Annotated in this window: 58 protein-coding genes and 4 tRNA genes (1 of these 62 cut by a window edge); 39 read left to right on the top strand and 23 right to left on the bottom strand. The window is 64.7% G+C overall.

The window, feature by feature from the left end; translation table 11 throughout:
* Positions 1–253 precede the first annotated feature (253 nt).
* From eno to truD, 5 genes are read left to right on the top strand one after another with little or no spacing between them, the layout of a single operon-like run.
* Positions 254–1,546 (top strand): phosphopyruvate hydratase, encoded by a 1,293-nt coding sequence (eno, locus tag ACVOLO_RS08175; RefSeq protein ID WP_481569747.1) that lies wholly within the window; start codon positions 254–256, stop codon positions 1,544–1,546.
* A 5-nt stretch (positions 1,547–1,551) separates the two neighbouring features.
* A complete protein-coding gene (gene ftsB, locus ACVOLO_RS08170; RefSeq protein ID WP_481569746.1) occupies positions 1,552–1,911 on the top strand; it encodes a cell division protein FtsB in 360 nt (119 codons plus the stop codon).
* The gene (ispD, locus tag ACVOLO_RS08165; protein ID WP_481569750.1) at positions 1,911–2,606 is read left to right on the top strand and encodes a 2-C-methyl-D-erythritol 4-phosphate cytidylyltransferase; all 696 of its coding nucleotides are present in this window, start codon (positions 1,911–1,913) and stop codon (positions 2,604–2,606) included. The genes ftsB and ispD overlap by 1 nt, the downstream gene beginning before the upstream one ends.
* Positions 2,607–2,656: 50 nt before the next feature.
* A complete protein-coding gene (gene ispF, locus ACVOLO_RS08160; protein ID WP_481569745.1) occupies positions 2,657–3,157 on the top strand; it encodes a 2-C-methyl-D-erythritol 2,4-cyclodiphosphate synthase in 501 nt (166 codons plus the stop codon).
* Complete coding sequence (gene truD / locus ACVOLO_RS08155) at positions 3,154–4,206, top strand: tRNA pseudouridine(13) synthase TruD (RefSeq protein ID WP_481569744.1); 1,053 nt, start codon at positions 3,154–3,156, stop codon at positions 4,204–4,206. Before ispF ends, truD begins: the two co-directional genes overlap by 4 nt.
* 96 nt (positions 4,207–4,302) lie before the next feature.
* Here truD and ACVOLO_RS08150 read toward each other — a convergent pair whose 3' ends face one another.
* Positions 4,303–4,842: a Smr/MutS family protein gene (locus tag ACVOLO_RS08150; protein ID WP_481569743.1), complete on the bottom strand. Its 540-nt coding sequence runs from the start codon at positions 4,840–4,842 to the stop codon at positions 4,303–4,305.
* A 180-nt stretch (positions 4,843–5,022) separates the two neighbouring features.
* Here ACVOLO_RS08150 and surE point away from each other — a divergent pair, with 180 nt between their 5' ends.
* The 5 genes from surE to ACVOLO_RS08125 all read left to right on the top strand — a co-directional run bounded on the left by surE (position 5,023) and on the right by ACVOLO_RS08125 (position 8,195).
* Complete coding sequence (gene surE / locus ACVOLO_RS08145) at positions 5,023–5,802, top strand: 5'/3'-nucleotidase SurE (RefSeq protein ID WP_481569742.1); 780 nt, start codon at positions 5,023–5,025, stop codon at positions 5,800–5,802.
* Complete coding sequence (locus tag ACVOLO_RS08140) at positions 5,799–6,476, top strand: protein-L-isoaspartate(D-aspartate) O-methyltransferase (protein WP_481569741.1); 678 nt, start codon at positions 5,799–5,801, stop codon at positions 6,474–6,476. Before surE ends, ACVOLO_RS08140 begins: the two co-directional genes overlap by 4 nt.
* Positions 6,477–6,495: 19 nt before the next feature.
* A complete protein-coding gene (locus ACVOLO_RS08135; RefSeq protein ID WP_481569740.1) occupies positions 6,496–7,110 on the top strand; it encodes a YqaA family protein in 615 nt (204 codons plus the stop codon).
* Positions 7,107–7,877 (top strand): peptidoglycan DD-metalloendopeptidase family protein, encoded by a 771-nt coding sequence (locus ACVOLO_RS08130; protein ID WP_481569739.1) that lies wholly within the window; start codon positions 7,107–7,109, stop codon positions 7,875–7,877. Before ACVOLO_RS08135 ends, ACVOLO_RS08130 begins: the two co-directional genes overlap by 4 nt.
* A 78-nt stretch (positions 7,878–7,955) precedes the next feature.
* A complete protein-coding gene (locus tag ACVOLO_RS08125; RefSeq protein WP_481569738.1) occupies positions 7,956–8,195 on the top strand; it encodes a hypothetical protein in 240 nt (79 codons plus the stop codon).
* 112 nt (positions 8,196–8,307) lie between these two features.
* Here the strand turns inward: ACVOLO_RS08125 and ACVOLO_RS08120 are convergent, their stop codons facing one another.
* Positions 8,308–8,691: an Mth938-like domain-containing protein gene (locus ACVOLO_RS08120; RefSeq protein WP_481569737.1), complete on the bottom strand. Its 384-nt coding sequence runs from the start codon at positions 8,689–8,691 to the stop codon at positions 8,308–8,310.
* 18 nt (positions 8,692–8,709) lie between these two features.
* Complete coding sequence (yhbY, locus tag ACVOLO_RS08115) at positions 8,710–9,015, bottom strand: ribosome assembly RNA-binding protein YhbY (protein WP_481569736.1); 306 nt, start codon at positions 9,013–9,015, stop codon at positions 8,710–8,712.
* Between the two features lie 64 nt (positions 9,016–9,079).
* Between yhbY and rlmE the strand changes: the two genes are divergently transcribed.
* From rlmE to ACVOLO_RS08045, 14 genes are all read left to right on the top strand, one after another.
* Complete coding sequence (gene rlmE / locus ACVOLO_RS08110; RefSeq protein ID WP_481569735.1) at positions 9,080–9,712, top strand: 23S rRNA (uridine(2552)-2'-O)-methyltransferase RlmE; 633 nt, start codon at positions 9,080–9,082, stop codon at positions 9,710–9,712.
* Positions 9,713–9,765: 53 nt separating this feature from the next.
* Entirely contained in the window at positions 9,766–11,694 is a 1,929-nt protein-coding gene (gene ftsH / locus ACVOLO_RS08105) for an ATP-dependent zinc metalloprotease FtsH (protein WP_481569734.1), read from the top strand.
* A 110-nt stretch (positions 11,695–11,804) separates the two neighbouring features.
* Positions 11,805–11,990, top strand: a complete 186-nt coding sequence (locus tag ACVOLO_RS08100; RefSeq protein ID WP_481569733.1) for a hypothetical protein — start codon at positions 11,805–11,807, stop codon at positions 11,988–11,990.
* Positions 11,990–12,886 carry a dihydropteroate synthase gene (gene folP / locus ACVOLO_RS08095; RefSeq protein ID WP_481569732.1) on the top strand — a complete coding sequence of 299 codons (897 nt, stop codon included), beginning with the start codon at positions 11,990–11,992 and terminating at the stop codon, positions 12,884–12,886. Before ACVOLO_RS08100 ends, folP begins: the two co-directional genes overlap by 1 nt.
* Positions 12,886–13,839, top strand: coding sequence for a tRNA (adenosine(37)-N6)-dimethylallyltransferase MiaA (miaA, locus tag ACVOLO_RS08090; RefSeq protein WP_481569731.1), 954 nt, complete (start codon positions 12,886–12,888; stop codon positions 13,837–13,839). Before folP ends, miaA begins: the two co-directional genes overlap by 1 nt.
* A gap of 92 nt (positions 13,840–13,931) precedes the next feature.
* Positions 13,932–14,213, top strand: a complete 282-nt coding sequence (gene hfq / locus ACVOLO_RS08085; RefSeq protein ID WP_481569730.1) for an RNA chaperone Hfq — start codon at positions 13,932–13,934, stop codon at positions 14,211–14,213.
* Positions 14,214–14,227: 14 nt separating this feature from the next.
* Entirely contained in the window at positions 14,228–15,538 is a 1,311-nt protein-coding gene (gene hflX / locus ACVOLO_RS08080) for a ribosome rescue GTPase HflX (protein WP_481569729.1), read from the top strand.
* A 132-nt stretch (positions 15,539–15,670) separates the two neighbouring features.
* The gene (locus ACVOLO_RS08075; protein ID WP_481569728.1) at positions 15,671–16,162 is read left to right on the top strand and encodes a CinA family protein; all 492 of its coding nucleotides are present in this window, start codon (positions 15,671–15,673) and stop codon (positions 16,160–16,162) included.
* Between the two features lie 52 nt (positions 16,163–16,214).
* Positions 16,215–16,856, top strand: a complete 642-nt coding sequence (lexA, locus tag ACVOLO_RS08070) for a transcriptional repressor LexA (protein WP_481569727.1) — start codon at positions 16,215–16,217, stop codon at positions 16,854–16,856.
* Between the two features lie 187 nt (positions 16,857–17,043).
* Positions 17,044–18,081: a recombinase RecA gene (recA, locus tag ACVOLO_RS08065; protein WP_481569726.1), complete on the top strand. Its 1,038-nt coding sequence runs from the start codon at positions 17,044–17,046 to the stop codon at positions 18,079–18,081.
* A gap of 110 nt (positions 18,082–18,191) precedes the next feature.
* The gene (recX, locus tag ACVOLO_RS08060; RefSeq protein WP_481569725.1) at positions 18,192–18,686 is read left to right on the top strand and encodes a recombination regulator RecX; all 495 of its coding nucleotides are present in this window, start codon (positions 18,192–18,194) and stop codon (positions 18,684–18,686) included.
* A gap of 98 nt (positions 18,687–18,784) precedes the next feature.
* Positions 18,785–21,436 carry an alanine--tRNA ligase gene (gene alaS, locus ACVOLO_RS08055; protein ID WP_481569724.1) on the top strand — a complete coding sequence of 884 codons (2,652 nt, stop codon included), beginning with the start codon at positions 18,785–18,787 and terminating at the stop codon, positions 21,434–21,436.
* A 141-nt stretch (positions 21,437–21,577) separates the two neighbouring features.
* Positions 21,578–21,781 (top strand): carbon storage regulator CsrA, encoded by a 204-nt coding sequence (csrA, locus tag ACVOLO_RS08050; protein ID WP_054656818.1) that lies wholly within the window; start codon positions 21,578–21,580, stop codon positions 21,779–21,781.
* Positions 21,782–21,853: 72 nt separating this feature from the next.
* Positions 21,854–21,946: transfer RNA gene (locus ACVOLO_RS08045), tRNA-Ser, on the top strand.
* 407 nt (positions 21,947–22,353) lie between these two features.
* Here the strand turns inward: ACVOLO_RS08045 and ACVOLO_RS08040 are convergent.
* From ACVOLO_RS08040 to ACVOLO_RS08000, 9 genes are all read right to left on the bottom strand, one after another.
* A tRNA-Arg gene (locus ACVOLO_RS08040) sits at positions 22,354–22,430 on the bottom strand.
* Between the two features lie 49 nt (positions 22,431–22,479).
* Positions 22,480–22,556, bottom strand: a tRNA-Arg gene (locus tag ACVOLO_RS08035).
* A 62-nt stretch (positions 22,557–22,618) separates the two neighbouring features.
* The gene (locus ACVOLO_RS08030; protein WP_481569723.1) at positions 22,619–23,461 is read right to left on the bottom strand and encodes an alpha/beta hydrolase family protein; all 843 of its coding nucleotides are present in this window, start codon (positions 23,459–23,461) and stop codon (positions 22,619–22,621) included.
* Positions 23,458–24,267, bottom strand: coding sequence for a bifunctional hydroxymethylpyrimidine kinase/phosphomethylpyrimidine kinase (thiD, locus tag ACVOLO_RS08025; protein ID WP_481569722.1), 810 nt, complete (start codon positions 24,265–24,267; stop codon positions 23,458–23,460). The genes ACVOLO_RS08030 and thiD overlap by 4 nt, the downstream gene beginning before the upstream one ends.
* A 34-nt stretch (positions 24,268–24,301) precedes the next feature.
* Positions 24,302–24,973, bottom strand: coding sequence for a YoaK family protein (locus tag ACVOLO_RS08020; RefSeq protein ID WP_481569721.1), 672 nt, complete (start codon positions 24,971–24,973; stop codon positions 24,302–24,304).
* Positions 24,974–24,986: 13 nt separating this feature from the next.
* Complete coding sequence (locus ACVOLO_RS08015) at positions 24,987–25,478, bottom strand: hypothetical protein (protein WP_481569749.1); 492 nt, start codon at positions 25,476–25,478, stop codon at positions 24,987–24,989.
* Positions 25,479–25,483: 5 nt separating this feature from the next.
* The gene (locus tag ACVOLO_RS08010) at positions 25,484–26,884 is read right to left on the bottom strand and encodes a PhoH family protein (RefSeq protein WP_481569720.1); all 1,401 of its coding nucleotides are present in this window, start codon (positions 26,882–26,884) and stop codon (positions 25,484–25,486) included.
* A gap of 82 nt (positions 26,885–26,966) precedes the next feature.
* A complete protein-coding gene (locus ACVOLO_RS08005) occupies positions 26,967–27,446 on the bottom strand; it encodes a peroxiredoxin (RefSeq protein WP_481569719.1) in 480 nt (159 codons plus the stop codon).
* Between the two features lie 78 nt (positions 27,447–27,524).
* Positions 27,525–28,085, bottom strand: a complete 561-nt coding sequence (locus ACVOLO_RS08000) for a glycine cleavage system transcriptional repressor (RefSeq protein WP_057632420.1) — start codon at positions 28,083–28,085, stop codon at positions 27,525–27,527.
* 162 nt (positions 28,086–28,247) lie between these two features.
* Between ACVOLO_RS08000 and dapA the strand changes: the two genes are divergently transcribed.
* Entirely contained in the window at positions 28,248–29,141 is an 894-nt protein-coding gene (gene dapA, locus ACVOLO_RS07995; protein WP_481569718.1) for a 4-hydroxy-tetrahydrodipicolinate synthase, read from the top strand.
* Between the two features lie 31 nt (positions 29,142–29,172).
* A complete protein-coding gene (locus tag ACVOLO_RS07990; RefSeq protein WP_481569717.1) occupies positions 29,173–29,679 on the top strand; it encodes a hypothetical protein in 507 nt (168 codons plus the stop codon).
* A 71-nt stretch (positions 29,680–29,750) separates the two neighbouring features.
* Here the strand turns inward: ACVOLO_RS07990 and fdxA are convergent, their stop codons facing one another.
* A complete protein-coding gene (gene fdxA, locus ACVOLO_RS07985; RefSeq protein WP_481569716.1) occupies positions 29,751–30,074 on the bottom strand; it encodes a ferredoxin FdxA in 324 nt (107 codons plus the stop codon).
* Between the two features lie 163 nt (positions 30,075–30,237).
* Positions 30,238–30,312: transfer RNA gene (locus tag ACVOLO_RS07980), tRNA-Glu, on the bottom strand.
* A gap of 41 nt (positions 30,313–30,353) precedes the next feature.
* Between ACVOLO_RS07980 and pcnB the strand changes: the two genes are divergently transcribed.
* The 6 genes from pcnB to pgi all read left to right on the top strand — a co-directional run bounded on the left by pcnB (position 30,354) and on the right by pgi (position 35,988).
* Entirely contained in the window at positions 30,354–31,739 is a 1,386-nt protein-coding gene (gene pcnB, locus ACVOLO_RS07975; RefSeq protein WP_481569715.1) for a polynucleotide adenylyltransferase PcnB, read from the top strand.
* Positions 31,740–31,745: 6 nt separating this feature from the next.
* Entirely contained in the window at positions 31,746–32,234 is a 489-nt protein-coding gene (gene folK, locus ACVOLO_RS07970) for a 2-amino-4-hydroxy-6-hydroxymethyldihydropteridine diphosphokinase (RefSeq protein ID WP_481569714.1), read from the top strand.
* Between the two features lie 31 nt (positions 32,235–32,265).
* Complete coding sequence (gene panB, locus ACVOLO_RS07965) at positions 32,266–33,081, top strand: 3-methyl-2-oxobutanoate hydroxymethyltransferase (RefSeq protein ID WP_481569713.1); 816 nt, start codon at positions 32,266–32,268, stop codon at positions 33,079–33,081.
* Positions 33,078–33,920, top strand: a complete 843-nt coding sequence (gene panC / locus ACVOLO_RS07960; RefSeq protein WP_481569712.1) for a pantoate--beta-alanine ligase — start codon at positions 33,078–33,080, stop codon at positions 33,918–33,920. The genes panB and panC overlap by 4 nt, the downstream gene beginning before the upstream one ends.
* Positions 33,921–34,099: 179 nt before the next feature.
* Positions 34,100–34,480: an aspartate 1-decarboxylase gene (gene panD, locus ACVOLO_RS07955; RefSeq protein ID WP_481569711.1), complete on the top strand. Its 381-nt coding sequence runs from the start codon at positions 34,100–34,102 to the stop codon at positions 34,478–34,480.
* Positions 34,477–35,988 carry a glucose-6-phosphate isomerase gene (gene pgi / locus ACVOLO_RS07950; RefSeq protein WP_481569710.1) on the top strand — a complete coding sequence of 504 codons (1,512 nt, stop codon included), beginning with the start codon at positions 34,477–34,479 and terminating at the stop codon, positions 35,986–35,988. The genes panD and pgi overlap by 4 nt, the downstream gene beginning before the upstream one ends.
* Positions 35,989–36,230: 242 nt before the next feature.
* Here pgi and ACVOLO_RS07945 read toward each other — a convergent pair whose 3' ends face one another.
* Positions 36,231–36,797, bottom strand: a complete 567-nt coding sequence (locus ACVOLO_RS07945; RefSeq protein WP_481569709.1) for a response regulator transcription factor — start codon at positions 36,795–36,797, stop codon at positions 36,231–36,233.
* Positions 36,794–38,020 carry an ATP-binding protein gene (locus ACVOLO_RS07940; protein ID WP_481569708.1) on the bottom strand — a complete coding sequence of 409 codons (1,227 nt, stop codon included), beginning with the start codon at positions 38,018–38,020 and terminating at the stop codon, positions 36,794–36,796. Before ACVOLO_RS07940 ends, ACVOLO_RS07945 begins: the two co-directional genes overlap by 4 nt.
* An 84-nt stretch (positions 38,021–38,104) precedes the next feature.
* Between ACVOLO_RS07940 and ispG the strand changes: the two genes are divergently transcribed.
* From ispG to ACVOLO_RS07925, 3 genes are all read left to right on the top strand, one after another.
* On the top strand, positions 38,105–39,370 hold the full coding sequence (gene ispG / locus ACVOLO_RS07935; protein WP_481569707.1) for a flavodoxin-dependent (E)-4-hydroxy-3-methylbut-2-enyl-diphosphate synthase: 1,266 nt from the start codon (positions 38,105–38,107) through the stop codon (positions 39,368–39,370).
* On the top strand, positions 39,351–40,040 hold the full coding sequence (locus ACVOLO_RS07930) for a phosphatase PAP2 family protein (RefSeq protein ID WP_481569706.1): 690 nt from the start codon (positions 39,351–39,353) through the stop codon (positions 40,038–40,040). Before ispG ends, ACVOLO_RS07930 begins: the two co-directional genes overlap by 20 nt.
* 317 nt (positions 40,041–40,357) lie before the next feature.
* Positions 40,358–41,005 (top strand): response regulator, encoded by a 648-nt coding sequence (locus tag ACVOLO_RS07925; protein ID WP_481569705.1) that lies wholly within the window; start codon positions 40,358–40,360, stop codon positions 41,003–41,005.
* A 74-nt stretch (positions 41,006–41,079) separates the two neighbouring features.
* Here the strand turns inward: ACVOLO_RS07925 and ACVOLO_RS07920 are convergent, their stop codons facing one another.
* Both ACVOLO_RS07920 and rne read right to left on the bottom strand, forming a co-directional pair.
* Entirely contained in the window at positions 41,080–41,379 is a 300-nt protein-coding gene (locus ACVOLO_RS07920; protein WP_481569704.1) for a hypothetical protein, read from the bottom strand.
* Positions 41,345–44,488: a ribonuclease E gene (rne, locus tag ACVOLO_RS07915; RefSeq protein ID WP_481569703.1), complete on the bottom strand. Its 3,144-nt coding sequence runs from the start codon at positions 44,486–44,488 to the stop codon at positions 41,345–41,347. The genes ACVOLO_RS07920 and rne overlap by 35 nt, the downstream gene beginning before the upstream one ends.
* A gap of 408 nt (positions 44,489–44,896) precedes the next feature.
* Between rne and ACVOLO_RS07910 the strand changes: the two genes are divergently transcribed.
* Positions 44,897–45,868, top strand: coding sequence for an RluA family pseudouridine synthase (locus ACVOLO_RS07910; protein ID WP_481569702.1), 972 nt, complete (start codon positions 44,897–44,899; stop codon positions 45,866–45,868).
* Between the two features lie 118 nt (positions 45,869–45,986).
* Here the strand turns inward: ACVOLO_RS07910 and zupT are convergent, their stop codons facing one another.
* The 3 genes from zupT to ACVOLO_RS07895 are packed head-to-tail and all read right to left on the bottom strand — an operon-like array spanning position 45,987 to position 47,577.
* Positions 45,987–46,796, bottom strand: coding sequence for a zinc transporter ZupT (zupT, locus tag ACVOLO_RS07905; protein WP_481569701.1), 810 nt, complete (start codon positions 46,794–46,796; stop codon positions 45,987–45,989).
* A 15-nt stretch (positions 46,797–46,811) separates the two neighbouring features.
* Positions 46,812–47,228, bottom strand: coding sequence for an energy transducer TonB (locus ACVOLO_RS07900; RefSeq protein WP_481569700.1), 417 nt, complete (start codon positions 47,226–47,228; stop codon positions 46,812–46,814).
* Between the two features lies 1 nt (position 47,229).
* Positions 47,230–47,577, bottom strand: coding sequence for a 4a-hydroxytetrahydrobiopterin dehydratase (locus tag ACVOLO_RS07895; RefSeq protein ID WP_481569699.1), 348 nt, complete (start codon positions 47,575–47,577; stop codon positions 47,230–47,232).
* 89 nt (positions 47,578–47,666) lie between these two features.
* Between ACVOLO_RS07895 and ACVOLO_RS07890 the strand changes: the two genes are divergently transcribed.
* Together ACVOLO_RS07890 and ACVOLO_RS07885 are read left to right on the top strand one after the other, a co-directional pair.
* The gene (locus ACVOLO_RS07890; protein ID WP_481569698.1) at positions 47,667–48,260 is read left to right on the top strand and encodes an NfuA family Fe-S biogenesis protein; all 594 of its coding nucleotides are present in this window, start codon (positions 47,667–47,669) and stop codon (positions 48,258–48,260) included.
* A gap of 15 nt (positions 48,261–48,275) precedes the next feature.
* Positions 48,276–50,099, top strand: coding sequence for a hypothetical protein (locus ACVOLO_RS07885; RefSeq protein ID WP_481569697.1), 1,824 nt, complete (start codon positions 48,276–48,278; stop codon positions 50,097–50,099).
* 383 nt (positions 50,100–50,482) lie between these two features.
* Here the strand turns inward: ACVOLO_RS07885 and ACVOLO_RS07880 are convergent, their stop codons facing one another.
* Positions 50,483–50,944, bottom strand: coding sequence for a c-type cytochrome (locus ACVOLO_RS07880; protein WP_481569696.1), 462 nt, complete (start codon positions 50,942–50,944; stop codon positions 50,483–50,485).
* Between the two features lie 9 nt (positions 50,945–50,953).
* The gene (locus ACVOLO_RS07875; protein ID WP_481569695.1) at positions 50,954–51,322 is read right to left on the bottom strand and encodes a c-type cytochrome; all 369 of its coding nucleotides are present in this window, start codon (positions 51,320–51,322) and stop codon (positions 50,954–50,956) included.
* A gap of 236 nt (positions 51,323–51,558) precedes the next feature.
* On the opposite strand from ACVOLO_RS07875, the gene ACVOLO_RS07870 reads away from it, so the two are divergent.
* Positions 51,559–51,761 carry the beginning of an efflux RND transporter periplasmic adaptor subunit gene (locus ACVOLO_RS07870; protein WP_481569694.1) on the top strand. Its footprint extends 934 nt past the window's final position, so only the first 203 of its 1,137 coding nucleotides appear in the window; the start codon lies at positions 51,559–51,561; its stop codon lies beyond the right edge, outside the window.

The following is a 51,761-nucleotide window of genomic DNA, read 5'->3' as shown; positions in this document are numbered from 1 at the left end:
GCGGCCGCCGCTCGGCGGGCTCCGGGGGCGCCCGGCCCCCCCCCCGCCCCCCGCCCCCCCCCCACTACCGGCCATACCCTCGAACAAGGCCCGCCATGTGCGGGCCTTGTTCATTTCCGGGCCGAGCGCGAACGCTGGCCGCTTTCAGGCGAAAGCAACGCGCCGCGCCGGCCTGCGCTTCGGCTAAACTGCGGCACGGTTTTTGTGTTCCCCGTCGATATCCGACGCACCTAGACGAGCCTGACCCCCAGACATGACCAACATCGCCAAGATCCACGCCCGTGAAATCCTCGACAGCCGTGGCAACCCCACGTTGGAAGCCGAAGTCACCCTGGCCGACGGCTCCTTCGGCCGCGCCGCAGTGCCCTCGGGTGCCTCCACCGGCACCAAGGAAGCGGTGGAGCTGCGCGATGGTGACAAGACCCGCTACCTGGGCAAGGGCGTGCGCAACGCGGTGACCAACATCAACGGCGCCATCGCCACCGCACTGGTCGGCTTTGATGCGCAGGACCAGGCCGGGCTGGATCGCCGCCTGATCGACCTGGACGGCACCGAGAACAAGGGCCGCCTGGGCGCCAATGCGCTGCTGGGTGTTTCGATGGCTGCCGCACATGCTGCCGCTGCCTCCAAAAAGCAGGCGCTGTGGCAGTACCTGGCCAGCAAGACCGGCGCCGCGCCGTCGCTGCCGGTGCCGATGATGAACATCATCAACGGCGGTGCGCATGCCGATAACAACGTGGACTTCCAGGAGTTCATGGTGCTGCCGGTCGGCTTCAGCTCGTTCAGCGAATCGCTGCGTGCCGGTACCGAAATCTTCCACGCGCTCAAGTCAGTGCTGAAGGGCCATGGCCTGAGCACGGCGGTGGGCGATGAAGGCGGCTTCGCGCCGGACTTCCGCAGCAACGTCGAGGCGCTGGACACCATTTTGGAAGCCATCGGCAAGGCCGGTTACACCGCCGGCGAAGACATCCTGCTGGGCCTGGACGTCGCTTCCAGCGAGTTCTACGAGAACGGCAAGTACAACCTGGTCGGCGAGAACAAGCGACTGACCTCCGAGCAGTTCGTCGAGTTCCTGGCTGACTGGACCACCCAGTACCCAATCATCACCATCGAAGACGGCCTGGCCGAAAACGACTGGGCCGGTTGGAAGCTGCTGACCGACCGCATCGGCAAGAAGGTGCAGTTGGTGGGCGATGACCTGTTCGTCACCAACCCGAAGATCTTCGCCGAGGGCATCGAGTCGGGAACGGCCAACGCCATCCTGATCAAGGTCAACCAGATCGGCACCCTGACCGAGACCCTGGAAGCCATCGCCATGGCCGACAAGGCCGGCTACGCAGCCATCGTCTCGCACCGCTCGGGCGAAACCGAAGACACCACCATCGCCGATATCGCCGTAGCCACCACCGCCACCCAGATCAAGACCGGCTCGCTGTGCCGCAGCGATCGCGTGGCCAAGTACAACCAGTTGCTGCGCATCGAGGAAGCCCTCGGCAGCAGCGCGCGTTACGCCGGTCGTGACGCGTTCGTGTCGCTGAAGCGCTGACGCGGATGCGCAACTGGCGCTGGCTGCTGCTGGTGCTCGCGGTACTGCTGGGATGGCTGCAGTACCGCTTCTGGTTCGGCCCGGGCAATTCGGGTGAGGTGATGATGCTCGAAGCCCAGGTCGCCAACCAGAAGCGGGACAACGATGGCCTGCAGCAGCGCAACGATGCGTTGGCTGCCGAGGTGAAAGATCTCAAGGAAGGCGAAGCGGCCATCGAGGAGCGTGCGCGTAGTGAGCTGGGCATGATCCGGCCCGGCGAGAAGTTCTATCGCGTGGTCGAGGATGCGCCGGTGTCCGCACCGCGCGCGCCAGCGGCTGCGCCCGCCGGGCAGGGCGACCAGGCCCAACTGGAGACGGTGCCGTGATCAATCAGGTATGGGCCGTGGTTCCTGCCGCTGGCCGTGGTACCCGTTTCGGCGGGCCGGTGCCCAAGCAGTATCTGCAGGCCGAAGGTGAGCCGCTGTTGGCGCATACGTTGCAGGCCCTGTTGTCGCACCCCGGCGTGGCCGGGGTGATGGTGGCCATCGCCGAAAACGACGCAGACTGGCCGGGCTGGACCGCATTCGCGGACAAGCCGGTGCTGACCTGTGTGGGCGGTGACACCCGCGCCGCATCGGTGCTGGCCGGCCTGCAGGCCTTGCCGGACAGCGTCCGTGCCGATGACTTCGTACTGGTGCACGACGCTGCACGTCCCAATCTGGCGGCCGCGGATCTGGGCCGCTTGCTGGAAGTAGGGCGTGCCGATCCGGTCGGGGCCATCCTCGCTGCGCCGGTGCGCGACACCCTCAAACGTGCCGGTGATGACGGCGGTATTGACCGCACCGAGCCGCGCGAGTGCCTGTGGCGGGCGCTGACGCCGCAGTTGTTCCGGCGCCATCAACTGACCCGCGCGCTGCAGGACGCCAGCGGCGCCGGCGTGGACGTGACCGACGAGGCCATGGCGATGGAGCGCCTGGGTGTTCGGCCGCTGTTGGTCGAAGGTGATGAAAGCAATTTCAAGGTCACCACGCCTGCTGACCTCGCCCGTTTTGAATTCGAGCTGTCGCGACGCGGCAGCTGACCCCTGTCGGCGCTTGCCGCCGGCACTGCCAGGACTGTGACTGTATTGCCATGAATTCTTCTGCTTCTTTCCCGCCCATCCGCATCGGCCAGGGCTACGACGTGCATGCCTTCGGCGAAGGTGACCACATCATGCTCGGTGGCGTGCGCGTGCCGCATCGTTGTGGCGTGCTGGCGCACAGCGACGGCGACGTGGTGCTGCATGCACTGTGCGACGCGATGCTGGGCGCGCTGGCGCTGGGTGACATCGGGGTGCATTTCCCGCCATCGGATGAGCGCTGGAAAGGCGCGGACAGCAGTCGCTTTGTCAGTCACTGCAACGGCCTGCTGCGTGAGCGCGGCTGGCAGGTGGGCAATGCCGACGTCACCGTGATCTGCGAGCGGCCCAAGGTCGGCCCGCATGCGCTGGCCATGCGGGAGAAGGTGGCAGTGCTGCTGGATATCCCGCTGGATCGGGTGAGCATCAAGGCCACGACCAGCGAAAAACTCGGCTTCACCGGCCGTGAGGAAGGCATTGCGGCGCAGGCAGCCGTGCTGTTGGTGGCGGCATGACCGCGCTGCCTTTGGCGTTTGGCGCGCCGGTGCTGACGGCCGCCATCCGCAGCGTGCCCGAAGATTTCCAAGTGGATGAATTGCCCGCGTTCGAGGCAACCGGCGAAGGCGAACACCTGCTGCTGGATATCCGCAAGCGCGGTGCCAATACCGTGGCGATTGCCAAGCACCTGGCGCAATGGGCCGGCGTGCCGGAAATGAGCGTGAGCTACGCCGGGCAAAAGGATCGCCACGCGGTCACCACGCAGCGCTTCAGTGTGCACCTGCCCAAGCGCATCGCGCCGGATCTGGCGGCGCTGGCGTCGGACGAAATGCAGGTGGTCGCCTCGACCTGGCACAACCGCAAGCTGCAGCGCGGCGCATTGGCGGGTAACCGTTTCAAGCTGGTGCTGCGCGATGTGCAAGGTGATCGGGATGCCATCGCCGAGCGTCTGCAGACCATCGCCGCGCGTGGCTTGCCGAATTGGTTTGGTGAACAGCGCTTCGGTCGCGATGGCGGCAATGTGCCGGCGGCGTTGCAGATGTTTGCCGGCCGCCGCGTGCGCAAGGATCAGCGTTCGATGCTGTTGTCGGCGGCCCGCTCGGCGCTGTTCAACCGGGTGCTGGCCGCGCGTGTGGAGCAGGGCAACTGGGATGTGCCACTTGATGGCGAAGTGTGGATGCTGGACGGCAGCCGTTCGGTATTCGGCCCGGAGCCGATGAGCGAGGTGCTGGCCGAGCGCCTGGCGCGTTTCGACATTCATCCCAGCGCGCCGCTGTGGGGCGTGGGCGAACTGCGTTCAACCGGCGCAGCGCGTGTTCTGGAAGAGCAGGCGTTGTCCGATGAGCAGGCGCTGGCATTGCGCGCGGGGCTTGAGCAGGCTGAACTCAAGCAGGAGCGTCGCTCGCTGCGACTGCGCCCTGCGCTGATGCAACATGCCTGGCTGGATACGCAGACGCTGGAGATTTCCTTCGCGCTGCCGCCGGGCTGCTATGCCACGGCGGTACTGCATGAACTGGGCGAGACCCGCGACGCCAGTCGCGCCTACGCCGATACCGCTCCACAGTAGGCGCAGCTTAAGTCGCGAAGCCAGTGAAAGCAGCGAAGTGTCATGCGCTGCGGCCAGGCTGCCGTATGCGCGTTCCCGCGGTCACGGTTGTCCCTGTCAGCGGTGCGCCAGCAGTACCAGCAGTGCGCCGGTACCGCCCTGCGCGGCGGGTGCGGAATGGAACGCCAGCACATCGTTGCGCTGGCGCAGCATCCGGTCCACCAGGTTCTTCAATACCGGCGCGCCGCCATCGGACTGCAGGCCCTTGCCATGGATGATGCGGACGCAGCCATGCTCGTGCGCACGGGCTTCCAGCAGGAATTCGCGCAGCATTGCTTCGGCGCGGGCAGCCGTGGCGCCGTGCAGGTCCAATTCATCCTGTACGGAATACTGCCCACGCTTGAGCCGCTGGAACATCCGCGCAGGCAGGCTGTCCCGCCGATAGCTGGCCACGTCGCCGGCTTCCAGTGGTGTGCTGGAACGCAGCAGCCGGGCAAACTCCCCCAGCGCTTCGGATTCATCCTGTTCGGCCATGCGGGCGCGCGGCTTGGGGCGGGGCTTGCCCGTCGCCGGCGTTTCCACCGGGCGCATCGGCGTCACTTCGCCAATGGCCGAGCGGAACAGGGCGGCATCATCTTCATCTTCGGGGTGCGACATGCGTACAGCGTAACGTGCGCCCGGTCGCAGGCAAGCCCCGGTTGGGCGGAAGTGCCGCGGCGCATTCCGGTATCATGGCCCTTCATGTCGGTCCGGCCGGTGGTCACACAACCGGAAGTGCCGATGATTGCGGTGGCGAAACAGGGGCGCCGCGTGTTGATCCAGTGATTCAGGCCTTTAATGCGCGTACTTGTATCAAACGACGATGGTGTGGACGCCCCGGGCATCAAGATGCTCGCCGAGGAGCTCCGCAATGCCGGACATGAAGTCACCGTGGTGGCGCCGGATCGCGACCGTTCAGGCGCGTCCAACTCACTTACCCTCGACCAGCCGGTACGTCTGCGCCGCATCGACCACTACACCTGCGCGGTGGCCGGGACGCCGACCGACTGCGTGCACCTGGCACTGACCGGCATGCTGGAGTACGAGCCGGACATCGTGGTGTCGGGCATCAACAATGCCGCCAACCTTGGTGACGACGTGATCTACTCCGGCACGGTGTCGGCCGCGATGGAGGGGCGTTTTCTCGGCCTGCCGTCGGTGGCGGTGTCGCTGGTCACGCACAAGCATGAAGCCAGGCATTTCCGTACCGCAGCCAAGGCAGCGGTGGAGATCGTGGCCAGGCTCAAGGCCGACCCGCTGCCGGCGGACACCATCCTCAACGTCAACGTGCCGGACCTGGCGTGGGAAGACATCCGCGGTTTTGAAGTCACCCGGCTTGGCAACCGGCACCGCGCCGAGGCCTGCATCCCGGCCACCGATCCGCGCGGCAACACGGTCTACTGGATTGGCCCGGCCGGCAGTGAGCAGGACGCCGGCCCAGGCACCGATTTCCACGCCGTGCGTACCGGGCATATCTCCATCACCCCGATCCAGGTGGACCTGACCCGCTACGAGGCACTTGAGAAGGTGGCCGGCTGGGTCGGCGGGCTCACCGATGCACTGGGGAAGACGCAATGACCCCGCGTCTGCGCCTGCAGCCCGAAGCGGTGGGCATCGGCATGACCTCGCAGCGCGTGCGCGACCGGCTGGTTGATCGCCTGCGCGAAGCTGGCATCGTCAGCGAAGCCACCCTCAATGCAGTGCGTGTCGTGCCCCGGCATCTGTTCATCGATGAGGCCCTGGCCTCGCGAGCTTACGAAGACACCGCACTGCCGATCGGCCACGGCCAGACCATCTCCCAGCCGTGGGTGGTGGCGCGCATGACCGAGGCAGTGCTGGCCGTCGAGCCGAAGACCGTGCTGGAAGTGGGCACTGGCTCCGGCTACCAGGCCGCCATCCTGGCCGCGCTGGGGCTGGAGGTATTCACTGTCGAGCGCATCGGCGACCTGCTGCGGCAGGCGCGCAAGCGCTTCCGCCAGCTGGGCATGAACGTCCGCAGCAAACATGACGATGGCCGCATCGGCTGGCCCGAACACGGTCCGTATGACGCAATCGTGGTGACCGCTGCGGCGCCGGCGCTGGTCGATGCCCTGATCGAGCAGCTTGCGGTTGGCGGGCGCCTGGTGGCACCCGTGGGTGGGCCTGGCGGACAGGTGCTGTTGCAACTGACACGGCAGGCTGATGGCAGCATTGCCAAGGAAGAGCTGGCGCCGGTGAGCTTTGTGCCGCTGCTGTCGGGCATGTTGGACTGAGACAGGGAACCCCGCCGCGATGAAGATTTTCGGGCCGCTGTACGACCGCGCCATGCGCTGGGCCAGCCATGAGCGTGCGCCCACTTATCTGACGGTGCTGAGCTTCATCGAAGCCATCATCTTCCCGGTCATGCCGGAGGTGATGCTGATGCCGATGTGCGTGGCTCAGCCCCGCAAGGGCTGGCGCTTTGCGACGCTCAGCCTTGCCGGCTCCATGGTCGGTGCGCTGGTGGGTTACGCGCTGGGCCATTACGCCTTCGAGGCGTTGAAGCCGGTGTTTGCAGCGATGGGCATGCTGCCGGCGATCGAGGCCGGCATCGCCACCTTGCAGCAGAAGATGGCCGAATCACCCTGGGCGGTATTTACCTTCCTGGTGCTGGGCGGCTTCATGCCGATCCCGATGAAGGTCTTCACCTGGGCTTCGGGTATCGTCGGCGTGCCGATGCCGCAGTATGTGCTGAGCATGCTGGTCGGGCGTGGCAAGCGTGTCTATGTATTGGCGGCGGTGATCCGTTTTGGTGGCGCGCGCGCCGCTGAGGCGTTGCGCCGCTGGATTGAACCGCTGGGCTGGATTGCCACGGCCATCGTGGCCGGCCTGGTTGGTTGGTTGGTCTGGAGGGCGAAATTCGCATGAATGCAACGAGCTTGAGCAAGACGATCCGCAATGCGGCGGCACTGCTGTCGATGGCTGCATTGGCAGCCTGCGGCACGGCAACAGTGGTCAAACCCTCCGGCAGTGGTGCTTCTTCGACCACGCCGCGCACGTCCGTGGCAAAGCCGGGGCAGTCCGTGTCGGTGCGCCGTGGTGACACCCTTTACGGGCTGGCTCGCATCCACAACATCACGCCGCGTGATCTGGCCGCATGGAATGGCTTGTCCGAGCCGTACACGATTTACCCGGGGCAGTCATTGCGGCTCTATCCCGGTGGCAGCACCGCAGCGACCACGCGCCCGACGACCGGCGGCACAACCACCACGCGGCCGTCAACGACGACGCCGGCAACGGCCACCCCGGCGCCGGTGAACAGTGGCATTGGCTGGCGCTGGCCGGCGGAAGGCGCGCTGGTTGGTCGTTTCGTGAACGGTGAGGCGACCAAGCAGGGTATCGACATCGCAGGCAGCAGCGGCCAGGCCGTGCGCGCCGCAGGCCCGGGCGTGGTGGTGTATTCGGGCGCAGGGCTGGTGGGTTACGGCGAGCTGATCATCATCAAGCACAACGATCAGTGGCTTTCGGCCTACGGCCACAACCGCAAGCGTCTGGTCAACGAAGGTCAGAGCGTCAAGGTGGGTGACCAGATCGCCGAAATGGGCCGCACCGGCACCTCGCGTGACATGTTGCACTTCGAGATCCGCTACAACGGCAAGCCGGTCGATCCGCTGATCTATCTGCCGAAGAAGTAAGTTCGCGCGAGCGGGTGATGTCAGGTCGCCTGCGTCGCGGCAGGTTCGACGCGATGGCGCTGACAACAGGGAGGGGAGATGCCGAAGTCCGGATACTGGTTTGCTGCCAAGCGCGGTGGCTGGGGGTGGGGCTGGGGACTGCCGCTGACCTGGCAGGGCTGGTTGGTCTATCTGCTGACCGTGTTGTTGCTGGTGGCGGGTTTCTTCATCTTCCCGCCGCGCGTCGCGCCGGCGGGCCTGGCGCTGTTCCACATGGGGGTTGCCCTGCTGGCGGTGCTGGCCTGCGTGCTCAAGGGTGAACCGCTGCGTCGCGGCTAGCCCTCCGCAGCGGCCGGGGCGCTTGTTCTGGGCTGTCGCATTGGTTTGTCGTAACGAAAAAGCCCGGCAGGTGCCGGGCTTTTCTGCATCCGCGGCGTGAGCGCGGGGGGCGTCAATGCGCGACGTCTTCGAGGATGAAGGCCATCACCACCCGGCGGTTCTCGCTGGCCAGCACGTTGTAGGTGCGGGCTGCCGAGGCATTGTTCATGACCTCGATGCCGATGCCACGGGTCAGGCAGGCCGCCATTACCGCCGCCGATGGGAACACCTGCCGTTCGCCGGTGGCCAGGATGACCAGTTCCGGCGCTTGTTCCAGCACCACGTCCAGGTCGGCAGAGGTAAGCGCGGCGGGCGTGGTGACCGGCCAGTTTTCCACCAGATGGTTCGGCGCCAGCACGAAACTGCGGGTCAGTACCCGGTCATTCACCTTGGCCTGGTGGCCGTCAGCCGAGCGCAGGGCATAGCTGTAATCAGGAAGTTCGCGACTGAGCAGCATGGCGGTTCCTCGGCGGTATCAGCCGCGGGGCAGCACGATCTGGCGCTGTTCCTTGGCCGGGCGATACAGCACGGCGACGTGGCCGATGCGCTGCACCAGCGCGCTGCCACTGGCCTGCACCAGCTCGTTGACCATGGCTTCACGGGCTTCGCGGTCCTCCGCGCCGACCTTCACCTTGACCAGCTCGTGGCGTTCCAGCACTTCGTCCAGTTCAGCCAGGAAGGCTGGAGTAACCCCCTTGCCTCCGATCTGCAGCAGTGCTTTCAGATCGTGCGCGACGCCGCGTAGGAATCGGTTCTGGGCCGGGGTCAGGACAATAGACATGCAGGATTACGGGTTATCAAGGGGGTTCAGGGTATCATGACCACCCCTGTGAGCCCTATTGCCGATGTCCTCCCGTAGCAAGAGCAGCCAGCGCTGGTTGAAGGAACATTTCTCCGATCCTTTTGTGAAAAAGGCCCAGAAGGAGGGCATGCGTTCGCGTGCCGCCTACAAGCTGGAAGAGCTGCTGGAGCGTGACCGGCTGTTGAAGCCGAACATGGTGGTGGTCGACCTGGGCGCCGCGCCGGGCGGCTGGTCGCAGCAGGTGCGCAGGCAGATGGGCGACACCGGCCGCGTGCTGGCGCTGGATATCCTGGAAATGCCGCCGCTGGCCGGGGTGGAGTTCCTTCACGGCGACTTCAGGGAGCAGGACGTTCTATCGCAGTTTGAAGCGATGGTCGGCGATGCGCCGGTGGACCTTGTGCTGTCGGATATGGCCCCCAATAAGAGTGGTATGGATGCGGTCGACCAGCCGCGGATGATGCACCTGGCGGAGTTGGCCATGGATTTTGCCGACAACCATCTCAAGCCGGGCGGCGCGTTCCTGATCAAGTTGTTCCAGGGCGTGGGCTTTGATGACTATGTGCGCGAGATGCGCCGTCGTTATGAAAAAGTCGCCATTCGCAAGCCGGACGCTTCACGCAGGCGTTCACCTGAGGTTTATGCCTTGGGTCAGGGCAAGCGTGCGCAGATCAAGTAAGCTCAACCATACGAATTGCGTCAGAAAATAGAGGAACGCCGGAGCCGATGAGGATGAACGACTTGACCAAGAACCTCCTGCTATGGGTGGTTGTCGCCGTCGTGCTGATGGTGGTGTTCCAGAGCTTTGCCCCCCGCGGCGCGGCTGTGACTGCCGGTGATGCGCGCAACTACACCCAGTTCCTGCAGGAAGTGGACTCGGGCCGGATCAAATCGGTCGAGTACACCGACAAGACCACGCTGACCACCAACCACCTGCGCTTCAAGCGTTCAGATGGTTCGGAAGGTGCGCTGTTTGCCCCGGCCGATCCCAAGCTGCTGGATCAGCTGTATTCCAAGAACGTCGAAGTGGCCCGCCAGGAGCCGGCTACCGGCCCGGGTTTCTGGGGCCTGGTGCTGCAGTTCCTGCCGGTGCTGCTGCTGATCGGCTTCTGGATTTTCATGATGCGCCAGATGCAGGGCGGTGGCGGCGGTGCCAAGGGCGCGATGTCCTTCGGCAAGTCGCGCGCCAAGCTGCAGGGCGAGGACCAGATCAAGGTCACCTTTGCTGATGTCGCCGGTTGCGACGAAGCCAAGGAAGAAGTCGGCGAGCTGGTCGAGTTCCTGCGTGACCCGACCAAGTTCACCAAGCTGGGCGGCAAGATTCCGCGCGGCGTGCTGATGGTCGGCCCGCCGGGTACCGGCAAGACCTTGCTCGCCCGTGCCATTGCCGGCGAGGCGAAGGTGCCGTTCTTCGCGATTTCCGGTTCGGACTTCGTCGAAATGTTTGTCGGCGTTGGCGCCAGCCGCGTGCGCGACATGTTCGAGCAGGCCAAGAAGCACGCACCGTGCATCATCTTCATCGACGAAATCGATGCCGTGGGCCGTCACCGCGGTTCGGGCATGGGCGGTGGTCATGATGAGCGCGAGCAGACCCTGAACCAGATGCTGGTCGAGATGGACGGCTTCGAGGGCGGTGAGGGCGTGATCGTGATCGCCGCCACCAACCGCCCGGACGTGCTGGACAAGGCGTTGCTGCGCCCGGGCCGTTTTGACCGCCAGGTGATGGTCGGCCTGCCGGACATCAAGGGCCGCGAGCAGATCCTGCGCGTGCACCTGCGCAAGGTGCCGGCCGCCGATGACGTGCGTCCGGAAGTGCTTGCGCGCGGTACTCCGGGTTTCTCCGGTGCCGACCTGGCCAACCTGATCAATGAAGGCGCCCTGTTTGCGGCTCGTCGCAACAAGCAGGAAGTCGACATGAAGGACTTCGAGGACGCCAAGGACAAGATCTACATGGGTCCGGAGCGCCGCTCGATGGTCATGCGCGAGGACGAGCGTCGCAACACCGCCTACCACGAGTCCGGTCACGCGGTTGTCGCGATGTCGCTGCCCAAGGCCGACCCGGTGCACAAGGTGACGATCATGCCGCGCGGCTGGGCGCTGGGCGTGACCTGGCAGTTGCCGGAGCACGACCACATCAGCAAGTACAAGGACCGCATGCTGGAGGAGTTGGCCATTCTGTTCGGTGGCCGCATCGCCGAAGAGATCTTCGTCGGCCAGATGTCCACCGGCGCGTCCAATGACTTCGAGCGTGCTACCAAGCTGGCCCGTGGCATGGTCACCAAGTACGGCATGTCCGACGTGCTGGGCACCATGGTCTATGCCGACGACGAAGCCAGCTATGGCATGCACAGCAAGACGATTTCCGAAGCCACGCAGCAGAAGGTGGATGCGGAAATCCGTCGCATCCTCGACGAGCAGTACGACGTTGCCTACAAAATCCTGGAAGAGAAGCGTGATGTCGTCGAGGCGATGACCGCTGCGCTGCTGGAGTGGGAAACCATCGACGCCGACCAGGTCAAGGCGATCATGGAAGGCCGCGAGCCGTCGCCGCCGGCGGGTTGGGTGGCCAAGGCTGGCAACAATGACCGTGCCGATGACGGCAAGGGCGGCGATGACCAGCGCCCGGTGGCGCCGATCACCGATCCGGCCGGCCAGCACTGATTTTCGCGTCATAGCTGTAGAAAACGGGCCGGTTTACCGGCCCGTTTTCGTATGCGTCCACCGCAGCGGTGGGCGAGAATAGGCCTGTCTTCCGCTTTCCGGGTACCGCCATGAACGACTCCAAGCCGCCACAACCGCCGCCGCTGTATATGCCGGAGATGATCATCGCGACCGTGGTGGGTGTCGCCTTCGGCGTGAAGCTGGACAACTACCTGACGGGCGTCTTCATCGGCGTGGTGCTGGGTGTGGTGTTGAGCCTGATTGGCCACAAGATCCGCTCAAGGAACAAACGCTGATGTTCGATACCGCGCCGACTCTGGATTGTGCTGGCCGCCTGCTGCGGCTGGATCGCCCGCAGGTGATGGGCATCGTCAATGTCACGCCGGATTCCTTTTCCGACGGCGGGCAGCATTTCAGTACTGACATGGCCGTCGCCCACGCGCTGTCGTTGGTCGAGCAGGGCGCCGATCTGCTCGACGTTGGCGGCGAATCCACGCGCCCCGGCGCCACGCCGGTGTCGGTGCAGGAAGAAATCGATCGTGTGGTGCCGGTGATTGAAGGATTGCTGGCGCGCACCGGCGTACCGATAAGCGTGGATACGTTCAAGCCAGAGGTGATGCGCGCCGCGCTGGCCGCCGGTGCGGGCATGGTCAATGACGTGCAGGCGCTGAGGCAGCCGGGTGCATTGGATGCCGTTGCCGGCTCCGGGGCCGCCGTGGTGCTGATGCATGCCGTAGGTGGCCCTTACGATGCCGGTGTCGCGCAGGCGTATGACGACATTTCCGGGGAGGTTCAACGCTTTCTGGCGGAACGGGTGTTCGCCGCGGAAATGGCGGGTGTTGGCCGTGGGCGCCTGGTGATCGATCCCGGTTACGGTTTCAACAAGGACCTCGCGCAGAACTTTGCGCTTCTCGCGGCGCAGGAGCGGCTGTTGGCGCTGGGTGTGCCGGTGCTGGCAGGCCTGTCACGCAAGCGCTGCATTGGTGATGTTACCGGCCGGGCCGAAGCCGCGGACCGCTTTGCGGGCTCGGTGGCGGCGCATCTGTTGGCGGTGCAGCGTGGCGCGATGATGGTCCGCGTGCATGATGTCGCGGCAACGGTGGATGCCTTGAAGGTGCTGGCAGCGATGGATGCGGTTCCGTCAGCGCGTATCGATACCCCGGCAATGCCACGCTGGCCGGACGAGGATTGATGTCCGTCGACCAGCGCCCGTTGGCCATCGCCCTGATGGGGCCGACCGCTTCGGGCAAGACCGCAGCAGCCATCGCGCTGGCCAAGGCATATGACGGGGAGATCGTTAGCGTTGATTCGGCACTGGTGTACCGGGGCCTGAACATCGGCGCGGCCAAGCCGGATGCCGAAGAACAGGCGGGCATCCCGCATCACCTGCTGGATCTGCGCGACCCGTGGCAAACCTATTCGGCTGCCGAATTTGCGGAAGCCGCCGCCGCTGCGGTGGGCGATATCGTAGCGCGTGGCAAGCTGCCGATTCTGGCAGGCGGTACCGGGCTCTATTTCCGTGCGCTGCTGCAGGGGCTGTCGCCGATGCCCGAAGCGGACCCAGGCCTGCGCGCGCAGATCACCGCCGAAGCGGAAGTGCTGGGTTGGCCGGCATTGCATGCCCAACTGGCGGACGTGGACGCCGTCGCGGCCAAACGTATCCACGCCACCGACCCACAGCGTATCCAACGGGCCCTGGAGGTCTACCGGCTGACCGGCAAGCCGATCAGCTATTGGCAGACCCAGCCGGGCATCGCCCGTTTGCCGGCCCGTGTGCTCAAACTGGTCCTGGCGCCCAGCGACCGCGCCGTACTGCACCAGCGCATAGCCAGGCGCTTCGATCTGATGCTGGCCAATGGTTTCCTGGACGAAGTGCGCCAGCTCCGTGCCTTGCCGCAGATGGCGGCGGTGGAGCGCCCCTTGGACCTGCCGGCGGTGCGGGCGGTGGGCTACCGGCAGGCCTGGCAGTTTCTGGACGGGCAGGGCACCGCCGCTGAATTCCGTGACCTGGGCATCTTTGCTACCCGGCAGCTGGCCAAACGCCAGTTGACCTGGTTGCGGGGCGAGCGGGATGCCCGCTGGTTTGATCCTGCCAGTGACTCCGGACGCCTGCAGAACGCCGTTTCGCTGTTTCTGGGAAGCTGAGAAGCCGCCCGGCGGTGTACCATCGCTGTTCCGGATCGGCGCACGGGGAGTCGCTGAATCCGGCCCATAAGAACAATAACGAGGAGTAGACGATGTCCAAGGGGCAGTCTTTGCAGGATCCGTTTCTGAATGCGCTGCGTCGTGAGCGCGTGCCGGTGTCGGTGTACCTGGTCAATGGCATCAAATTGCAGGGCACGATCGAGTCGTTCGACCAGTTCGTGGTGCTGCTGCGCAATACCGTCAGCCAGATGGTCTACAAGCACGCCATTTCCACCGTCGTGCCGGCGCGCAACGTAAAGGTTGGGCCGGGCGGTGGCTACGTGCAGTCGTCCGATGGCAGTCAGGCAGGCGATGAAGACAACGACAACGAATAAGCAGGTAGCGGCGCATGTTTGACCGCTCGAAAAAGGGCGAACATGCGCTGTTGATCCAGCCGCATGTTGGGCGGCTGGAAGAAGATGTGCTGGAGGAGTTCACCGATCTGGCCCGTTCCGCCGGTGCCAGCATCGCAGCGACGCTCACCGCGCGCATGGATCGCCCGAATCCATCAACGTTGATTGGCAGTGGCAAGCTGGATGAAGTGAAGGCTGCCGCCGACGCTACCGGCGCCGATCTGGTGCTGGTCAACCATCAGCTCTCGCCGGTGCAGGAGCGCAACCTGGAGCGCTTCCTGGAGCGCCGTGTGATCGACCGCACCGGCCTGATCCTGGACATCTTTGCCCAGCGTGCGCACAGCCACGAAGGCAAGTTGCAGGTTGAGTTGGCGCAGTTGCGCCATCTCGCCACGCGCCTGGTACGCGGTTGGACGCACCTTGAGCGTCAGCGCGGTGGCTCCATCGGTCTGCGTGGTCCGGGTGAAACCCAGCTCGAAACCGACCGTCGTCTGCTGCAGAAGCGCGTGGAGCAGTTGCAAAAACGGCTTGAGAAAGTGGAAGTGCAGCGCACCCAGATGCGCCGCGCTCGCGTGCGCAGTGAAATGCCGCGCATCGCCCTGGTGGGCTACACCAACGCAGGCAAATCCACGCTGTTCAACGCCCTGACCGGCGCTGAGGCGTATGCGGCTGACCAGTTGTTCGCCACGCTGGACCCAACCGTGCGACGCATCGCACTGCCCGGTGGCAACGCGATGCTGGCCGACACGGTGGGCTTCGTGCGCGATCTTCCGCATGAGCTGGTAGCCGCGTTCCGCTCGACCCTGTCCGAGGCGCGCGAGGCCGATTTCCTGCTGCATCTGGTCGATGCGGCCGATCCCCTGCGCGAAGAACGCATTGCCCAGGTAGATGAGGTGTTGGAAGCGGTAGGTGCGGGGGAACTGCCGCAGCTGCTGGTGTTCAACAAGATTGATCGCATCGAAGGCGCCGAAGTGCGCCACGACGCCCAGGACGGCGTGCCGGACGAGTCGCGGCGTGAGCGGGTGTGGATTTCCGCGCGCGATGGGCGGGGCCTGGAACTGCTGCAATCGGTACTGGGCAAGCGCCTGGGGCTGCAGCACGTTACTGGCAGTGTGCGCTTGCCGCCAAGTGCCGGCCGCCTGCGCTCGCGCCTGCATCAGCTGGAGGTCATCCGCAGCGAACAGGCCGATGAAGAGGGCTGGCTGGTGGAAGTGGATATCCCCATTGCCGAAGCCGAGAAGCTCGCGGCCAGCGCAGACGGTGCGGTGATCCGTGCCCTCCTGCCGGAGCCGGAGCCGGAATGGTGACGTACACTCTCCATGGGGGAATCACACAAAGGGCCGCATTGCGGCCCTTTGCTGTTCAGTGGCACAGCGCTACTGGCCGCGCACGGGCGAACAAATTGCGATACAACGCTGGGGATCCCTTTGGAAAGCGCCATGATTCTCCCCACCGATAGTGAACTTGATCAATTGGCCAGCCGCCTGGGCGAGCGGTTGCGGGCGGCCCGCGACAGCGTAGTCACGGCAGAGAGCTGTACCGGCGGCTGGATTGCGAAAGCGATGACCGGCGTGGCTGGCTCATCGGACTGGTTCGATTGCGGCATGGTCGCTTACAGCTATGAGGCCAAGCAGGCGTTGCTGGGCGTCCGTCCACAGACGCTGGAGAGCCAGGGGGCCGTCAGTCGCGAGACGGTGATCGAGATGGTGTCCGGCGCCCTGGTGCATTCCGGCGCCAGCATTTCTGTCGCAGTGACCGGCATCGCCGGGCCCGGCGGCGGCAGTGAGGACAAGCCGGTCGGCACGGTGTGGATAGGCTGGAAGCGCCGCGGCGGCTATACCCGTGCGGAGCTGTTCCATTTCGATGGCGACCGCGATGCAGTACGCAGACAAACCGTGGCCGCGGCGTTGCGCGGGCTGGAGACCGTGTGAGTGTGAGCAGGGCCTGTTGACGCTGCATTTGTTAGTAGTAATACTACTAATCATGAACCTGACCGACACCCAGCAGGCCATCCTCGATCTGATCGCAGAGCGCATCGATGCAGAGGGCGTGCCGCCATCACAGACCGAAATCGCCCGCGCCTTTGGTTTCAAGGGCGTGCGCTCGGCCCAATATCACCTTGATGCCCTGGAAGCGGCTGGCGCCATCGAGCGTGTTCCCGGACGGGCACGTGGCATCCGCCTGGTACGGCCGGATGTGGCTGACGCCCCGGCCGATCTGGCGCCGGTGGACAGTGACCAGGTGCTGCGCCTGCCGGTTCTCGGGCGCGTTGCCGCCGGCCTGCCGATCGGTGCTGATATCGGCTCTGACGACTACGTGGTGCTGGACAAGGTGTTCTTCTCGCCGGCGCCGGATTACCTGCTGAAAGTGCAGGGCGATTCGATGATCGATGAAGGCATCTTCAACGGTGACCTGATTGGCGTGCACCGCACCCGTGACGCGCATTCCGGCCAGATCGTGGTGGCACGTATCGACGACGAGATCACGGTCAAGCTGCTCAAGATCGGCAAGGACCGCATCCGCCTGCTGCCTCGTAATCCCGACTATGCGCCGATTGAAGTCCTGCCTGACCAGGATTTCGCCATAGAAGGGCTGTACTGCGGTTTGCTGAGGCCGAACAGGTGAAATCAGCGCAATCCGTAGCTGCAATGCCTTGTTTTTCCTATGTGGGGCAGGTCGGTGTGCTGCTGCCGGTATCCTTGCAGCCCCGATTATTTTGTCGTCTCGCCTGCAGTCTCAGCCTTTGCGATACGACGCCTTTACAGTGGACCCCATGACGAAATCAACGAAATCAACCCCGAGGACGACCACGATGGACGAGAACAAGAAGCGCGCACTTGCTGCAGCACTGGGCCAGATCGAAAAGCAGTTCGGCAAGGGCTCGGTGATGCGCATGGGCGATCGCGTGGTCGAACCCGTTGAGGTCGTTCCAACCGGCTCGCTGATGCTGGATATCGCTCTGGGAATCGGCGGCTTGCCGAAGGGCCGCGTGGTTGAGATCTATGGCCCGGAATCCTCGGGCAAAACCACGCTGACGCTGCAGGCCATCGCCGAATGCCAGAAGCTGGGCGGCACTGCCGCCTTCATCGACGCCGAGCATGCACTGGACCCGATCTACGCTGCCAAGCTGGGCGTCAATGTCGATGATCTGCTGCTGTCGCAGCCGGATACCGGCGAGCAGGCGCTTGAAATCGCGGATATGCTGGTACGTTCCGGCTCGGTTGACATCGTGGTGGTCGATTCGGTTGCCGCATTGACGCCCAAGGCGGAAATTGAAGGCGAGATGGGCGACCAGTTGCCCGGCCTGCAGGCTCGTTTGATGAGCCAGGCACTGCGCAAGCTGACCGGCAACATCAAGCGCTCCAATACGCTGGTGATCTTCATCAACCAGCTGCGCATGAAGATTGGTGTGATGATGCCGGGCCAAAGCCCGGAAGTGACCACCGGCGGCAACGCGCTGAAGTTCTACGCCTCCGTGCGCCTGGACATCCGTCGCATCGGCGCCATCAAGAAGGGTGACGAGATCATTGGTAACCAGACCAAGATCAAGGTCGTGAAGAACAAGCTGGCGCCGCCGTTCAAGCAGATCGTCACTGAGATTCTTTACGGTGAAGGCATTTCCCGTGAGGGTGAGCTGATCGACATGGGCGTGGAGGCCAAACTGGTCGAGAAGGCTGGTGCCTGGTACAGCTACGGTGACGAGCGCATTGGCCAGGGCAAGGACAACTCCCGTGGCTACCTGCGCGACAACCCGCAGGTTGCGGCAAAGCTTGAGGCAGAACTGCGCGAGCGGTTCCAGCCGGCCGAAGCATCGCGCGAAGAAGGCGACGACGAGCAGGACGAAGCATGAGTTTCCCGCGGGGGCGGGTGGCGCATCGTCAGTGACGCTGTCCCGCTCCCGCGGCATTGATTCCAGGAGGACAGGCGCCATGGATGGCGCAATCCTGATGGGCAATAGACGTGACGAATGAGTTTGATGAGCCAGCGGCCGGTCGAGGCAAGCGCCGGCGTGAGCAGACGCCATTGCAGCGGGCGCTGGGCCTGTTGGTCAGGCGCGAGCATTCGCGCAAGGAGCTGGGGCGCAAGCTGAAAGCGCGCGGCATCGAGGCCGATGAGGTGGATGCGGCCGTGGCGCGGCTCGCCGATGAGGGCTGGCAGGACGACACCCGGTTCGCAGAGATGCTGGTGCGCAACCGTGCCAACGGTGGCTACGGGCCCGTGCATATCCGGGCGGAGCTGGGCACGCATGGGCTGGACAGCGCGCAGATCGAGGCGGCAATGGCGACCTTCGAGGGGGACTGGGTCGAAAATGCGCGTGACCTTGTGTGTCGCCGTTTTGGTGAAGATGGCCCGCAGGAGCTGACGCAGCGGCGCAAGGCCGCAGACCTGCTGGCGCGGCGGGGTTTTGACGGTAGCTGTATCCGCACCGCGACCCGGTACGATCCTGAGGACTGACAGGGCTGGGCCTGATACCCTTTCAGGGTTTCGGTTGTCCCGAATTCCCGCGCCCGCAGGGCGACCGGGACCCGTTTGCCAGCTTACAGCCAGTCCCCATGAATACACCTGCCAAATTCACGACCTCCCAGATCCGCAGCGATTTCCTCGAATTCTTCAAGAACAAGGGCCACACCATCGTGCCGTCGGCGCCCCTGGTGCCGGGTAACGATCCGACCCTGTTGTTCACCAACTCCGGCATGGTGCAGTTCAAGGATGTGTTCCTTGGCGCGGAGAAGCGCAGCTATGTGCGCGCGGCCGACGTCCAGCGCTGCCTGCGTGCCGGTGGCAAGCACAACGACTTGGATCAGGTTGGCTATACCGCACGTCACCACACCTTCTTTGAAATGTTGGGCAACTGGTCCTTTGGCGACTACTTCAAGAAGGACGCCATCGCCTGGGCCTGGGAGCTGCTGACCCAGGTCTGGAAGCTGCCGGCCGAGCGCCTGCTGGTCACCGTCTATCAGACCGATGACGAAGCCTATGCCCTGTGGCGCGACATGATTGGCGTTCCCGAAGACCGCATCGTGCGCATTGGCGACAACAAGGGTGCGCCATTTGCCTCCGACAATTTCTGGCAGATGGCCGAGACCGGCCCATGCGGCCCCTGCACCGAAATTTTCTACGACCATGGTGACCACATCGCAGGCGGCCCTCCGGGTTCGCCTGATGAGGATGGTGATCGTTTCATCGAGATCTGGAACCTGGTGTTCATGCAGTTCGACCGTCAGCCCGACGGCACATTGGTGCCGTTGCCGGCGCCGTGCGTGGATACCGGCATGGGCCTGGAGCGTCTGGCGGCGATCCTGCAGCACGTCCATACCAATTACGAAATCGATCTGTTCCAGGCACTGATCCGCAAGGCCAGTGAACTGACCGGCATGGCTGACCTGGAGAACAAGTCGCTGCGCGTGATTGCTGACCATATCCGCGCCTGCTCGTTCCTGATTGTCGATGGCGTGCTGCCGTCGAACGAGGGCCGCGGCTATGTGCTGCGCCGGATCATCCGCCGCGCCCTGCGCCACGGCTGGATGCTGGGTGTTCGCCAGCCGTTCTTCAACAAGCTGGTGCCGACGCTGGTCGAGCAGATGGGCGAAGCGTATCCGGAGCTGCCTGCACAGGCAGATACCGTCGTGCGCGCTTTGCAGGCCGAGGAAGAGCGTTTTGCAGAGACGCTGGATGCCGGCATGAAGATTTTCGACGACGTCGCGGCCAAGGTCAGCAATGGCGTGATCCCGGGCGTGGATGCGTTCCGTCTGTATGACACCTATGGCTTCCCGGTCGACCTCACTGCCGACATCGCGCGTGAGCGCGGCATGACGGTGGACATGGCGGCGTTTGAAGCTTCCATGGAGCAGCAGCGCGAGATGGCGCGTGCCGCCGGCAAGTTCGGCGGCGGCGTGCAGCTGCCGGCGGACCTGGTGGCAACGCTGTCGCCAACCGTGTTTCTCGGTTACGACAAGCTGCAGGCTGATGGCCTGAGCGTGGTCGCCTTGATCAAGGACGGCCGCCCGGTTGATGCGGTGCAGGCCGGTGACGAGGTCATCGTGTTCACGGCGCAGACGCCGTTCTACGCCGAGTCCGGCGGTCAGGTCGGCGATACCGGCGTGCTGTCGGGCGCAGGTGTGGGCATTGAGGTGACCGACACGCAGAAATTCGCCGGCCAGTTCCACGGCCATGTCGGCCGCGTGGGCCAGGGCAACCTCAAGATCGGCGATGTGCTGTCTGGCAGCGTGAATGCGGCGCGTCGCGGCGCTACCATCCTCAATCATTCGGCAACCCACTTGCTGCATGCGGCCCTGCGCGAAGTGCTGGGCACCCATGTGCAGCAGAAGGGCTCGCTGGTGGCGCCGGACCGCCTGCGCTTCGACTTCGCTCACTTCCAGCCGATCAGCGCCGAAGAACTTGCACTGGTTGAGCGCAAGGTCAACGAGCAGGTGCGCGCCAACAACGCCGCCGAAGTGCACAACATGGGCATGCAGGAGGCACTGGACTTCGGCGCCATGGCATTGTTTGGCGAGAAGTACGGCGAGAACGTCCGCGTGCTGAAGATGGGCGAGTACTCGACCGAGCTGTGTGGCGGCACCCACGTTTCACGCACCGGCGATATCGGGCTGTTCAAGATCACATCGGAAGGGGGTGTTTCCTCCGGTGTCCGCCGCATCGAGGCGGTGACCGGGCAGGGCGCGCTGGACTACGTTGCCGATGAAGAGCGACGTCTGCACGAGGCTGCGCAGTTGCTGGGTGGCAGTGCGGGCGATGTAGTGGACAAGGTGCGTCAGCTGGGCGAACGGCAGAAGAAGCTGGAGCGCGAGCTGGAAGCACTCAAGGCCAAGCTGGCGTCCGGAGCGACTGCTGACCTGGGAGCTTCCGCCGTGGATGTGGCGGGGGTGAAGGTCCTGGCGGTGCGTCTGGAGGGCTTCGATGCCAAGGCCCTGCGTGAGGCGGTGGATCGCCTGCGCCAGCAGCTGGGTGATGCCGTGATCCTGCTGGCGGGCGTCCAGGACGGCAAGGCGGCGCTGGTGGCGGGTGTGAATGGTTCGGCAATGGGCAAGGTCAAGGCCGGGGAACTGCTCGCCCATGTGGCCGGTCAGATCGGGGGCAAGGGCGGTGGCCGTCCCGATCTGGCGCAAGGTGGTGGTGAGGATGGCCCGAAGCTTCAGGCTGCGCTTGACGGTGTGCTTGCCTGGGTCCAGCCACATCTCGCCTGAATGTGAACAGTCTGGCGCCTTGAAGGTATTTGCGCCCTGCCGGTAACATTGGGAGTCTTTTCCCTTTGTCGTGGGGCGCAGTCCTAGGAAGCGCGCCAATGCCGGTGGGGAATCCAACCGGTTCCATGGAGATTTGCAAAAATGTTGATCCTGACTCGCCGCGTAGGCGAAACCTTGATGATCGGAGACTCGGTCAGCGTCACCGTGCTTGGTGTCAAGGGTAACCAGGTGCGTATCGGTATCACCGCGCCGAAGGATGTGGCGGTGCACCGCGAGGAAATTTTCCAGCGGATCCAGCGCGGTGATGAGCCTGCTGCATCGGGAAGTGAAGAAACTTCCGAATAAGGGTTTACCTTTTACCCCGTTAAACGTTATTCTTCGCGCCCCGCTACGGAATACGCAGCGGGCAAGAGAAACGGAGTGATGCCCGAGTGGCTGAAGGGGCTCCCCTGCTAAGGGAGTATAGGGTTTATAGCTCTATCGAGGGTTCGAATCCCTCTCACTCCGCCAGTTCAAAAAAGCCCCTTTCAGGGGCTTTTTTGTTGCCTGCGATTTGTGTGGGCGGAAATGGCTTCCTTGCGGCGAAGCGCGTGGCAGGGCTCATCCGGGCGGGGGTGTGGATGGACTGCGCTTGTGATGTTGCAGGGTGGGCGCGCGCGTGGTGTTTGTCGTGCGTCGGTGCCTTATGTGCGGCCTCTGGAGCGCGTTGCCGCTAATGGATCATTCGGGTGCAGCAGCGGTGTGTGCTTTGTGCCTGGTGTTCGTGTGGCGGCTGTCGGGCTGTCTGCCGCTGTGGGGAGCGCGCTGCAGCTTTTGCAGGGCAGAGTGAAACGGTGAGGAGTGGATCTATTGCGGTTGTGTCGCTTCAAATCGCGCACATAAAAAAACAGCAGGCAATGCCTGCTGTTTCTTTGAAATGGTGCGCCCGGAGAGATTCGAACTCCCGACCGCCTGGTTCGTAGCCAGGTACTCTATCCAACTGAGCTACGGGCGCGCATTACATTTTGTTTGAAGCTTGCAGAATTGGATTCTGCTTTCTGACGTGGTGCGCCCGGAGAGATTCGAACTCCCGACCGCCTGGTTCGTAGCCAGGTACTCTATCCAACTGAGCTACGGGCGCGTCGTCAGGAGCGAGATTATGCGGATATGCTGCGTTTGCGTCAACGCTTTTGTGAAATTTTCTTAATCTTCGTGACGGATCAACGCGGCAACTACCGCTTGCGGTGACTTCATCCAGCTGAAGTGATCGGCAGGGGTGCCGAGCTCGTTGGCGGACATCATCCGCAACGCGTGCTTGGCCCTTGGCATCTTCTGCAGCAGGGATTGCATTGAACCGGCCGGGGCCAGCCAGTCCGCATCCAGTACAAGTGCGCAGATCGGTGCGTTGACGTTGCGCATGCCGGCTTCCAAGTCTACGGGCAGGCCGTGGGCAGCGTAGTGATTGCTCAGGCCGACGCGGGCCCAGTCGCGGATAAGGCCGCGGGCTTCGTTGCCGCCGAAGCCGACGCGTCGCCCGGGCAATGCGCCGCGTTTGCGGGCCAGCCATGGCAGGGAGCGATAGGCCAGGGGCAGCAGGTAGCGGCGTGGTGCTGGAAAGCTGCGCCACCATGGCGTGCCGCTTGCCACCAGCCACAGCGCCTGCAGATCTGCGCTGCGTTGGCCGGCGTAGCAGCAACTCAACTGGCCGCCCAGACTGTGGCCGCCCAGGCGCATCGGCAGCTCGGGCAATGCGTGGCGCATGGCAGCTTCTGCAGCGGGCAGGTCGTATTGCAGCAGTTCGCGGTAGCCCCAATCGTGCTGGCGGCCAGGGCGCAGGCTGCTGCTGCCATTGCCGCGCCATTCGTGCAGAAACACGGCAATGCCCTGCGCTGCCAGTGCGTCTGCGAAGGCCTGATAGTTGCGTGCCGAGACGCCCAGCGCCGGCAGCCAGAGCAGGCTTGCGACAGGTTGCGCAGGGAGGTGGGCAAGCAGCTCGAAGCGATGGCCGTCAGCGCTGGTGACCTGCAGGCGCGAGGGGGCACTCATGCAGAGGGCGCTGCGCCGAAGTGATCCAGGACCATCACATCGCCGCGACCGGGGTGATAGCCGGTCTGCAGTCCGCGTGCGATGTAGTCGATGGCAGCTTCGCAGGCGTTGGCTAACGACAGGCCGCGGCACAATTGCGCGGCAATGGCCGAGGCGAGGGTGCAGCCGGTGCCGTGGGCATCAACGGGCAGGCGGTGATGGCTGAATTCCTCGCGGGTGACGCCGTCGAAGTAGCGATCAATGACGCGGTTGCCTTCATGCAGGTGGCCGCCTTTGAGCAGCACCGCGCCAGCGCCCATGTCGATCAGCGCGGCGGCGGCATCTTCGGCCTCAATGGCGTTGGTGATGCGGCGGCCGAGCAGGAGCTCGGCTTCGGGTGTGTTGGGGGTGAGCAGGGTCGCCAGCGGCAGCAGGCGCTCACGCATCGCGCGCAATGCGCTGTCTTCGAGCAGGCGGGCGCCGCTGGTGGCGACCATCACCGGATCAAGCACGATGTGCGGCGGACGGTGCTGTTCAAGCGTGTCGGCAACAAGGTGGATCACATCGGCATTGGCCAGCATGCCCAGCTTCACCGCGTGGATGTCGAAGTCATCGAAGCAGGCGTCAAGCTGTGCCTGCAGGAAGGGCAGTGGTGGCACATGCACGGCAGTGACGCCGCGGGTGTTCTGTGCGGTGAGTGCGGCGATGGCGGACAACCCGTGCACGCGGTGTGCGGCAAATGCTTTCAGGTCGGCCTGGATGCCGGCGCCGCCACCGGAGTCGGAGCCAGCGATGGTGAGGGCGGAAACGGGGGTAGAAGGCGTCATGCTGCGATTGTGCAGTGTTTGCCTGCAACGTGCCTTAGCGGGCCCGCAGCAGCGCCCATTGCCGATAGAGCACATAGCCCAGCCCGGTGAGGCCGGTGAGCAGCGCCGGCGCCCATAGCGCGTCGTACTGCCAGCGCAGGAACAACCAGGCCCCCAGTGCGCTGCCTGCAAGGAAGCCGCTGATGATCAGCCCGCTCAGTGTCAGCCGGCGCACCGGCAGGGGAAGGCCCCGCAGCAAGTGGCCCAGGCCGATGCCCAGGTCGGTGAACATGCCGCTGAGGTGGGTGGTGCGCACCACGGCGCCGCTGAACGTGGTGGCCATGGCGTTCTGCAGTCCGCAGGCCATTGCCGCAAGCATCGCGCCCCAGATCTGTTGTTGCTTGAACAAGGGGATGGCCAGGAGCAGTAGTGCCGATTCCAGCGCCAGTGCGACGCCGTAGCGGCGGCCGAGCTGCAGGACGCCATCCTGGATGATCAGGCCGCTGAGCATTGCGCCGAGCGAAAACGCAATGAGCAGCCCCCAAAGATGCCCGATGGCGCGCAGATCCCCCTGGACCAGCACCATGCCCAGTTGGCTGGTGGTGCCGGTGAGGTGGCTGACGGCCTGGTGCTCGAAGCCGAGAAAGCCAACCACGTTGACCATCCCGGCGACGCAGGAGAGCGCGATCGCTCCGATCCAGACCCAGCGGGGCAGGCGCATTCCCAATGCCGGCCTCCCGTCAGGGCGTTGGCGGTGGGCCGTTGAACTGCACGTCGGAGAACGTGGCCGTTTGTGGGTCGAACACCGCGCCCCAGAACTGCTTGCCGCCGTCACATGCCCGGATGGCTTGGCGTGCAGGGTCGATGTCGCTGTGGTCCGGCAGCGGGAAGGCGTTGATGTAGATCAGGCGCTTGCCGCTGGATTCAAAACCGACGTACTGGCGGTTGGACAGGTGCGGTTCGGCGACCTGGGAGGCCAGCTGTGGCAGTTGGCCCTCCAGTGCTTCGATGTCGGCACGGGCTGGTGCCCAGTAGCCGTTGACGACGCCGGGATGGCGTGCGGGACTGTCGCGCGAGCAGGTGTCGAGCACCTGCGCGGCGACAACCGGGCGGGTGACGACCCAGGACTGGCCGGCCTTGATCGCGGTCGGCACACTCGCGCCGGGTTTGATGTTGGGCGGCGTGCAGGCGGCCAGCGCAAGGAGTGCGCCGGCCGACAGCAGGACATGCAGGTGTTTCACAGAACCTCCGAAGCGTAATCGGCCAGGCGCGAGCGTTCGCCCCGGCGCAGTGTGATGTGCGCACTGTGCGGCCAATTCTTGAAGCGGTCCACCGCGTAGGTGAGGCCGGAGGTGGTTTCGGTGAGATAGGGCGTGTCGATCTGCTCGACGTTGCCCAGGCAGACGATCTTGGTGCCGGGGCCGGCACGGGTGATGAGCGTCTTCATCTGCTTGGGGGTGAGGTTCTGTGCTTCATCCAGAATCAGGTAGCGCGACAGGAAGGTGCGCCCGCGCATGAAGTTGAGCGAGCGGATCTTGATGCGGCTGGCGAGCAGGTCGTTGGTGGCGGCGCGGCCCCAGGCACCGCCGTCCTGGTTGTGGGTGAGCACTTCCAGGTTGTCGGTGAGTGCGCCCATCCACGGCGTCATCTTTTCTTCTTCGGTTCCGGGCAGGAAGCCGATGTCCTCACCGACGCTGACCGTGGCGCGGGTCATGATGATTTCGCGATAGCGCTGGGTATCCATGGTCTGCGCCAGGCCCGCGGCCAGTGCCAGCAGCGTCTTGCCGGTGCCGGCGGTGCCGAGCAGGGTGACGAAGTCGATCTCCGGGTCCATCAGTGCGTTGAGCGCGAAATTCTGTTCGCGGTTGCGCGCGGCAATGCCCCAGACCGCATGCGAGGTGTGGCGGAAATCGTTGACCAGCGACAGTGTGACCCGGCCATCGCCCTCGACCTTGGCAACCTTCAGCTCGACTTCGTTCTCGCCGGGCAGGTAGGCGTACTGGTTGGGGTGCCAGTCCTCGTCGTCGGCGGCGAGGATCTCGTAGCTGGTGCGGCCCTTGTCGCTCCAACTGCGCAGGTTGTCGGTGTGCTTCTTCCAGAAGTCTTCGGGCAGCTCGGTGGCGCCGGTGTACAGCAGGCTGAAGTCGTCCAGCGCGCGGTCGTTCTCGTAATCCTCCGAATCAATGCCGGCGATGGCGGCCTTGATGCGCAGGTTGATGTCCTTGGAGATGAACACCACCGGCACGTCCGGCGACTGCTCCTTCAGTACCAGGATGGCGCCGAGGATGGCGTTGTCGGGAATGACCTTGCCAAAGCTCTTGCCCGCATCGAAATGGCTGGTCTGGAAGTACAGGCGGCCAGCACTCTGTGCGCCGCGCAGTTGCAGGCCCTGCGGGCGTGTCAGCGGAACCCCTTTCTGCACGCTGCTGATGCCTGCCGCTTCAATCAGTTCGTCCAGGAAACGACTCACCTGGCGGGCGTTGCGGCTTGCTTCGGTAGTGCCCTTCTTGCTGTTGTCCAGTTCCTCGATCACCTGCATGGGCAGGTAGACATCGTGCTCCTCGAATTTGAACAGCGCGGTCGGATCGTGCATCAGCACGTTGGTATCCAGTACGTAGATGCGCTTGCCTCGGGTCATCGTCGATTCCTGGTGGCGGGACAGGGTCACGCCATCACACCTGCGGGGCAGGGCGATGGCGTGGGTTGGGACGGGAGTTGGGTCACTTGGTCTGGGCGGCCTTCAAGGCTTCGAGTACGGCGTCGGCGTGGCCGGCGACCTTTACTTTGCGCCATTCGTGTACGAGTGCGCCATCGGGCGAAATCAGGAAGGTGCTGCGTTCGATGCCTCGCACCTGCTTGCCGTACATGTTCTTCATCTTGATCACGTCGAACGCGTTGCACAGGGCTTCGTCGGCGTCGCTGATCAGGGGGAACTTGAACCCCTGTTTGCTGCAGAAGTTGTCGTGGGACTTCACCGAATCGCGGGAAACACCGAACACCTGCGCGCCGGCGCGCTTGAACTTCGGCAGCAGTGCGTTGAAGTCCAGCCCTTCGGTGGTGCAGCCGGGGGTGCTGTCCTTCGGGTAGAAGTAGAGCACCAGCCAGTGACCGGCCTGTTCGGCGAGGGTGGTGGTGGCGCCGCCGGACAGGGCCAGCGGCAGGTCGAGAGTGGTGCGGTCCAGGGTATCGCCGATGTTCATCAGATCCTTTCCGGAGCCTGGGGTAGTTCGATTGCAATTACATGAAACGCCGCGCGCCTGTGATGGGCGCGCGAATGTTCAGAACTTCATGGGGTCCATGATCGCGTCCAGGTTGAGGTGGTCGCAGAATTCAAGGAAATCGTCGCGCAATGCGGCGATGTGCATGTTGGAAGGGACGCCGATGGTGATCTGCGCCGAGAACATTTCCGCGCCCGTCTGCATGGCCTGGTAGCGGGTGCTTTGCAGGTTTTCGATGGTGATGCCCTGGCGGTCGAAGAAATCGGCCAGCTGGAACAGGATGCCCGGCTTGTCGGCGGCCACCACTTCCACGATGTAGGGCAGCAGGTTGGACTGCACCTGCTTGGCGGCCGTGCGGTACCACACCAGCTTCAGGTTTTCCTCGCGCTCAAGCCGGGTCAGCATGGCTTCGAGCTTGGCCACTGCATCCCACGAGCCGGTTGCCAGGGTGGTGACGGAAACGTCGCGGCCAACCGTGGAAAGGCGGGCGTCGACCAGATTGCAGCCGCTGTCGGCAATGCGACGGGTAACGGACAGCAGGGGGGACTCCGGATGCGTCGTGTAGGCGTTGATCAGGAGGTGGTTTTCGGTCGGCAACTGCCGCGGCGTGGTGTCGGTCAAGATGGTTCCGGAAATGCTTGAGAGTCTGAACGGCGCCGGGGACGGGCCGAACACTGGTGCCCAGCATACTTGCCCGTGCTTTCGACCGGCAAGTAACATGCCTTCGGTTACGAACCCGCCCGCTGGCGGGCTTCTTCACCCCCACGAAGAGCGACCAACCCATTGTCCATTTCCGGCCTCATCACCGCATTGGTGACCCCGTTCCAGGCTGACGGCGCACTCGATTCAGATGCCTGGCAGCGTTTGCTGGCCCTGCAGCTCAAAGCGGGCGTCCAGGGCGTCGTGGTCGCCGGCTCGACCGGCGAGGCGTCCACGCTGTCCGATGATGAATATGACGGGCTGCTGCGCAGCGCCGTGGCCGCGCTCGGTGGCAGGATGCCGGTGTTCGCCGGCACCGGCCTGTCCGGTACGGCCCGGACCATCGCCCTGACCCGGCGCGCGGCGGCCAATGGCGCCACCCATGCGCTGGTGGTCGCGCCGCCGTATGTGCGCCCCACCCAGGAAGGTCTGCGCCTGCACTACCTTGCGGTAGCCGAGCAGGGTGGCCTGCCGGTGGTGCTGTACAACGTGCCGGGCCGCACCGGCTGCGACCTGCTGCCGGAAACCGTGGCCGAACTGGCCTCGCATCCGAACATCGTCGGCATCAAGGAAGCGGTGGGCGAGACTGCCCGGGTCAAGGCGCTGCTGGCGTTGCGCAGTGACAGCTTCACCCTGCTCAGCGGCGATGACGGCACTGCCGCCCGTTCCATGCTGGCCGGGGCCGATGGCCTGGTTTCGGTGGGTTCCAATGCGTTGCCGGGCGCTTACCGGACCATGTGCGACCTGGCCCGTGCCGGCGAGCATGAGGCGGCCGAAGCCTGGGATGCCCGTCTGCAGCCGTACCACGATTTCTGTGGCGTCGAGTCCAACCCCATTCCGGTGAAGGCGCTGATGCAGCGTCTGGGTATCGGCCACGGGTTGCGCCTGCCGCTGCTCCCGCTTTCTGCGCAGCATCACGCTGCCGCCGATCACCTGGCGGCCGACGTGGGGGCGTTGGAAGAACTATCCAGCCACTGATTGCAGTGGCCTGAACTCTGGAGATTCACCCATGCGTCAAACCTCTACCGTTCGTGTGCTGTCGCTGGCGCTGCTGGCCGTTGCAACCGTCGCCGCCACGGGCTGCCACCGGGGTGCGCGCGGCGATTACGCGCTTGCACCGGAAGTGCGCCCGCTGGAAGTGCCGCCGGATCTGAATGTGCCCAACACCTCCGGTGCCACGGCGATCCCCGCGCTGGCCTCGGCCGTCAAGCCGGCCGCTGGTGCACAGGCGGCACCGGCTGCCTCGGTAAGTGGCTTCACCATCGCTGGCAACCGTGAGGATGTGTTCGCCAAGGTCGGTGATGCGCTGGCTGTCATCGATGGCGTGAACATCGCCAGCCGCGCACAGTTGCTGGGCTCTTACGACATCGGCTACGAAGGCAGCAACTTCCTGGTGCGCGTGGTGGCTGTGGATTCGGGCGTGTATGTGTCGGCGGTGGATCCGCGTGGCCTGCCGGCAACCGACGCTGCCGCAGTAAAGCTGATCGCCGAGCTGAAGGCCAAGCTGGCCGGCTGAAGCCCGCAGTAGTTGCAGACAAAAACAAAACGGGCGCCGAGGGCGCCCGTTTTCGTATCTGTCTGCGTTGCTCAGCGCTCCAGCAGCTTGAGCTTGTCCGGCTTGCCGTCCCACTCGGCGGCATCGGCCGGCGGATCCTTGCGCACGGTCAGTACCGGCCATTCCTTGGCGAGTTCGGCGTTGAGCGCCACGAACATCTCCTGGCCAGCCGGCACATCATCTTCCGGGAAGATGGCGTTGACCGGGCATTCCGGCTCGCACAGCGTGCAGTCGATGCACTCGTCCGGATCGATCACCAGGAAGTTGGGGCCTTCGTGGAAGCAATCCACGGGGCAGACTTCGACGCAATCGGTGTGTTTGCACTTGATGCAGTTTTCGGTAACGACAAAAGGCATGACGGGGTCCGGCTTTGATCCCGGCAATTCTAGTGCAGGATGCGGGGAGTGGGCGGTGGGATTCTCAATGCCGGTGGCTGGCTGCCGATGCGGGCGGGCCGGCTGAGGGGCTGAAGCAAAAAAACCCCGCAGGGCGGGGCTTTTTGGTTTCGCAGACTTGAATTGGCGCTCCCTAGGGGACTCGAACCCCTGTTTTAGCCTTGAGAGGGCCACGTCCTAACCACTAGACGAAGGGAGCGTTTGGTCGCGTCTGGCGAGCGCGCTAGTATATGCATCTGGTTGCCGCTCGGCAATCCCGCAACCCCAACTGGAATCGCCGACATCAATTCCACAGTTACAACACCGTTCACCCTGCACGTCATCCCGCGTGACCAGCACACCATTTCGCGCCGGGACATCAGCCCCAATGCGCTGCGCGTGCTGTATCGCCTGCGCGAGGCCGGTTTTGGCGCCTACCTGGTAGGTGGTGCCGTGCGCGACCTCCTGGTCGGTGGCCGCCCCAAGGATTTCGACGTGGCCACCGATGCCACGCCCGAGCAGGTCAAGCAGTTGTTCCGCAATTGCCGCCTCATTGGCAGGCGCTTCCGCCTGGCCCATGTCGTGTTTGGCCGCGAGATCATCGAAGTCGCCACGTTCCGCGCCAACAGCGATGACGGCAGCGGCGACCGCGAGGTCGAAAACGGCATGCTGGTGCGTGACAACGTCTACGGCAGCATCGAGGACGATGCCGTCCGCCGTGATTTCACCTGCAATGCGCTGTATTACGCCATCGAGGATTTCTCGGTGCGCGACTATACCGGCGGTTTCGAGGACGTGATGGCGCGGCGCATGCGGCTGATCGGCGACCCCGAACAGCGCTACCGCGAAGATCCGGTGCGCATGCTGCGCGCGGTGCGCCTGGCCGCCAAGCTGGGCTTCGAGATCGATGGCCCCACGGCCGAGCCGCTGCCGCGCCTTGCCAGCCTGTTGAGCGAGGCCGCTCCAGCACGTTTGTTTGAGGAAGTGCTGAAGCTGTTCCTGTCCGGTCACGCTGTTGCCAGCTTTGAAGGGCTGGAGCGTTACGGCCTGCTGGCGGTGCTGTTCCCCGAGAGTGCGGCGGCATTGAAGAGCAACCGCACCGGCGCGCTGCGCCGCATTCTTGTCGAAGGGCTGCGCAACACCGATGAGCGCGTGGCCAACGAGGAGCCGGTGTCGCCGGCATTCCTGTTCGCGTTGTTGCTGTGGCCGGCATTCTGTCGTGCCCTGATCGGCCTGCAGAAGCAGGGCATGGCGCCGGAAGAGGCGCAGCGCCGCGCAGCCGACCGGGTGACATTGCACCAGCTGAGTACGATTGCCCTGCCGCGTCGGTTCTCGCTGCCGATGCAGGAAATCTGGCTGCTGCAGTCGCGCTTCGGCTCGCGCCAGCGCAAGCGGGTGTTGCGTACCTTGAGCCATCCACGCTTCCGCGCAGCGTTCGATTTCCTGTTGTTGCGTCAAACAGCTTCGGCCGAGCATCAGGCCGATATCGCCTTCTGGCGCGAGGCGCAGTTGCAGAACGGGCGGGAGCTTGAAGCCGCGCCGGATTCGGAACAGGCCGAGGCCGGGCTGGAGGGCGACGTGCCGCGTCGCCGTCGCCGCCGCCGTCGTAGCGGCAGCAGCGGCGCCGCGACAACGGCCGGCGAGTAAACCGGGATGGTGCTTGCCTGCATCGGCCTGGGAGCGAACCTGGGCGACGCACAGGCAACGGTGCGCGCAACCATCCAGGTACTGGATGGCTTGCCGCAGACGCGTCTGGTGGCGGCTTCGCGGCTGTACCGGACGCCGGCCTGGGGCAATGAGGACCAACCGGATTTCATCAACGCCGCCGTGGCGCTGGAGACCGGGCTGGCCGCCCCGGTGTTGCTGGAGCACCTGCTCGCCACCGAGCAGGTCTTCGGCCGGGTGCGCGCAGCCGGCGAACACTGGGGGCCGCGCACGCTGGATCTGGATCTGCTGCTTTACGGCGAGCAGGTCATCAGCCTGCCGCAGCTGAAAGTGCCGCATCCGTTCCTGCACCAGCGTGCCTTCGCCCTGCGACCACTGGCGGACGTGGCTCCGGGGGTGCTGATTCCCGGGCATGGAACAGTGCGTGACGTGCTGGCTGACATGAAAACCTGCGATATCGAGCCGATAGGCGGATAATGGTCGGCTCATCACCAATCGTTATCCCCACATGAGCACCCACGCAGACAGCAAGCCCTGGACGGTTCCGGCATTGGCCGAGGCCAAGCGCACTGGTCAGAAGCTGGTGATGTTGACCGCTTACGATGCCGGCTTTGCCCGCACATTTGATGCCAATGGCGTCGATCTGATCCTGATTGGCGATTCACTGGGCATGGTGGTGCAGGGGCATGACTCCACGCTGCCGGTCACCGTGGCCGATGTCGTCTATCACACACGGGCCGTGGCTGGTGTCCTGCAGCGCGCCCTGCTGGTTGCAGACCTGCCGTTTGGTGCCGATGCCACGCCTGAGCGCGCGCTGGAAGCGTCCCTGCAGTTGCTGCAGGCCGGCGCGGAGATGGTGAAAATCGAAGGTGCCGGTTTCAAGCTGGACATCATCCGGCACCTGGTCGAGCGCGAGATTCCGGTCTGTTCGCACCTGGGCCTGACGCCGCAGTCGGTGCTGCGCCTGGGCGGTTACCGGGTACAGGGTCGTGGCGATGCGGCCCAGCAGTTGCTGGACGATGCCAAGGCCGTGGCCGAGGCCGGCGCCAGCCTGCTGGTGCTGGAATGCGTGCCGACGCCGATTGCCGGCCGCGTCACCGCAGGGATTTCCATCCCCACCATCGGCATTGGCGCTGGCCCGGAATGCGACGGGCAGGTGCTGGTGCTGCATGATTTCCTCGGTCTGGACAGCGGCCACCGCCGGCCCAAGTTCGTCAAGGATTTCCTGGTCGAAGGCGGTTCCGTGGCCGGTGCCGTTCGCGCTTACGCCGACGCCGTGCGCGATGGCACCTTCCCCGACGCGGAGCATGCGTACGCATCATGATTGAGACTGTCACCGAACTCAGCCGGCTGCGCGCGATTGTTGCCGGCTGGAAGCGCGAAGGGCTCCGCGTGGGCTTCGTCCCCACCATGGGCAACCTGCATGCGGGCCATTATTCGTTGGTGAAACTGGTGCGGCAGCATGCCGACCGGGTGGTTTCCAGCGTGTTCGTCAATCCGACCCAGTTCGGCCCGAACGAGGATTTCACCCGCTATCCGCGCACCCCCGAGGCTGACACCAGCGGCCTGGAGAAGGCCGGTTGTGACGTGCTTTGGCTGCCAACCGTCGAATCGATGTACCCGTTTGGCGTGGAGCTGGCTGCCAAGGTGCATGTGCCGGGTGTGAGCAGCCTGCTTGAAGGCGCGCACCGTCCCGGGCACTTCGATGGCGTGTGCACCGTGGTCAGTCGCCTGTTCAACCAGGTGCTGCCGGATGTGGCCGCGTTTGGTCGCAAGGATTACCAGCAGTTGGCGGTGATCCGGCAGATGGTGACCGACCTGGCGTTCCCGATCGAGGTGCTGGGTGGGGAAATCGTGCGCGAAGACGACGGCCTGGCCATGAGCTCGCGCAACCAGTACCTGACCGCGGAGGTGCGCCCGCACGCGACCGTCATCCGTCGCGTGCTGCTGGCCATGCGTGATGCCAGCCTGGCCGGCGTGGTACGCGACAAGGTGGAGGCGGAGGGCGTTGCGCAGTTGGAGGCGGCCGGTTTTCAGGTGGACTACGCCGTGGTGCGGCTACCGAGCTTGAGCGAGCCGGAGGCCGATCAGCCCGGTGCCCGGGTGGCGTTGGTGGCTGCCAAGCTGGGCAATACCCGGTTGATCGACAACATCGAGTTCTGAGCAGGGCTGGACGGGACTTCTCCTGTCCGTCGCGAGCCTGGAAATTGACCCCTGATGGCGCCCATGTGGCGCCATCGGCGTGTCTGGAGTGCCGTCCCTGCAAAGGTATGTTGCAGTGCGGGCAGGGCCTCCCGCCGGTGCTAGACTGCGTTCTTTCTCACGCAGTTTTCGGCATTGCCATGCAACTCACCCTGCTCAAGACCAAGATCCACCGCGCCACCGTCACCCATTCGGAGCTGAACTACGAAGGCTCCATCGCGATCGACGACAACCTGCTCCAGGCCACCGGCATCCGGGAGTTCGAGCAGGTGCATATCTGGGACGTGACCAACGGTGCACGCTTCACCACCTATGCGCTGCGTGCAGAAGCAGGCAGCGGCATCATCTCGCTCAACGGCGGCGCTGCGCGCCACGTGCAGGTAGGCGACATCATCATCATCGCGGCGTTTGCCAGCATGAGCGAAGCCGAGGCCGACGCCTTCCAGCCGACGCTGGTTTACGTGGACGGCAACAACCGCATCTCCCACACCAACACTTCAATTCCCACACAGGCCGCATGACCAGATACAACGGATTCGACGTATTGCACGCTCACGCCCAGCGACTGCAGGGCACGAGCATTCCCACGCTGATGGCCGCCGAGCCGGACCGGGTGAAAGACCTGGCGCTCACCGTCGGTCCGTTGTATGTCAATTTCGCGCGGCAGAAGTACGACCGCGCGGCATTGCAGTCCTTGCTGGCGCTGGCTGCCGAGCGTGATGTCGCCGGTGGGTTCCAGCGCCTGTTCGGCGGGCAGAAGATCAACACCACCGAAGACCGCGCCGTGCTGCACAGCGCGCTGCGTGGTGATGTCGGCAGCACCCCGGAAGCGGTGGCTGCGCATGCAGAAGCTGCCGCCGTGCAGCAGCGCATGGGTGCGCTGATCCAGCAGCTGGAAGCCAGTAATGTCACGGACATCGTCAGTGTCGGCATTGGCGGTTCAGACCTCGGTCCACGGTTGGTGGCTGATGCACTGCGCCCGGCAAGCGGTGCGCGTTTCCGTGTGCATTTTGTTTCCAATGTCGACGGTGCAGCGATGCAGCGCACCTTGGCCACGCTGGACCCGGCGACGACCGCGGGCATCCTGATTTCCAAGACCTTCGGTACGCAGGAGACGTTGCTCAACGGCAGCATCCTGCGCGATTGGCTGGGCGGCAGCGAGCGTCTCTACGCGGTCAGCGCCAATCCCGAGCGCGCTGCCAAGGCCTTTGATATCGCAAGCGAACGCGTGTTGCCGATGTGGGATTGGGTGGGCGGCCGCTATTCGTTGTGGTCGGCGGTGGGTTTCCCGATTGCGCTGGCCATTGGCTTTGAGCGCTTCGGGCAGTTGTTGGCCGGCGCTGCCGAGATGGATGCGCATGCCGCCTCCGCGCCGCTGGAACGCAACCTGCCGGTGCTGCATGCACTGACCGATATCTGGAACCGCAACGTGCTCGGCCATGCCACGCACGCGGTGATGACCTACGACCAGCGCCTGGCGCTGCTGCCGGCCTACCTGCAGCAGCTGGTGATGGAAAGCCTGGGCAAGCGCGTGAAGCTCGATGGCAGTCCGGTTGACGCCGACACCGTGCCGGTATGGTGGGGCGGGGCGGGCACCGACGTGCAGCACAGCTTCTTCCAGGCACTGCACCAGGGCACCAGTATCGTGCCGGCCGATTTCATCGGCTGCGTGCAGGCGGACAACCCGTATACGGTCAATCATCAGGCCTTGCTGGCCAATCTGCTGGCGCAGACCGAGGCGCTGGCCAACGGGCAGGACAGCGAAGATCCGCATCGCCAATACCCGGGCGGTCGCCCGAGCACGCTGATCCTGATCGATGCACTGACGCCGCAGGCGCTGGGCGCGCTGGTCGCGATGTATGAGCATGCCGTTTACGTGCAATCGCTGGTCTGGGGCATCAACGCGTTTGATCAGTTCGGCGTCGAGCTGGGCAAGCAGTTGGCCAACCAGTTGCTGCCGGCACTGCAGGGTGAGGCGGTTGAAATCGCTGATCCGATGACGCGCGAAGTGCTGGCGCGCCTGCGCTGAATCCAGCCGGTTATCGTTTTGCGCTGACAACAGATTGTCGTTCCAAGAAAGCCGCGCAGATATGCGCGGCTTTTCTTTTGCCCCTCGCATGCGGGAGCGCGACCTTGATCTGCCCCCTCCCTTGGCCGAAGGCAGGGGGAGGGTTGGGGAGGGGCGGGCTTTTGCTGTTCAAGCGAACGTCAAAAGCGGCCCTCACCCCAACCCCTCTCCCGCAGGCGGGAGAGGGGCTTTGAGCATGGCGGTTATCTGTTCGGATCGCGCTCCGGGCTCGGCCGCTTGGTCAGCTTGCGCTGCAACGAGCGCCGGTGCATGCCCAGCAGGCGCGCCGCGGCCGAAACATTGCCGCCGGTTTCATGCATTGCCTGCTGGATGTGCTCCCACTGCAGGCGGCTGATGGGGGTCATTGAATCCGGCGGTTCGATCTCCTCCGGCTCCTCGCCAGCCTCATCTTCCTCGCCCAGTGCGCGCAGAATCATCTGCACCGTCGCCGGTTTGGGCAGGTAGTCGTCGGCGCCTTGTTTGATGGCCTCCACCGCCGTGGCGATCGATGCATAGCCGGTGACCAGCAGGATGCGCATGTCCTGGCGCAGTTCGCGCAAGGGTTGAATCAAGGTGAGGCCGGATTCGCTGCCCAGCTTCAGGTCGATCAGTGCAAATGCCGGTGGCGTCTGCGTGGCCAGTTGCAGTGCGCTGGTGATGTCGGTGGCAGTGACGGCCTCGATGCCACGCCGCGCAAGCGTACGCTGCAGCGTGCGCAGGTACAGGGGATCGTCGTCGACCAGCAACCCGTGTGTGGCGGGAGCATTCATGTATTTACCTCGGTGGTGTCCAACGGCAGGCGGAAGCCGACGCGCGCTCCCAGGCCTTCGGCAGGGCGCATCCAGAGTTCGCCATGCAGGCGTTCAATGGTGGCATGTGACAGGGCAAGGCCGACACCCATGCTTTCGGTCTTGCTGCTGTTGAACAGGGTGCCGGGCAGGGCGGCATCATTGGCGTTGAAACCCGGGCCATAGTCGCGGACCTCACCATACAGTTGGCCGTCGCGCACGCGGATGTCCAGGTCGATCTGCGGTCGTCCACTGGATTCGCCCGCATCGGCGGCGTTGTTGAGCAGTACCTGCAGCAGGTGGCCGATGCCCGGGTCCAGCGTCAGCTGCAGCGGCGCGTTGGCATTGCGTCGCAGCTGGATGGTCGGGCGGACCAGACGCCACTGTTCGAGCACGCTGCCGATAGAGACCGCCGCGCGGGCGCGGGCACCTTCGGCCGGCGCCGCCAGGGCAAGCACGCGTTCACGGCACTGCACCAGCAACTCGCGCAGGGTTTCCAGGTCATCGCGCATTTCCGGGTTGTCGGCGCATTGCTCGGCGATGTCGTCGGTGAGCAGGGTCATGGTCGCCAGGGGGGTGTTGAGTTCATGCGCCACCGATGCAGCGTGCGTGGCCAGGGCGACAATGCCCTCATTGCGGACAAAACGTTCGCGCAGCAGGGCCAGCTGGTTTTCGCGCTCGCGCAGGGCGGCGGCCAGGCGGGTGGAGAACACCAGCACCACCACGCTGGACAGCAGGAAGTTGGCCGCCGCGCCCCACAGGTGCAGGTCCAGTGAGTTGAAATACCCGCCCTGCAGTGGCAAGCCGAAGATCGCACTCAACGCATAGCCGCCGACGCAGGCGGCGGCGACTGCGTGCGTCCAGCGTAGAGGCAGTGCCAGCGCAGCCAGGGCGATCAGGATCAGGAACAGCGAGCCGAACGGGTTGGCGATGCCGCCGCTCCAGCCAACCATCCAGGTCAGTACCGTGACATCGACCAGGATGTGGCCGAAGGCAGTGACCGGCGCCGGGTTGCTGTCGTGCACCCGCAGTTGCGCGTAGAGGTTGAACAGCGCCAGCACGAACACACCGCTCCAGAGCGGAAGCTGCGGCAGTTCCAGGCCGAGCAGCCAGGTGGCGACCAGGATGGTCGCGGCCTGGCCGGCGGTGGCCAGCCAGCGCAGGCTGCACAAGGTGCGGAGAAACGAGGTGTCCGACGAATTCATGGCGTAATCGTATGCTGTCAGGCCCGCTGACACACAACGGAAGGTTCATCCCCGGGAGGCGGCCGGCGCGGTAAAATGCCGCCCATGCATGACGCCGTGACCCGACCAACTCCGCCTGCCGACGCCACCGCCTGGCCCCGCCGCATCACCCAAGCCGTGAATATCGGCGGGATCAAGGTGGGCGGGGGCCACCCCGTGGTCGTGCAGTCAATGACCAACACCGATACCGCCGACGTGGCGGCCAGCGTCAAGCAGGTCGCGGAACTGTGGCGCGCCGGTTCGGAAATGGTGCGGCTGACCGTCAACAATCCCGAGTCGGCGGCGGCGATTCCGTGCATCGTCGAGAAGCTGCAGATGATGGGCATCGACGTGCCCCTGATCGGTGACTTCCACTACAACGGCCATCAACTGCTGAGCCAGGAGCCGGCGTGTGCGGAGGCCTTGGCCAAGTACCGGATCAACCCGGGCAATGTCGGCTTCGGCAAGAAGAAGGACACCCAGTTCGCGCAGCTGATCGAGTTCGCCATCCAATATGGCAAGCCGGTGCGGATCGGCGCCAACTGGGGTTCGCTGGACCAGGCGCTGGCGGCAAAGCTAATGGACGAAAACAGCCAGCGTGCCCAGCCCTGGGATGCTGGCCGCGTACTGCGCGAAGCCCTGATCCGCTCGGCGCTGGACTCGGCCCAGACCGCCGTTGAGCTGGGCCTGCCGCATGACCGCATCGTGTTGTCGGCCAAGGTCAGTGGCGTGCAGGAGCTGATCGCGGTGTATCGCGACCTGGCCAGCCGCTCGGATTTCGCGCTGCACTTGGGCCTGACCGAAGCCGGCATTGGCAGCAAGGGCATCGTGGCCTCGTCGGCGGCGCTGGCGGTGCTGCTGCAGGAAGGCATCGGCGACACCATCCGCATCTCGCTGACGCCCGAGCCGGGCCAGTCGCGCACCCAGGAGGTCATCGTCGCGCAGGAACTGTTGCAGACCACCGGCCAGCGCGCTTTCACGCCGATGGTGACGGCCTGCCCGGGTTGCGGCCGGACCACCTCCGAGTTCTTCCAGGAGCTGGCCAAGGTGGTGCAGAACCACGTGCGCGAAAAGATGCCGGTCTGGCGCATCAGCCACCCCGGTGCGGAGAACATGACGCTCGCGGTGATGGGCTGCATCGTCAACGGCCCCGGTGAATCGCGTCACGCCAACATTGGTATCTCGCTGCCGGGTACCGGCGAAACGCCGGCGGCGCCGGTGTTCGTTGATGGTGAGAAGAAAGTGACCCTGCGCGGCGAAAACATCGCCCGGGAATTCGTCGCGCTGATCGACGACTACGTTGAGAACAGGTATGCCCGAAGCTCCGGTTGATTCCCGGAGCGAGGCCGCGGGCCTGCGGCGCTGGCTTGGCCACAACGCGTGGCGGCTGGTGCTGTTGTTCGTTGGCGTGCTGCTTCCGTTGGCGGGCTTCGTTTCGCTGGCCGACGAAATCCACGAAGCCGAAGCCTTCCACTTTGACGACGCCCTGTTGTGGCGCATGCATGCCCTGGCGTCGCCTGCGCTCGACAGCTTCTTCATGCTGATGTCCAAGCTGGGTTACGAGTGGGGTGTGATCCCCGTGGATGTGCTGATCGTCGGTGTATTGCTGGTGATGCGCCGTTGGCGCAAGGCGGCTTTCGCAGCGACGGCCTTTATCGGTTCGGCGTTGCTCAATCTGGGCAGCAAGCAGATTTTCCAGCGCGAACGCCCCGGGCTTTGGGAGTCGATTGCCCCGGAAAGCACCTTCAGCTTCCCCAGCGGTCATGCAATGGGCTCAATGACGCTGGCAGTGACGGTCGTCCTGTTGCTGTGGAATACCCGCTGGCGATGGCCGGCACTGTGCGGCGCGGCCGCATTCGCGGTGCTGGTGGGGGCGTCACGGGTGTACCTGGGGGTGCACTATCCGTCGGATATTCTGGGGGGCTGGTGTGCTGCGCTGGTGTGGGTACTGGGCGTTTACATGGTGATGTTCCGGCGTCGCTGGTCACTGCCGGCACCCTGACGCGACCCTCCGAATTGCCATTAATTTTGGCTCGGAAAAGTCCTATTTGTATCGAAGAAATGGGCTGATAGAAGCATCTTTGCTCCTGCTACATAGTGGCCACGACATCAGCCGGACTTGTTCTGCTGCTGTCCTGACACCACGGGGATGACTAATCTGATGTTTTCCAGCCAATAATTGTGCTGGGTTTGGTCACTTCTGGTCGATAATACGCACGGTCTGTGCCATGGGGGGACGGGGGAGGCCGTCGCTCCGGATTTCCGGCTTCCGGGGATTGGCCAAGGCTTCAACTGTCACCTCGCCAAGAGGAATGCGTCATGACGATCAAGGTTTTTCTCATTGATGACCACGCACTGGTACGTACTGGTATCAGGTTGATTCTTTCTGGACAGACCGAAATCGAGGTTGTGGGGGAGGCGGACAGCGGCGAGGTGGCGCTGCCACAGATTCGTCGCCTCAAGCCTGACGTGGTGCTGTGCGACCTGCACCTGCCGGGGCTGAGTGGGCTTGAGATCACCGAGCGCATCGTCAAGGGCGACCACGGTACGCGCGTCATCATTGTTTCCGTGCTGGAAGACGGGCCCATGCCCAAGCGCCTGCTGGAGGCGGGGGCTTCCGGCTATGTGGGCAAGGCGGGGGATTCGCGTGAACTCATCCGGGCGATCCATGACGTGGCATTGGGCAAGCGCTACCTGGCCAACAGCATTGCGCAGAATCTTGCACTGTCGAATCTCGAAGGGGATGACTCGCCCTTTGATGCGCTGTCTCCGCGAGAACTGGAAGTGGCATTGCTGCTTATCCAGGGGCATCGACAGGAAGAGATTGCGCGGCGTTTGTGTCTCAGCGCCAAGACCGTGAACACACACAAGGCGCGCCTGTTCCAGAAGGCGGGCGTGCAGGACAACATCGCGCTGGCACGCCTGGCGGGCCAGTACGGGATTGGTGATCCCTCACGGGCGCTTTGATATCGGCACTGTTCCTGCCGCCTGGCGCACGGGAATGCAGTATTGAAAAGGAGCAGCCTCGGCTGCTCCTTTTTTCATGTAGCCTCGCCGCCGATACGGGTGCGCATAGCCTGGCTTGCCAATGACAGCAGGAAGCCATGCTTCTGCTCGGGCAGCTTGATGTGTGTGGAAGACCCAGCCATCGGCAGGGGCTTGCATGGCCTGGGCAGCATGCGGTCTTCGTGTTCGAGGGGGCGCGCTGCCTGAAGCCGGGAAGGATTTTTGCCTGTGCTGCCAGAAAGTTGAACATCAAAAAAGCGGCCACGAAGGGCCGCTTTTTTGATTCTTTCGTGTAGCCGATCAGCCGTTGCGGGGCTGCTCTTCTTCCACTTCATCCTTCGTCACATCCGCGGCGTTGGCTGCTTCGGCGACGACCGGCGTGGCTTCGTCCTGCGGGGCCGCGAACAGTTGGCCATTCTGCGGTGCTGCAGGCGCGGCCTCCTTGGGTTCAGCGGCAACCAGTGCGGTCGGTTCCGGAGAGGCTTCAGCAGTAGCCGGAGCCACCACAGGTGCTTCAACCACCGCCGGCGTTTCGACCGCAGTGGCTGCCGGGGCGGGCGCATTTTCGACAGCCGGGGAGTCCGGCGTCGAGGATGCGACCACAGCCGGTGCTGCCGCGACCGCGGCGACTTCAGCCACCGGCGCTTCGGCGACGACAGGCGTTTCAGTCGCTTGTGGTGCCGGTGCGGCGGGAGTGACCTCGGCCGGTGCGATTGCCGCTTCCTGAGGAGCGTCCACCGCAGCAACCGGGGTTGCCGGGGCTTGGACAACAGGCGCCACTGGTGTGACCGGCGCCGGGCTGGCCTCAACAGGCTTGGCTTCGGCAACGGCGACCACCGCAGGGGCGACAACGGCCGCCGTGTTGGCTGCGGCCACAGGTTGTGCCGGAGCAGCCTTCACCTGTGCGGCGGTGTTGGGCTCATCATCGAAGTCGAATTCAGGCTGGTTGTTGGCTGGCGTGGCAGCTGCCTCGGCAACCTCGCCGTCTTCCAGATCTTCGATGCCCTCCTCATCGGTGGCAGTCACTTCGCCTGCGGCGGCCCCTTCGGCGCCACCGCGACGACGGCGGCGACCGCCGCGACGGCCACGGCGACGACGGCTGCCGCCTTCGCCCGTACCTTCTTCGCCTGCGGCTGCGGGCGCTTCATCGCTGGCGGCAAGTGCCACGACAGCCTGTTCCTCTGGTGCAGTAGCGGGCGTGGTCGCATCGGTGACCGGCGCCGTTGCGCTGACCAGCGTCACGGGCGTGTTGATCGCGTCAACCGCAACAACGCTGGCTGCGGCCACGGTGCTGACCACCGGCGTGGCTTCCGGCTGCGCCTGGCGCGCCGGCTTTTCGCTCACCGGCTGCTGCTGGGCGACCTTCTCGGCATCCTGCGGCTTGGGCTGCTTCGGTTGCTTCTGCTGCTTGGGCTGCTCGTTGCGCGGCTTGCCCTGCTGGCCTTGCTCATTGCGCGGCTGCTTGCCCTGTTGTGGCTGCTCGTTGCGCGGCTTCTGCGACTGGCCGTTGTTCTGATCCTGGGCGTTGGTGTTGCCCTGGCGACGCTCCTCGCGGCGATCTTCACGGCGCTCGTCGCGACGGTTGCCACCGGCATTGGCGTTGCCACCATTGCGCGACTGCTGGCCATTGTTGCCGTTGCGGCCGTCGCGACGCTGGTTGCGGTCATTGCGGTTGCGGCCGCTCTCCTGGCGCTGCGGCTGGGCGGCAACAGGGGCTGCCGGGGCGGCTTCACCACCGAAAACGCGCTTGAGCCAGCCCATTACGCCGCCGGCTGCCGGGGCGACTGCCGGGGCGGCAACGGGTGCTGGCGCGGCTTCTTCGACCACTTCGCGCAGCGGTGCCGGCTGGCTGTGCTTGACGTGGGTCACGGCCGGGGTCGGCGGGATGTTCAGCTGGGCCTTGGTCAGTGCGTGCACCGGCAGCTTGCGCGGGGTGCCGCGCTGGTAGCTCGGGCGGCCGGATTCTTCGCCCAGCTCGTTGTCGCGCAGGCGCGTGACTTCGTAGTGCGGGGTGTGCAGTTGCTCGTCGGCGACGATGATGATCGGCGCATCGTGACGGGTTTCGATCTCGCGCAGGGCGCTGCGTTTCTCGTTGAGCAGATAGTTGGCGATCTCCACCGGGGCCTGGACCAGCACCTGCCCAGTGTTCTCCTTCATGGCGTGCTCTTCGGCAACGCGGATGATGGACAGCGACAGCGACTCGATGCTGCGCATGCGGCCCTGGCCGTCACAGCGCGGGCAGACGATCTGGCTGGATTCACCCAGGCTCGGGCGCAGGCGCTGGCGGCTCATTTCCATCAGGCCAAAGCGCGAGATGCGGCCCAGCTGAACACGCGCGCGGTCGTACTTCAGGGCGTTCTGCAGGCGGTTCTCGACTTCGCGCTGGTGCTTGCTGGAGGACATGTCGATGAAGTCGATGACCACCAGGCCGCCCAGGTCACGCAGGCGCAGCTGGCGGGCGACTTCCTCGGCGGCTTCCAGATTGGTCTGGAATGCGGTGTCCTCGATGTCGCTGCCCTTGGTGGCGCGGGCCGAGTTCACGTCGACGGCGGTCAAGGCCTCGGTCTGGTCAACCACGATCGAACCGCCCGAAGGCAGGCGCACGTTGCGCTCGTAGATCGCCTCGATCTGCGATTCAATCTGGAAACGATTGAACAGCGGGATGTCGTCCTTGTAATGCTTGAGCTTGCGCAGGGTCTGCGGCATCACCTGCTGCATGAACTCGCGTGCGGTCTCGTACAGCTCTTCGGTGTCGACCAGGATCTCGCCGATGTCCGAGCGCAGGTAGTCGCGCAGGGCGCGCACGATCAGGCGCGATTCCTGGTAGATCAGGAACGGGGCCGGCTTGGTCAGTGCGGCTTCGGCGATCGAGCGCCAGACTTGGAGCAGGTAGTCCAGGTCCCACTGCAGCTCTTCGGCATCGCGGCCAACGCCGGCGGTGCGGATGATCACGCCCATGTCGTTGGGGATGTCGAGCTTGTCCAGCGCTTCCTTCAGGGCGGCGCGGTCTTCGCCCTCGATGCGACGCGAAACGCCGCCGGCGGAGGGCGAATTGGGCATCAGCACCATGTAGCGGCCGGCCAGCGAGATGAAGGTGGTCAGGGCGGCGCCCTTGTTGCCACGTTCATCCTTGTCAACCTGGACAACGATTTCCTGGCCTTCGCGCAACAGCTCCTTGATGCCGGCCTTGTTGTGGTCAACGCCAGCCTGGAAGTAGTCGCGGGAGATTTCCTTCAGCGGCAGGAAGCCGTGGCGTTCGCCGCCGTACTCGACAAAGGCAGCCTCGAGCGACGGCTCCAGGCGGGTGATGCGGCCCTTGTAGATGTTGGACTTTTTCTGTTCCTTCGACGGCTGTTCGATGTCGATGTCGTACAGGTTCTGCCCGTCGACGATGGCCACGCGCAGTTCTTCAGCCTGCGTGGCATTGATCAGCATTCGCTTCATTGTGCGTTCCTCGCGCGCTGCTACCGCGCGGAACGCCATGGGGTTTCGCCTCTGGACACGGGTCGCCGTCCAATCGCGCAGGCGCGGGTAGGGCAGCTTGGGTTTCCAGCGCTACGACACCACGGCAGGCCGCGGGAGCGCTTCTATTCTTGTTTTAAGGTGTTTCAGGGCCGGCGGCCGATCCGGCCGTGGCCGGGCGTCGCACGGGACATGTGTTTCGTCCAGCTCAGGTGCTTTGGGCACCCGGCGATGGCCGGGAACGCCGACGAGCCGCTAACATGGCCGCCCCGGGGGCGGTGGCCGCGCACTGTGCCGGATCCGTAGGGAGCGGGGCTTCTGGCCCTGACCAACTTCCAACGAAATCAAACCCTTATATCGCGGCCCGAGTGTAGCAGAATAAATAGGCTGATGACTGACTCCGACCACCGCAGTACCCCGCCCGCCGCCAAGACCAGCGTGCGCATGATCAAGGTTTCCGAAGACCGCGCCGGGCAGCGTCTGGACAACTTCCTGCTCGGCCAGCTCAAGGGCGCGCCGCGCAGTCTGGTGTACAAACTGGTGCGCAGTGGCCAGGTCCGCATTAACGGGGGGCGTGCCAAGGCCGAGCGCAAGCTGGAGGCGGGCGATGAGGTGCGGGTGCCGCCGGTCAATCTCAATGAGGTGGGAGAAAAAACGGCGCCGCCGGCCGGCTTCCTGGAGCGGATGGAGCAGGCCATCGTTTTTGAGGATGCCCGGCTGCTGGTGATCAACAAGCCCTCGGGCGTGGCCAGTCACGGTGGCAGCGGCATCAGCCATGGCGCCATCGAAACCATGCGGGTGCTGCGTCCGAACCAGAATCTGGAACTGGTGCACCGCCTGGACCGGGATACCTCGGGCTTGCTGATCATGGCCAAGAAGCGCTCGGCGTTGACCGAGCTGCAGGCGCTGATGCGTGAAGACCGTGGCGGCATCCAGAAGCGTTACCTGACCCTGCTGGTCGGCCGCATGCCTGATGGCGTGATGAGTGTGGACGCCCCGTTGCATGTTGGTTTGAGACAGGGCGGCGAGCGTCATGTCCAGGTGAACCCGGCGGGCAAGCCGTCGCTGAGCCATTTCCGGGTGCTGGAGCGCCGCGGTGGGCATTCTTACTGCGAGGTGCGGATCGAGACCGGGCGCACCCACCAGATCCGCGTGCATGCGCAACACATCGGCCATGCCGTGGCAGCGGACGATAAATACGGCGATCCTGCAGTCAACAAGCGGCTTCGTGAGCAGATCGGCCTGAAACGACTGTTTCTACATGCTGCCTCGCTCGAGTTCGCGCTGGATGCGGGCAAGACACCTTATGTATTGAATGCCCCGCTGGCGCCGGAGTTGGTCGAGGCGTTGGACAGGCTCTGAGGCTGGGATTGGTGAGTCGGGATTGGGGATTCGCAAAGGCAGCACTGCCGCCGCTGAAGGGAGGCCAGAGGTCGGCACTTGCCAATCCCTAATCACTACATCCCCAATCCCGGCCCCACTACCACTTGAACAGCACAAGGCTTACGGCGATCGTCGCCATGCCGATCACCAGGCCGTAGACGGTTTCGTGCCCCTTGGCATAGCGCTTGGCGGCTGGCAGTAGCTCGTCCAGTGCCAGGAACACCATGATGCCGGCGATCAGGCCGAACACGGCGCCGAAGGTGGCATGGGAGAGTGAGCCGGCCAGGGCGAAGTAGCCGATCGCCGCGCCCACGGGTTCGGCCAGGCCTGACAGCAGGCTGGCGCCGAAGGCGTAGAGCTTGCGCCCCGTGGCGAAATACACCGGCACCGCGATGGCAATGCCCTCGGGGATGTTGTGAATGGCGATGGCGAATGCCAGGGGCAGGCCGACAGACGGGCTTTCCAGCGTGGCGAAGAACGTCGCCAGGCCCTCCGGGAAGTTGTGCGCGGTGATTGCCACGGCGCTGAGCAGGCCGACCCGGCGGATGCTGCTGCGGTTCTTTTCCTTGAAGGCAGGGTCCTGCTTGTCCAGGGTTTCGTGCGGGTTGGGCACCAGGTGGTCGATCAGCACCACCAGCAGCACGCCGCCAAGGAACCAGAGCGTGCCGTAGGTGAAACCGAGCCGGTCGCCGTAGCTGATGGCGAATGAGGCGATGGACTTGTTCAGGATTTCCGACAGCGACACATACACCATCGCGCCGCCGGCAAAGGCCAGCCCGAACGCCAGCAGGCGCGGGTTGGGGCGGCGCGAGAACAGCACCATCAGGCTGCCGATGGCGGTAGCCAGGCCGGCCGCGAAGGTCAGTGCGAAAGCAATCCAGAGATTGTCAGTAGAGATTCCGTGCATGTAATGGCCGGGCGGTCAGCCGCCGCGGCGTGCCCGTTCTTCGATGGCAAAGCACTCATTTGGCTTCGGGCTGGGCGGGTTGAAGCTCACTGGCACCTGGATGGTGGTGGGGACCGGCTGGCCGTTGCGGGTGGCCGCATTGAACTTCCACTCGCGGACGCGGGCGATGGCCGAGTCATCCAGTTGGCTGTTGCCGCTGCTGGTGATCAGCGCGACTTCGGTCGGGGTGCCCTGCGGGCCGACGACGACCTTGAGCACGCTCTTGCCGCCCACGCCGGTGCAGGCCAGCTCGGCCGGATAGTCCGGCGGCGGGGTCTGTACGGCGGCAACCTGGGTCGGGGCGATTGCCGGTGTGGCGGGTTGGTCGGAAGAGTTGCACGCGGCCAGCGAGACGGCGGCAGCAAAACAACCCAGCAGCAGACGCGGTTTCATGTCATTGCTCCGTAAGTGCGGATGCCTTGGCGGCACAGATGAAGTCGTTCTCGCTCAGGCCGCCCACGTCGTGGGTGGAAAAGCGCACCACGGCACGGTCGTAATGCACGCCCAGGTCCGGATGGTGGTCTTCGGCATGGGCGACCCACGCCAGCGCGTTCACGAAAGCCATCGTGCCGTAGTAGTTGTCAAAGCGGAATGTACGCACCAGCGCCTGGCCATTTTCGGCCAGTTCCCAGCCGGGAAGCTGCGGCATCAGTTCGGCCAGGCGGGCCTGGCCCAGCCGGTGTTCGCTGCCCTTGCGTGGGATGCAGTGGGCTTGCGCCAGGGGAATCAGGTCAGGGGCCATGGGAACCTCCATCAGGCAGTGACTGAACAGTGTCGCCGATGGAATCAGTGTCCCATCAGCGTCAACCAAGACACGGCTAGAATACCCGCATGATCCAGATCTCAGATACCGCCCAAAGCTATTTCCGCAAGTTGATCGAACGCGAGGCCGTGCCCGGCATGGGCGTGCGCCTGAGCGCCGTGGAGCCCGGCACGCCGCGTGCCGACGCGCGCTTGGAGTTTGCCGACCCCAGCGAACTGCTCGGCGACGAATGGGCGGTCGATTGCGATGGTTTCACCTTGTATGTAGCTGCCACGAGCGTGGGTTGGCTGGACGGTGCCGAGATCGACTTCGTCACCCAGGCGGCCGGCACCCAGCATCTCACCATCAAGGCGCCGAAGATCAAGGGTGAAGCGCCCGGCGATGCCGCCTCGATGGTTGAGCGCGTGCATTGGGTGGTCGAGAACGAGATCAATCCCCAATTGGCCTCCCACGGTGGCCGCGTAGCCGTGCAGGAAGTTTCCGCCGAGGGCGTGGTGCTGCTGCGCTTCGGCGGTGGCTGCCACGGTTGCGGCATGGCCGATGTGACCTTGAAACAGGGGATCGAGAAGACCTTGATGGGCCGGGTGCCGGGCGTGACCGCCGTGCGCGATGCCACTGACCATGACACAGGTCAGGCCCCGTATATCCCGCGTGCGGGCTGAGGCGACAGCTGCCGCATGCCGGTGACTTCAGTTACCGACCTGATTGATCTGCTGACCGCGCGCCGGCAGGCAAGCATCCTGCACGACCGTCGTACCGGCATGCCCTACAGCTGGAGCCATTGGGTGCGCACGCGCGCATCCAGGGCGGTGTCGGCGTTTGCAGATGCCGATGTGGCGGCCGTGGTTGCGGCCCGGCCCGAGCCGCCACGCAAACGTGTACTACCGCCGCGTCCGTTCCTGCTGACGATGCTGTTGCTGCTCTGGCAGGGCGGTGATCCGCCGCCACGGGACCAGCGCCTGATGCGCGGGTTTGCCGCTTTCATCAGTGCGGCATTGCATCTGCTGTTTGGCTTGCTGCTGGTATGGGTGGCATTGATACGCAGCCCGGTGCCGGAGCAGAGTGCCGAAGAAGGCGAACGGGTGCAGATCGAGTACATCGGCCGCGGCACGCCGGACGAAGAGGGCGGCGGTGCGCCGCAGGCACAGGGGCAGCAGCAGGCCGAGGCTTCGGCGGCTGCATCAAACACATCGGCTGCGCAAAGCGCGGCTGCCAGTGCCTCACCTGCCGTGCAGCCACAGGAGGCGGCGGTGGTGGAGCCAGCAGCGGTTGCGGCGTCGTCCGCAGCGGATGCCGCTGATGCCGAGGCAGGCCTGGTGCCGATTGATGTGTCCAAGCCTTCGCCGGAGATGCCAACGGCCCAGCCGTTGCAGGTGACCCAGACACCACAGCCGAGCAGTGACTTCGTGCTGCCTGCGCCGACATTGCGCCCGCCGACGGTGACCGTGCCAAGCGTCAGCGTGCCTGAGGTGCAGGTGCGCGAACGGGTGGTGGAAACGGCGGCAGAGCGTCCGCAGGTGACGCAGTCCGCGCGCGCGCTGCCCAGCGTGCAGCCGCAGCTGAGCGTGCCGGATGTCCAAGTGCGCGAGCGCCGGATCGACACCGCGCCGCAGCAGCAGATCGAGATGGCGCAGGTGCGCCAGCGTGCGGCCGACGTGCGGGTGACCCAGCCGGAAATGGCAGTGCGCGAGCGGCAGGTGGAAGCGGCGCCGACGCAGCCGGTTGCCATGGCGCAGGTGCGCTCCAGCGAAAGCAGCAGCGTGTCCGTCAAGACGCCAACGGTTGCCGTGCGCGAACGGCAGCTCCCGGGCGTGCCGGATGTCGCGGCGTCGAGCGCGGCGCCTGCAACTGCTGCCGGCAAGCCTGACAGTGCGACCAGCAGCGCTGCGACAAGCGCCGCGCAGCAGAATGCGGCTGCACAAGGGAGCAGTGCTGCGGCCAACAATTCCGTGCGCCCGGGGACCAGTACGGGTGCCGGGCCGAGGACGCAGGACCGCAGTGGCGGTTGGGATTCGGCGGTTCGTTCGGATGACTGGGGTGCATTGAAGCGACAGGTGGAAGGGGCTGCCGGCGGGCAGTCGGACAAGGGGCGAGGCCTGTTCGATGCTGACGGCGGTGTGCGCCTGGCGGACGATGGCGCCGGCAAGGAACGCACGCGCGGTGCACCGGGTGGCGATGCGGACTCGTGGACGCGCGAGCGCATTGCCGACTCCGGGACGTGGCTCAAGCGCCCGCCGTATGACTACACGCCGACCTCGTTCGACAAATACTGGGTGCCCAACGAATCGCTGCTGGCCGAATGGGTGCGCAAGGGAATCCAGAGCGTGGAGATTCCAATCCCCGGCACCAGCACCCGGATTTCCTGCGTGGTGTCGATGCTGCAGTTTGGCGGTGGTTGTGGGCTGACCAACCCCAACATGCAGGAACAACCGGCCGAGGCACGGCCGCCGCCGGATATCCCATTCAAGAAGGAATTGCAGGAAGACAACGGCAGTCGTTGATTGTCTTTCTTTTGCTCTGCGCCCCCTCTCACCAACCCCCGCTCCGCGCCCCGGCCTTCGCTGGGCGCGAAGGCGCTAGGGGAGCAGCGAATCAATGGTTCGCAAGCTACTCCCCGTCGCCCCGCGAGGGGAGAGGGGCTTTAAAACAGCAGTCGCTGAGTGCGTTTCGGTCTATAGATAGCCGAACCGCTTGAAGCGAAAGAACGCAGTTTGCGAATCATTGCGTCGCTGCTCCCGTGGCGTTTCCGTGTCCCACGAAATCCAGAATTCGGGATGGATGCAAGGGGAGGGGCGAGAGAAAGGGGGCGGGCTTCACCGACGGCAAGCCAAAAAAGAAAGCCGCCCATCAGGCAGCTTTCTTCCATTCGGACTACGGTGCTTGCTCAGTTCACGCCATGCAGGTCGCGTAGCTGGCTGGGGCGCGAACCGAAGTAGGCGGCCAGGTCGGCGATGTCCTGGTCGCTGAGGCCGGCAGCCTGTGGCGTCATCAGCATCTGCTCGCGGTCGCCGCTGCGATAGGCCTGCAGGGCGTGAGCGAGGTAGTCCCCGTACTGACCGCCCAGCCGTGGATAGGTGGGGTCGATGGGCTGGTTGCCGTCGGCGCCGTGGCAATCGATACAGCTTTGGCCGGTGGCCTTGCCCTTGGCGTTGGCCAGATGCTCGCCGGCGGCGATGCGCCCCTGCGGCAGCCCGGCTGAAGAACTGGCGTTGCGTTCGCCGCTGGCATGGCCGGGGTCGGCAGCGGATTTATCGGCCGACTCCACCTGCGACTGCGAACAGGCGGCCAATGCAAAGGCGGCCAGCAGGACGACGGACAAGCGCGTTGCGTGCGTTGCTTTCGACATGGGCGATGCCTATTTGACGGTGGACAGGTAAGCGGCGAGATCAGCGATTTCCTGCGGGCTGAAACTCATCGATTGCGCCTGCATCGTCGGATGCTTGCGCTTGCCTTGGCGATACTCGGTGAGTGCCTGGGTCAGGTACTCGGCCGACTGCCCACCAATCTTGGGGACGCGGTAACTGGGATAGGCATTCTTGTAGCCGGTGATGCCGTGGCAACCCTGGCAGGTATAGGCCAGTGTGCGCCCGGTGTCGGGCTGGCCGACAAGTGGGGTGGCCGGCGCGGGCGATGCGGCGGAATCAGACTGCGGAACAGCGTTGGCGGCCCCGATGGGCAGGGCGAAAGCCAGAACGAAACAAGCGGCGAGCGGCTGCGAGCGCATGGTTTCCTTGTCCGGTGTGCGGGTCTGGGGTTCCGCCGTGGGGACACGGAACGGCCCGAGTATAGCCCGCGTATTTACCTGTTCGGAACAGCTTGCCGATGCTGCGGCGCGTCACTCATTCTGCAATGCCGGCCGCCAGACAGGGCATACCCATGACCTTTGGCGCATGGTGTGCATGTGGGGTGGTGCAATACTTTGCTACAACACCATGCCAATGCATCCCCAGGGACCTGACGATGTCGCGATTCTTCTCTCAGCACGGCCGCACCGGAAGCTGCGCCGCTGCACTTTTGATCACCACTTCCCTGTTGCTCGGCGGCTGCAAGGCGGGTGGCGAAGAGGCCAAGGCCAAGACGCCGGATGAGCAGAAGGCCAGTGATGCAGTGCCGGTGGAAGTGGCCAAGGCCGAGCGCCGCGCGATTGCCGCCAGCTATGCGGG

Source organism: Stenotrophomonas sp. STEN056 (assembly GCF_056759635.1).
The sequence above is the reverse complement of the archived record's forward strand: the minus strand, read 5'-3'. Positions and strand labels throughout refer to the sequence as shown.

What these genes read in the sequence shown, in the direction of transcription:
- panD (WP_481569711.1), top strand. Translation starts at nt 34,100, where the DNA reads ATGCAACTCACCCTGCTCAAGACCAAGATCCACCGCGCCACCGTCACC.
- ftsB (WP_481569746.1), top strand. Translation starts at nt 1,552, where the DNA reads ATGCGCAACTGGCGCTGGCTGCTGCTGGTGCTCGCGGTACTGCTGGGA.
- ispG (WP_481569707.1), top strand. Translation starts at nt 38,105, where the DNA reads ATGCATGACGCCGTGACCCGACCAACTCCGCCTGCCGACGCCACCGCC.
- ACVOLO_RS07885 (WP_481569697.1), top strand. Translation starts at nt 48,276, where the DNA reads ATGCCGGTGACTTCAGTTACCGACCTGATTGATCTGCTGACCGCGCGC.
- ACVOLO_RS08130 (WP_481569739.1), top strand. Translation starts at nt 7,107, where the DNA reads ATGAATGCAACGAGCTTGAGCAAGACGATCCGCAATGCGGCGGCACTG.
- truD (WP_481569744.1), top strand. Translation starts at nt 3,154, where the DNA reads ATGACCGCGCTGCCTTTGGCGTTTGGCGCGCCGGTGCTGACGGCCGCC.
- folP (WP_481569732.1), top strand. Translation starts at nt 11,990, where the DNA reads ATGTTCGATACCGCGCCGACTCTGGATTGTGCTGGCCGCCTGCTGCGG.
- pgi (WP_481569710.1), top strand. Translation starts at nt 34,477, where the DNA reads ATGACCAGATACAACGGATTCGACGTATTGCACGCTCACGCCCAGCGA.
- ACVOLO_RS07900 (WP_481569700.1), bottom strand. Translation starts at nt 47,228, where the DNA reads ATGAAACCGCGTCTGCTGCTGGGTTGTTTTGCTGCCGCCGTCTCGCTG.
- ACVOLO_RS07880 (WP_481569696.1), bottom strand. Translation starts at nt 50,944, where the DNA reads ATGTCGAAAGCAACGCACGCAACGCGCTTGTCCGTCGTCCTGCTGGCC.
- ACVOLO_RS07925 (WP_481569705.1), top strand. Translation starts at nt 40,358, where the DNA reads ATGACGATCAAGGTTTTTCTCATTGATGACCACGCACTGGTACGTACT.
- ACVOLO_RS08150 (WP_481569743.1), bottom strand. Translation starts at nt 4,842, where the DNA reads ATGTCGCACCCCGAAGATGAAGATGATGCCGCCCTGTTCCGCTCGGCC.
- ACVOLO_RS07920 (WP_481569704.1), bottom strand. Translation starts at nt 41,379, where the DNA reads ATGAAGTGGAAGAAGAGCAGCCCCGCAACGGCTGATCGGCTACACGAA.
- ACVOLO_RS08100 (WP_481569733.1), top strand. Translation starts at nt 11,805, where the DNA reads ATGAACGACTCCAAGCCGCCACAACCGCCGCCGCTGTATATGCCGGAG.
- rlmE (WP_481569735.1), top strand. Translation starts at nt 9,080, where the DNA reads ATGTCCTCCCGTAGCAAGAGCAGCCAGCGCTGGTTGAAGGAACATTTC.
- lexA (WP_481569727.1), top strand. Translation starts at nt 16,215, where the DNA reads ATGAACCTGACCGACACCCAGCAGGCCATCCTCGATCTGATCGCAGAG.
- ACVOLO_RS07930 (WP_481569706.1), top strand. Translation starts at nt 39,351, where the DNA reads ATGCCCGAAGCTCCGGTTGATTCCCGGAGCGAGGCCGCGGGCCTGCGG.
- hflX (WP_481569729.1), top strand. Translation starts at nt 14,228, where the DNA reads ATGTTTGACCGCTCGAAAAAGGGCGAACATGCGCTGTTGATCCAGCCG.
- csrA (WP_054656818.1), top strand. Translation starts at nt 21,578, where the DNA reads ATGTTGATCCTGACTCGCCGCGTAGGCGAAACCTTGATGATCGGAGAC.
- eno (WP_481569747.1), top strand. Translation starts at nt 254, where the DNA reads ATGACCAACATCGCCAAGATCCACGCCCGTGAAATCCTCGACAGCCGT.
- miaA (WP_481569731.1), top strand. Translation starts at nt 12,886, where the DNA reads ATGTCCGTCGACCAGCGCCCGTTGGCCATCGCCCTGATGGGGCCGACC.
- recA (WP_481569726.1), top strand. Translation starts at nt 17,044, where the DNA reads ATGGACGAGAACAAGAAGCGCGCACTTGCTGCAGCACTGGGCCAGATC.
- ftsH (WP_481569734.1), top strand. Translation starts at nt 9,766, where the DNA reads ATGAACGACTTGACCAAGAACCTCCTGCTATGGGTGGTTGTCGCCGTC.
- ACVOLO_RS08120 (WP_481569737.1), bottom strand. Translation starts at nt 8,691, where the DNA reads ATGCTGCTCAGTCGCGAACTTCCTGATTACAGCTATGCCCTGCGCTCG.
- folK (WP_481569714.1), top strand. Translation starts at nt 31,746, where the DNA reads ATGGTGCTTGCCTGCATCGGCCTGGGAGCGAACCTGGGCGACGCACAG.
- hfq (WP_481569730.1), top strand. Translation starts at nt 13,932, where the DNA reads ATGTCCAAGGGGCAGTCTTTGCAGGATCCGTTTCTGAATGCGCTGCGT.
- thiD (WP_481569722.1), bottom strand. Translation starts at nt 24,267, where the DNA reads ATGACGCCTTCTACCCCCGTTTCCGCCCTCACCATCGCTGGCTCCGAC.
- fdxA (WP_481569716.1), bottom strand. Translation starts at nt 30,074, where the DNA reads ATGCCTTTTGTCGTTACCGAAAACTGCATCAAGTGCAAACACACCGAT.
- ACVOLO_RS07940 (WP_481569708.1), bottom strand. Translation starts at nt 38,020, where the DNA reads ATGAATTCGTCGGACACCTCGTTTCTCCGCACCTTGTGCAGCCTGCGC.
- ACVOLO_RS08135 (WP_481569740.1), top strand. Translation starts at nt 6,496, where the DNA reads ATGAAGATTTTCGGGCCGCTGTACGACCGCGCCATGCGCTGGGCCAGC.
- ACVOLO_RS07890 (WP_481569698.1), top strand. Translation starts at nt 47,667, where the DNA reads ATGATCCAGATCTCAGATACCGCCCAAAGCTATTTCCGCAAGTTGATC.
- ACVOLO_RS07990 (WP_481569717.1), top strand. Translation starts at nt 29,173, where the DNA reads ATGCGTCAAACCTCTACCGTTCGTGTGCTGTCGCTGGCGCTGCTGGCC.
- ACVOLO_RS07875 (WP_481569695.1), bottom strand. Translation starts at nt 51,322, where the DNA reads ATGCGCTCGCAGCCGCTCGCCGCTTGTTTCGTTCTGGCTTTCGCCCTG.
- ACVOLO_RS08140 (WP_481569741.1), top strand. Translation starts at nt 5,799, where the DNA reads ATGACCCCGCGTCTGCGCCTGCAGCCCGAAGCGGTGGGCATCGGCATG.
- alaS (WP_481569724.1), top strand. Translation starts at nt 18,785, where the DNA reads ATGAATACACCTGCCAAATTCACGACCTCCCAGATCCGCAGCGATTTC.
- ACVOLO_RS07945 (WP_481569709.1), bottom strand. Translation starts at nt 36,797, where the DNA reads ATGAATGCTCCCGCCACACACGGGTTGCTGGTCGACGACGATCCCCTG.
- ACVOLO_RS08005 (WP_481569719.1), bottom strand. Translation starts at nt 27,446, where the DNA reads ATGAACATCGGCGATACCCTGGACCGCACCACTCTCGACCTGCCGCTG.
- ACVOLO_RS08010 (WP_481569720.1), bottom strand. Translation starts at nt 26,884, where the DNA reads ATGACCCGAGGCAAGCGCATCTACGTACTGGATACCAACGTGCTGATG.
- panC (WP_481569712.1), top strand. Translation starts at nt 33,078, where the DNA reads ATGATTGAGACTGTCACCGAACTCAGCCGGCTGCGCGCGATTGTTGCC.
- ispF (WP_481569745.1), top strand. Translation starts at nt 2,657, where the DNA reads ATGAATTCTTCTGCTTCTTTCCCGCCCATCCGCATCGGCCAGGGCTAC.
- yhbY (WP_481569736.1), bottom strand. Translation starts at nt 9,015, where the DNA reads ATGTCTATTGTCCTGACCCCGGCCCAGAACCGATTCCTACGCGGCGTC.
- zupT (WP_481569701.1), bottom strand. Translation starts at nt 46,796, where the DNA reads ATGCACGGAATCTCTACTGACAATCTCTGGATTGCTTTCGCACTGACC.
- ACVOLO_RS08030 (WP_481569723.1), bottom strand. Translation starts at nt 23,461, where the DNA reads ATGAGTGCCCCCTCGCGCCTGCAGGTCACCAGCGCTGACGGCCATCGC.
- panB (WP_481569713.1), top strand. Translation starts at nt 32,266, where the DNA reads ATGAGCACCCACGCAGACAGCAAGCCCTGGACGGTTCCGGCATTGGCC.
- ACVOLO_RS07895 (WP_481569699.1), bottom strand. Translation starts at nt 47,577, where the DNA reads ATGGCCCCTGACCTGATTCCCCTGGCGCAAGCCCACTGCATCCCACGC.
- rne (WP_481569703.1), bottom strand. Translation starts at nt 44,488, where the DNA reads ATGAAGCGAATGCTGATCAATGCCACGCAGGCTGAAGAACTGCGCGTG.
- ACVOLO_RS08075 (WP_481569728.1), top strand. Translation starts at nt 15,671, where the DNA reads ATGATTCTCCCCACCGATAGTGAACTTGATCAATTGGCCAGCCGCCTG.
- surE (WP_481569742.1), top strand. Translation starts at nt 5,023, where the DNA reads ATGCGCGTACTTGTATCAAACGACGATGGTGTGGACGCCCCGGGCATC.
- ACVOLO_RS07910 (WP_481569702.1), top strand. Translation starts at nt 44,897, where the DNA reads ATGACTGACTCCGACCACCGCAGTACCCCGCCCGCCGCCAAGACCAGC.
- ACVOLO_RS08125 (WP_481569738.1), top strand. Translation starts at nt 7,956, where the DNA reads ATGCCGAAGTCCGGATACTGGTTTGCTGCCAAGCGCGGTGGCTGGGGG.